The 57,300-nt window shown below is 66.9% G+C and carries 50 protein-coding genes and 1 pseudogene (1 of these 51 only partly in view); 27 read left to right on the top strand and 24 right to left on the bottom strand.

Features of this window, described 5'->3' with window-relative positions; translation table 11 throughout:
* From GC150_17030 to GC150_17000, 7 genes are all read left to right on the top strand, one after another.
* A protein-coding gene (locus tag GC150_17030) for an NAD(P)-binding protein (protein MBI1386613.1) crosses the window boundary here: on the top strand, nucleotides 1–970 show its 3' portion. It extends 410 nt beyond the left edge of the window; the window shows 970 of its 1,380 coding nt (coding positions 411–1,380); the start codon falls outside the window, past its left edge; the stop codon is at nucleotides 968–970.
* A gap of 252 nt (nucleotides 971–1,222) precedes the next feature.
* Complete coding sequence (locus GC150_17025; protein ID MBI1386612.1) at nucleotides 1,223–1,573, top strand: hypothetical protein; 351 nt, start codon at nucleotides 1,223–1,225, stop codon at nucleotides 1,571–1,573.
* Nucleotides 1,574–1,725: 152 nt separating this feature from the next.
* Nucleotides 1,726–2,391, top strand: a complete 666-nt coding sequence (locus tag GC150_17020; protein MBI1386611.1) for a hypothetical protein — start codon at nucleotides 1,726–1,728, stop codon at nucleotides 2,389–2,391.
* Between the two features lie 150 nt (nucleotides 2,392–2,541).
* Nucleotides 2,542–3,348: a formate transporter FocA gene (locus GC150_17015; GenBank protein ID MBI1386610.1), complete on the top strand. Its 807-nt coding sequence runs from the start codon at nucleotides 2,542–2,544 to the stop codon at nucleotides 3,346–3,348.
* Nucleotides 3,349–3,478: 130 nt separating this feature from the next.
* Nucleotides 3,479–4,756, top strand: coding sequence for a nucleoside:proton symporter (locus GC150_17010; protein MBI1386609.1), 1,278 nt, complete (start codon nucleotides 3,479–3,481; stop codon nucleotides 4,754–4,756).
* Nucleotides 4,757–4,786: 30 nt separating this feature from the next.
* Nucleotides 4,787–5,182, top strand: coding sequence for a cupin (locus GC150_17005; protein MBI1386608.1), 396 nt, complete (start codon nucleotides 4,787–4,789; stop codon nucleotides 5,180–5,182).
* A 96-nt stretch (nucleotides 5,183–5,278) separates the two neighbouring features.
* On the top strand, nucleotides 5,279–5,995 hold the full coding sequence (locus GC150_17000; protein MBI1386607.1) for a carbonic anhydrase: 717 nt from the start codon (nucleotides 5,279–5,281) through the stop codon (nucleotides 5,993–5,995).
* A 123-nt stretch (nucleotides 5,996–6,118) separates the two neighbouring features.
* On the opposite strand, the gene GC150_16995 is transcribed toward GC150_17000, so the two are convergent.
* Nucleotides 6,119–6,973 carry a LysR family transcriptional regulator gene (locus tag GC150_16995; GenBank protein ID MBI1386606.1) on the bottom strand — a complete coding sequence of 285 codons (855 nt, stop codon included), beginning with the start codon at nucleotides 6,971–6,973 and terminating at the stop codon, nucleotides 6,119–6,121.
* Nucleotides 6,974–7,215: 242 nt separating this feature from the next.
* Here GC150_16995 and GC150_16990 point away from each other — a divergent pair, with 242 nt between their 5' ends.
* Nucleotides 7,216–8,253, top strand: coding sequence for an LLM class flavin-dependent oxidoreductase (locus GC150_16990; protein ID MBI1386605.1), 1,038 nt, complete (start codon nucleotides 7,216–7,218; stop codon nucleotides 8,251–8,253).
* Between the two features lie 55 nt (nucleotides 8,254–8,308).
* Nucleotides 8,309–9,106: an alpha/beta fold hydrolase gene (locus GC150_16985; GenBank protein MBI1386604.1), complete on the top strand. Its 798-nt coding sequence runs from the start codon at nucleotides 8,309–8,311 to the stop codon at nucleotides 9,104–9,106.
* Between the two features lie 63 nt (nucleotides 9,107–9,169).
* On the opposite strand, the gene GC150_16980 is transcribed toward GC150_16985, so the two are convergent.
* The 3 genes from GC150_16980 to GC150_16970 are packed head-to-tail and all read right to left on the bottom strand — an operon-like array spanning nucleotide 9,170 to nucleotide 10,779.
* Entirely contained in the window at nucleotides 9,170–10,117 is a 948-nt protein-coding gene (locus GC150_16980) for an EamA family transporter (GenBank protein MBI1386603.1), read from the bottom strand.
* A 41-nt stretch (nucleotides 10,118–10,158) separates the two neighbouring features.
* On the bottom strand, nucleotides 10,159–10,446 hold the full coding sequence (locus GC150_16975; GenBank protein MBI1386602.1) for a DUF1330 domain-containing protein: 288 nt from the start codon (nucleotides 10,444–10,446) through the stop codon (nucleotides 10,159–10,161).
* 42 nt (nucleotides 10,447–10,488) lie between these two features.
* Entirely contained in the window at nucleotides 10,489–10,779 is a 291-nt protein-coding gene (locus tag GC150_16970) for a DUF1330 domain-containing protein (GenBank protein ID MBI1386601.1), read from the bottom strand.
* A gap of 185 nt (nucleotides 10,780–10,964) precedes the next feature.
* Between GC150_16970 and GC150_16965 the strand changes: the two genes are divergently transcribed.
* On the top strand, nucleotides 10,965–13,193 hold the full coding sequence (locus tag GC150_16965; GenBank protein MBI1386600.1) for a hypothetical protein: 2,229 nt from the start codon (nucleotides 10,965–10,967) through the stop codon (nucleotides 13,191–13,193).
* Nucleotides 13,194–13,252: 59 nt separating this feature from the next.
* A complete protein-coding gene (locus GC150_16960; protein MBI1386599.1) occupies nucleotides 13,253–14,704 on the top strand; it encodes an alpha/beta fold hydrolase in 1,452 nt (483 codons plus the stop codon).
* Nucleotides 14,705–14,786: 82 nt separating this feature from the next.
* Here the strand turns inward: GC150_16960 and GC150_16955 are convergent.
* The 3 genes and pseudogenes from GC150_16955 to GC150_16945 form a co-directional block, all read right to left on the bottom strand.
* Nucleotides 14,787–17,182 (bottom strand): annotated as a pseudogene (locus GC150_16955) (FAD-dependent oxidoreductase).
* A gap of 149 nt (nucleotides 17,183–17,331) precedes the next feature.
* Entirely contained in the window at nucleotides 17,332–18,159 is an 828-nt protein-coding gene (locus GC150_16950) for a PhnD/SsuA/transferrin family substrate-binding protein (protein MBI1386598.1), read from the bottom strand.
* Nucleotides 18,156–19,244, bottom strand: coding sequence for a fatty acid desaturase (locus GC150_16945; protein ID MBI1386597.1), 1,089 nt, complete (start codon nucleotides 19,242–19,244; stop codon nucleotides 18,156–18,158). Before GC150_16945 ends, GC150_16950 begins: the two co-directional genes overlap by 4 nt.
* Before the next feature lie 147 nt (nucleotides 19,245–19,391).
* On the opposite strand from GC150_16945, the gene GC150_16940 reads away from it, so the two are divergent.
* On the top strand, nucleotides 19,392–20,222 hold the full coding sequence (locus GC150_16940) for a helix-turn-helix domain-containing protein (protein MBI1386596.1): 831 nt from the start codon (nucleotides 19,392–19,394) through the stop codon (nucleotides 20,220–20,222).
* Between the two features lie 43 nt (nucleotides 20,223–20,265).
* On the opposite strand, the gene GC150_16935 is transcribed toward GC150_16940, so the two are convergent.
* The 10 genes from GC150_16935 to GC150_16890 all read right to left on the bottom strand — a co-directional run bounded on the left by GC150_16935 (nucleotide 20,266) and on the right by GC150_16890 (nucleotide 32,037).
* Complete coding sequence (locus tag GC150_16935; GenBank protein ID MBI1386595.1) at nucleotides 20,266–20,796, bottom strand: sarcosine oxidase subunit gamma; 531 nt, start codon at nucleotides 20,794–20,796, stop codon at nucleotides 20,266–20,268.
* A gap of 3 nt (nucleotides 20,797–20,799) precedes the next feature.
* Nucleotides 20,800–23,757, bottom strand: a complete 2,958-nt coding sequence (locus GC150_16930) for a sarcosine oxidase subunit alpha family protein (GenBank protein ID MBI1386594.1) — start codon at nucleotides 23,755–23,757, stop codon at nucleotides 20,800–20,802.
* Nucleotides 23,747–24,025 (bottom strand): sarcosine oxidase subunit delta, encoded by a 279-nt coding sequence (locus GC150_16925; protein MBI1386593.1) that lies wholly within the window; start codon nucleotides 24,023–24,025, stop codon nucleotides 23,747–23,749. Before GC150_16925 ends, GC150_16930 begins: the two co-directional genes overlap by 11 nt.
* Nucleotides 24,026–24,036: 11 nt before the next feature.
* Complete coding sequence (locus tag GC150_16920; protein ID MBI1386592.1) at nucleotides 24,037–25,287, bottom strand: FAD-dependent oxidoreductase; 1,251 nt, start codon at nucleotides 25,285–25,287, stop codon at nucleotides 24,037–24,039.
* Between the two features lie 93 nt (nucleotides 25,288–25,380).
* Nucleotides 25,381–26,673, bottom strand: a complete 1,293-nt coding sequence (locus tag GC150_16915; protein ID MBI1386591.1) for an amidase — start codon at nucleotides 26,671–26,673, stop codon at nucleotides 25,381–25,383.
* Nucleotides 26,670–27,887, bottom strand: a complete 1,218-nt coding sequence (locus GC150_16910) for a DUF1116 domain-containing protein (GenBank protein ID MBI1386590.1) — start codon at nucleotides 27,885–27,887, stop codon at nucleotides 26,670–26,672. Before GC150_16910 ends, GC150_16915 begins: the two co-directional genes overlap by 4 nt.
* A gap of 18 nt (nucleotides 27,888–27,905) precedes the next feature.
* Nucleotides 27,906–28,538, bottom strand: coding sequence for a hypothetical protein (locus GC150_16905; GenBank protein ID MBI1386589.1), 633 nt, complete (start codon nucleotides 28,536–28,538; stop codon nucleotides 27,906–27,908).
* 9 nt (nucleotides 28,539–28,547) lie between these two features.
* Entirely contained in the window at nucleotides 28,548–29,186 is a 639-nt protein-coding gene (locus GC150_16900; protein MBI1386588.1) for a hypothetical protein, read from the bottom strand.
* Entirely contained in the window at nucleotides 29,183–30,538 is a 1,356-nt protein-coding gene (locus GC150_16895) for a Rieske 2Fe-2S domain-containing protein (GenBank protein MBI1386587.1), read from the bottom strand. The genes GC150_16900 and GC150_16895 overlap by 4 nt, the downstream gene beginning before the upstream one ends.
* A gap of 26 nt (nucleotides 30,539–30,564) precedes the next feature.
* On the bottom strand, nucleotides 30,565–32,037 hold the full coding sequence (locus GC150_16890) for an aldehyde dehydrogenase family protein (protein MBI1386586.1): 1,473 nt from the start codon (nucleotides 32,035–32,037) through the stop codon (nucleotides 30,565–30,567).
* A 297-nt stretch (nucleotides 32,038–32,334) separates the two neighbouring features.
* On the opposite strand from GC150_16890, the gene GC150_16885 reads away from it, so the two are divergent.
* Complete coding sequence (locus GC150_16885) at nucleotides 32,335–32,898, top strand: thiamine pyrophosphate-binding protein (GenBank protein MBI1386585.1); 564 nt, start codon at nucleotides 32,335–32,337, stop codon at nucleotides 32,896–32,898.
* Nucleotides 32,899–32,934: 36 nt separating this feature from the next.
* Here the strand turns inward: GC150_16885 and GC150_16880 are convergent, their stop codons facing one another.
* A complete protein-coding gene (locus GC150_16880) occupies nucleotides 32,935–33,882 on the bottom strand; it encodes a LysR family transcriptional regulator (GenBank protein ID MBI1386584.1) in 948 nt (315 codons plus the stop codon).
* 99 nt (nucleotides 33,883–33,981) lie between these two features.
* Between GC150_16880 and GC150_16875 the strand changes: the two genes are divergently transcribed.
* Genes GC150_16875 through pcaD form a run of 3 tightly spaced genes read left to right on the top strand, consistent with a single transcriptional unit; the run spans nucleotide 33,982 to nucleotide 36,919 of the window.
* Nucleotides 33,982–35,595: an NAD(P)-binding protein gene (locus tag GC150_16875; GenBank protein MBI1386583.1), complete on the top strand. Its 1,614-nt coding sequence runs from the start codon at nucleotides 33,982–33,984 to the stop codon at nucleotides 35,593–35,595.
* On the top strand, nucleotides 35,592–36,113 hold the full coding sequence (locus tag GC150_16870) for a hypothetical protein (GenBank protein MBI1386582.1): 522 nt from the start codon (nucleotides 35,592–35,594) through the stop codon (nucleotides 36,111–36,113). The genes GC150_16875 and GC150_16870 overlap by 4 nt, the downstream gene beginning before the upstream one ends.
* Nucleotides 36,101–36,919 (top strand): 3-oxoadipate enol-lactonase, encoded by an 819-nt coding sequence (gene pcaD / locus GC150_16865; GenBank protein MBI1386581.1) that lies wholly within the window; start codon nucleotides 36,101–36,103, stop codon nucleotides 36,917–36,919. The genes GC150_16870 and pcaD overlap by 13 nt, the downstream gene beginning before the upstream one ends.
* A 3-nt stretch (nucleotides 36,920–36,922) precedes the next feature.
* Here pcaD and GC150_16860 read toward each other — a convergent pair whose 3' ends face one another.
* Nucleotides 36,923–38,008 (bottom strand): EamA family transporter, encoded by a 1,086-nt coding sequence (locus tag GC150_16860; protein MBI1386580.1) that lies wholly within the window; start codon nucleotides 38,006–38,008, stop codon nucleotides 36,923–36,925.
* Between the two features lie 237 nt (nucleotides 38,009–38,245).
* Here GC150_16860 and GC150_16855 point away from each other — a divergent pair, with 237 nt between their 5' ends.
* The 5 genes from GC150_16855 (at nucleotide 38,246) to GC150_16835 (ending at nucleotide 44,455) form a co-directional block, all read left to right on the top strand.
* Nucleotides 38,246–39,061, top strand: a complete 816-nt coding sequence (locus GC150_16855; GenBank protein MBI1386579.1) for an ABC transporter permease subunit — start codon at nucleotides 38,246–38,248, stop codon at nucleotides 39,059–39,061.
* 4 nt (nucleotides 39,062–39,065) lie between these two features.
* A complete protein-coding gene (locus GC150_16850) occupies nucleotides 39,066–39,932 on the top strand; it encodes an ABC transporter permease subunit (protein ID MBI1386578.1) in 867 nt (288 codons plus the stop codon).
* Nucleotides 39,933–40,001: 69 nt separating this feature from the next.
* Nucleotides 40,002–41,078 carry an extracellular solute-binding protein gene (locus GC150_16845; protein ID MBI1386577.1) on the top strand — a complete coding sequence of 359 codons (1,077 nt, stop codon included), beginning with the start codon at nucleotides 40,002–40,004 and terminating at the stop codon, nucleotides 41,076–41,078.
* A 31-nt stretch (nucleotides 41,079–41,109) separates the two neighbouring features.
* A complete protein-coding gene (potA, locus tag GC150_16840; protein MBI1386576.1) occupies nucleotides 41,110–42,183 on the top strand; it encodes a polyamine ABC transporter ATP-binding protein in 1,074 nt (357 codons plus the stop codon).
* Nucleotides 42,184–42,235: 52 nt separating this feature from the next.
* A complete protein-coding gene (locus GC150_16835; GenBank protein ID MBI1386575.1) occupies nucleotides 42,236–44,455 on the top strand; it encodes a molybdopterin-dependent oxidoreductase in 2,220 nt (739 codons plus the stop codon).
* Nucleotides 44,456–44,469: 14 nt separating this feature from the next.
* Here the strand turns inward: GC150_16835 and GC150_16830 are convergent, their stop codons facing one another.
* Together GC150_16830 and GC150_16825 are read right to left on the bottom strand one after the other, a co-directional pair.
* Nucleotides 44,470–45,510 (bottom strand): Rieske 2Fe-2S domain-containing protein, encoded by a 1,041-nt coding sequence (locus GC150_16830; protein ID MBI1386574.1) that lies wholly within the window; start codon nucleotides 45,508–45,510, stop codon nucleotides 44,470–44,472.
* The gene (locus GC150_16825) at nucleotides 45,507–46,550 is read right to left on the bottom strand and encodes a succinylglutamate desuccinylase (protein MBI1386573.1); all 1,044 of its coding nucleotides are present in this window, start codon (nucleotides 46,548–46,550) and stop codon (nucleotides 45,507–45,509) included. The genes GC150_16830 and GC150_16825 overlap by 4 nt, the downstream gene beginning before the upstream one ends.
* A gap of 119 nt (nucleotides 46,551–46,669) precedes the next feature.
* Here GC150_16825 and GC150_16820 point away from each other — a divergent pair, with 119 nt between their 5' ends.
* From GC150_16820 to GC150_16795, 6 genes are all read left to right on the top strand, one after another.
* The gene (locus tag GC150_16820; protein ID MBI1386572.1) at nucleotides 46,670–47,770 is read left to right on the top strand and encodes an aminotransferase class I/II-fold pyridoxal phosphate-dependent enzyme; all 1,101 of its coding nucleotides are present in this window, start codon (nucleotides 46,670–46,672) and stop codon (nucleotides 47,768–47,770) included.
* Nucleotides 47,763–48,332, top strand: coding sequence for a decarboxylase (locus GC150_16815; GenBank protein ID MBI1386571.1), 570 nt, complete (start codon nucleotides 47,763–47,765; stop codon nucleotides 48,330–48,332). Before GC150_16820 ends, GC150_16815 begins: the two co-directional genes overlap by 8 nt.
* A 130-nt stretch (nucleotides 48,333–48,462) precedes the next feature.
* Complete coding sequence (locus GC150_16810) at nucleotides 48,463–49,308, top strand: ABC transporter permease subunit (GenBank protein MBI1386570.1); 846 nt, start codon at nucleotides 48,463–48,465, stop codon at nucleotides 49,306–49,308.
* Between the two features lie 31 nt (nucleotides 49,309–49,339).
* Entirely contained in the window at nucleotides 49,340–50,167 is an 828-nt protein-coding gene (locus tag GC150_16805; GenBank protein ID MBI1386569.1) for a transporter substrate-binding domain-containing protein, read from the top strand.
* Between the two features lie 101 nt (nucleotides 50,168–50,268).
* Nucleotides 50,269–51,174 carry an ABC transporter permease subunit gene (locus tag GC150_16800; GenBank protein MBI1386568.1) on the top strand — a complete coding sequence of 302 codons (906 nt, stop codon included), beginning with the start codon at nucleotides 50,269–50,271 and terminating at the stop codon, nucleotides 51,172–51,174.
* A gap of 53 nt (nucleotides 51,175–51,227) precedes the next feature.
* The gene (locus GC150_16795; protein MBI1386567.1) at nucleotides 51,228–51,983 is read left to right on the top strand and encodes an ATP-binding cassette domain-containing protein; all 756 of its coding nucleotides are present in this window, start codon (nucleotides 51,228–51,230) and stop codon (nucleotides 51,981–51,983) included.
* A gap of 34 nt (nucleotides 51,984–52,017) precedes the next feature.
* Here the strand turns inward: GC150_16795 and GC150_16790 are convergent, their stop codons facing one another.
* The 3 genes from GC150_16790 to GC150_16780 form a co-directional block, all read right to left on the bottom strand.
* Entirely contained in the window at nucleotides 52,018–53,100 is a 1,083-nt protein-coding gene (locus GC150_16790; GenBank protein ID MBI1386566.1) for a hypothetical protein, read from the bottom strand.
* A gap of 85 nt (nucleotides 53,101–53,185) precedes the next feature.
* Entirely contained in the window at nucleotides 53,186–53,764 is a 579-nt protein-coding gene (locus GC150_16785; GenBank protein ID MBI1386565.1) for a peroxidase-related enzyme, read from the bottom strand.
* A 150-nt stretch (nucleotides 53,765–53,914) separates the two neighbouring features.
* A partial coding sequence (locus GC150_16780; protein MBI1386564.1) for a PDZ domain-containing protein occupies nucleotides 53,915–57,300 on the bottom strand: 3,386 nt, incomplete at its 5' end.

Below are 57,300 nucleotides of genomic sequence, written 5' to 3'. Positions count from 1 at the left end.
CGATCCCGACATGCGGCCGGCGGAACGAATTCTGCGATCGGCGCTCCGGGCGGTCGCACGCGGGCAAGCCGACATGTCGGTGATGGCCGCGCTCGAAAAGTCCGCCGAATGGCAAGGCACCACCGAGGCGCAGCGTCGGCTCGTCCTCCACCTCGTCAACAGCACGCTCGAGCAGGAATACGCGGCGCCCGCCGATCGGCTCTCGGCCCTGCATGGTGACGACGGCGAGGAGTTCGGCGGCGGCGACGTGATCTTCCCGGACGGGTTCGACCGGATCACCGCCTTGCTGGCGAAGGGCCTCGACATCCGGACCTCTATGGAGGTGGTGGAGGTCAGCCCCGATGGGGTGCGCGTTGCCGACGGAACGCGCATCGGAGCGGATCGCGTCGTCTGCACGGTGCCGCTCGGCGTCCTGCAGGCGGGGCGACCGCGCTTTACCGAGCCGCTCGGCCGGCGGCGCCAGGTGGCGATAGAGGGGCTCGGGACCGGCCTCCTCAACAAGTGCTGGCTTCGGTTCGACAGGATCGCCTGGCCGGACGACGTCGATTGGATCGAGTGGCTTGGGCCGACACCGGGACTTTGGGCCGAGTGGCTGTCCCTCGCCCGTGGCATGCGGGCGCCCGTGCTCCTCGGATTCAATGCCGGGCACGAAGCGGACACGCTGGAAGCGCTCGACGACCGGGCCACCATGGCCAGTGCCCACGAGGCACTGCGAGCGATGTTCGGAAGCCGCTTTCCGGCACCACTCGGTGCTCAGGTCACACGCTGGCGGGCCGATCCCTTCAGCGCCGGCAGCTATAGCTACAACGCCGTTGGAACGAGCGGGGCGACCCGCCGAGATCTCGGTCAGCAGGCATGGGATGGCCGGCTCTGGTTCGCGGGCGAGGCGTGCGAGCCGGACTACTTCGGCACGGCACACGGCGCCTTGATGTCGGGCGAGCGGGTGGCCCGGGCCATCCTCTCGCGCTAGCCGGGCAACGGCCGAACCTCGCGTTTCCAACGATGTGGCCGGTGTGTCGACGCGGTCGCCCCCATCGCTCGGTTCCACACCTGGGAGGACAATTACCGGGGGCGGCGAGCGGACCTCGGCCTCGCAAAGACAAACTGTTGCTCCCTCCGAGATTACAATCGTTGCAGCATATGTCTAGTGTGCTAGTCTCGGCTGGTCGTGTCGGTCCGCATGTATTGACTGACAATAGCTGGTTTGCACTGCAAAAAAGAAATGAGCACCATGTATACATTGTCTCTCAAGACTATAGCCGGTCTTGCTGGCATCCTGGCGATTGCCGGCTCTCCCACCATGGCGGAAGCAAATTGCAACACCGCTGGCCTGCGGTCCGCGGCCAGCAACGACGCCCGCGAGCTGATCGTGATCAACAGGGTCGCCGACCGTTCGGCCCAGCTCTCGTGGGTCGATTTCAACGGGAGGCTCGTTCCCTACGCGAATATTCCACCCAACGGGCGTCACGTCCAGCAGACCTATCGGGGCCACGTCTGGGTCTCGGTCAACAGCTATGGATACTGCGATATCGTCTTCACCGTCGAAAACAACGTCGAGATCATCATCAAATAACCACGCCGTTCCTGGTGTGGCAATTCATGTCCCGCTGCACACGCAGCTACATTCACGATCCGGTCGGCCGGGGCGTTGGCTCGCGACATTCCTCGGTCGCGCGTCCACCTGGACACTAGGATCCACCTGGTCAAGGGAAGGACGGAACCGGAATGCACAAGTCATTAGCATCCCTCGCCATCTCGGGCGCCATTCTCATCGCGATCGCAAGCTCGGGCAGTCAGCCTGCAACGGCGGGGCCCTCCGCCTTCGACGCGGCTGTCGATTGCATCGGGTCTTACAGCCAAGACGGGCGGTGCGACTGGAACCACTGGTCGGAGATGTATCAGAGATGTGGGCTCGGCAACTTCCCCGCGCTGTCCTCGCGCGAAGTGATAACGAAGGTTCAGAACGGCGAGTGCGCCTGGCACAACTTCCCCAATTTTGCTGCTAGTCTATTGAAGTATCGGCCAAATGAGCCGCAACAGCAATTCCAGCAGCCTGCTTCGGTGGGCGGGTTCGACATCGCCGTTTCCATCGTCGGGTTCTCCGGTGGAACCGTCTACATCGACGTGGTCAACAACGGGCCTCAGCAATCCCGCCCGGGGTACATCTGGGTTTCGGGTTCCGATGCCGACAAGGTGCGCACACCGGGTCAGTTCCGCCGGCAGGTTTCCATCCCTGGGTTGAACGCAAGGGGGCGTACACGCGTCACGACGGACGCAACGGCGCTGGAGCAGGCGAACCCCGGCGCCACCTTGAAGTTCACAGCCCAGATCGACCCCGGCTACGACACGAATGCGAGCAATAACTTCCACGAACAATTCTTCCGGTACTGAGCCAGGCGCGTGCGTGGCGGACGGCGGAGCCACCCCCCCCTCCGCCGACCAGCGGGCCGACAGTTCTCGAGCCGACGGTGACACGGATCGACAATGCGCAACGACCTTGATGCCACCCCCCCTCGAGTCGATGCCCTCATGCCCGCCGAGATGGCGCTCGCGTGCGAGACGGTCGGTGCCGCCAAGGCCGGCCGTGATGCGCTGACGCTGGGCGTGCTCGGCATCCTCGCCGGCGCCTTCATCGCGTTCGGGGCGATCTTCATGACGGTGGTGCTCGCGGGATCGGGCGATGTGCCATGGGGCATCGCGCGCCTTCTCGGCGGTATCGTCTTCTCGCTCGGCCTCATCCTGGTGATCATCGGTGGCGCGGAGCTGTTCACCGGCGATTCGCTGATGGTCGTGGCGTGCGCCAGCCGTCGCATCACGGTCCGCGCACTGCTCGTGGCCTGGGCGATCGTCTATCTCGGCAACATCGCGGGGGCGGTCGGCACCGCCTTGCTCGTTTTCCTCGCAGGGCACTACGAATTGGGGGGCGGTGCCGTCGGCAAGGTCGCGCTCGACGTCGCGGCGGCGAAGTCGGCTCTCGAGACCGTCGAACTCTTCTTCCTCGCGCTGCTCTGCAACGTGCTGGTCTGCCTTGCGGTCTGGATGTCGTTCTCGGCCCGCAGCACGACCGACAAGGTGGTCGTTATCGTCCCGCCGATCGCAGCCTTCGTTGCCGCCGGATTCGAGCACTCCATCGCCAACCTCTATTTCCTGCCCTACGCGCTGATGATCAAGGCGTGGGCAGGGCCCGAATTCTGGACCTCGATCGGGGCGAGTGCGGCGAACTTTCCCGCGATCACGGTCTCGGCCGCGGTGCACAACATCACCGTATCCACGATCGGCAACCTCATCGGCGGCAGCCTGATGGTGGGCGCGGTCTACTGGTTCGTCTACCTGCGCGGGCGGCGCTGATGCCGGCAGCCGGCAGGGTGGCCGGCGGGCCGCTCGAGGCTTGAACCGGCGACCCCTTGATGCCAGCCGCACCATCCTTCATGACAGGCCGCAACGAGGCGCCCCGCGTCGGAGCGCCGGGGGGCATGGCATGTCGGGACAGCTGCAGAGCGCCCTCGGGCTCATCGTCATTCCGCTGCTGGCGCTGGCGGCCTCCGAGGACCGCCGCGCCTTCACGGCGACGGGGCTCGCGCGGATGGCCGCCGTCGCGCTCGCGTTGCAGATCGCCATCGCCGGCCTGATGCTGAACGTCGCCGTGCTCCGCGGATCGTTCGAATGGATCGCCGGGCTGGTCGGCGCGCTTCAGGCCGCGAGCAACGCGGGCATGCGGCTCGTGTTCGGCTACCTTGCCGGAGGCCCTGCTCCCTTCGACATCGTCAAGCCGGAGAACGGATTCGTCCTCGCCTTCCAGGCGCTGCCGCTCATCCTCCTGGTCAGCGCGCTGTCGCGCCTGCTCTATCATTGGGGCGTGCTGCAGGCGGTGGTCGGGGCCTTCGCCTGGGCCCTGTCGCGCAGCCTCGGCGTCTCGGGTCCGGTCGGCACATCCGCCGCCGCCAACATTTTCGTCGGGATGGTCGAGGCGCCGCTTCTCGTGCGCCCCTACCTCGTCACCATGAGCCGGTCCGCGCTCTTTGCCACCATGACGGTCGGGATGGCGACGATCGCCGGAACGGTCCTCGCGCTCTATGCGAGCCTGCTCTCGGCGAGCCTGCCGGGGGCCGCGGGCCACATGGTGGTGGCATCGGTGATCAGCGCGCCGGCCGCCCTCCTCATCGCCTTCCTGATGGTGCCGCCGGGCGCGGAGGAAACGCAGGACGGCGACACGCCACCGATGGCGGAGGCCGAGCCAACCGGCTCGAGCATGGATGCCATCGTGGCCGGCACACGCGACGGCATCACGCTGCTCGCCAACGTCGCCGCCCTGCTCGTCGTTTTTGTCGCCCTGGTCCATCTCGCGAACCAGATCCTGGCCCTGGCCGGCGCGCCATTCGGCATCGAGGTAAGCGTCGAGATGCTGCTCGGCTGGGCGATGGCGCCGCTCGCCTGGCTCATCGGGATACCGGCCTCGGAAAGCGTCACGGCGGGCGCGCTCATCGGCATCAAGACCGTGCTGAACGAGTTCGTCGCCTACCTCAGGCTCGCCGAAACGGGAGCGCAGGAGCTGTCGGGTCGCTCCCGGCTGATCCTGACCTACGCGCTCTGCGGCTTTGCGAATTTCGGATCGCTCGGCATCATGATCGGCGGGCTCTGCGCGATGGCCCCGGAGAGACGCGGCGAAATCATCTCCCTCGGACTCAAGACCATCGTCTCGGGCACGTTGGCGACGCTGATGACCGGCGCGGTGATCGGCGTGATGACGACGCAATAGCGACGGAGGTCGGCGGTGCCGAAGGATCAACTGACGGGCGAGGAGGTCATCGCCCTGCTCGGACTCGTGCCGCATCCCGAGGGTGGTCACTACCGGGAGACATTCCGCGACGCGGCAGCGAACGGAGGCCGCTCGCACTCGACAGCGATTTATTTCCTGCTTTCGGCGGGCGAGCGCTCGCGCTGGCACCGGGTCGATGCCGCCGAGGTCTGGCACCACTATGCCGGCGCCGCGCTGGCGCTCGCAACACGCACGGCGCATGGCGAGCAAGAGGTCATCCTCGGGGCCGATCTCGCGGCGGGAGAACGCCCGCAAGCCGTGGTCCCAGCCGGCGCGTGGCAGTCGGCCCGCAGCCTCGGGGCGTGGACCCTCGTTGGCTGCACGGTGGCGCCGGGCTTCGAATTCGCGGGCTTCGAGGTCGAATAGACCGGCCGGCACCAGACGAGTGAGGTGGCGACGCATTCACGGGAAAGCCTAATTGTTGTAGTGGTCTGCGGTCTCGAGGTCGAGGAGGTTCAAGGGATGTCGGGCCAGCACGACGAAAACGGTAACGGCGATCGCCCCGGCGATGACCGGCCGGCAGGCGGGTTGGCGGACATCGATCCGGACATTGCTGATGCCATGGAAGGCCACGCCCGCTTCCGGGAGGCCTTCGAGCGAGACCGCGCGTTCTTTCGGAACCTGGCAACCGCCAAGCAGAAGCCGCGCCTGCTTTGGATCGGCTGCTCGGACAGCCGTGTCGTGCCCGCCCAGATCACCGGCGCGGACCCCGGCGAACTCTTCGAAATCCGCAACATCGCCAACAGCGTGCCACCGGCGCACGCCTACGACGACAGTGTCGGGGCGGCGATCGCCTATGCCATCGAACATCTCGGCATCGACGACATCGTGGTCTGCGGACATACGGGGTGCGGCGGCATCGGGGCACTCCTCGATACCGACCACATCGAGGGCGACCAGCACCTCAGGCGCTGGATCAACCTCACCCGGCCGGCGCATGCCCTGATCCGCGCGGCCGGCCTCGAGGGTCCCGAGCGGCACGACGAGGTGGCACGTGCGCACGTGCAGTTCCAGATCGACAATCTCATGACATATCAGAGCGTGGCCGACGGCGTGGCGGAGGGGCGGCTTTCCATACACGGCTGGCTCTACGACATGAACGAGGGCCGGCTGCTCGCCTACGATCCGCGTGAAGGCCTCTGGCGTGACCTGCTGGAGGCGGCCGGCGCCCCCCTCTGAGTGGAGCGGAAATCAATTCGAGAGGCGCTAGAGGACGGCGCGGCGCGTCGCCGCCTCCGTCCGGGCGAAACCTGAGCCCCACTTGAACGCCCAGCGGGCGACCACGCGCATGAATTATCTTCCTCATACCGGGTCACCCCAGCGGCCTGCCAGATCGCGGGCCAGAGTGTGCAGCCACGGCCATTTCCCGGCGCAGGCGTCGGTGGTGACGAGGTAAACGGAGCGGGAGAACTCCGGCGCGTCCGCCAGCCGGTGGAGGCGGCCCGAGGCGATCTCGGGAGCGGCGAGGCGCTCTGGCAGGTAGGCCGAGCCGCCGTTCGCCAGGAGGTGCCGCAAGGCCCACTGCGCGGAGCCGAAATGGATGCGCGAGGTATCGGCATCGGCGTAGGCGGCCGCATGCTCGCGGGCGAAGTCGTCGCCGTTGTGGACATAGGCGTAGTGGGGGTCGAAGCGCGCCGGACTGTCGGGGCGCGAGCTGACCAGCACGATGCGCTCGCGCACCAGGGCGTGGATGGTTTCGTTGTGGCGCGCGCTCGGATGATAGCAGAGCGCCGCATCGAGCAGCCCGTTCCCGAGCCAGGCGTCCAATTCGACCTGTTCGCCGGGCCAGGCGGCGAGCGCTGCCTGGCGATGCTCGCGATGAAAGCACTCGAAGGTCGTCTCCCCGATCTCGGGCCACAATTCCCAATGGCAGCCGAGCTTGAAGATCGTCGCAACGCCCTCGGGCAACGACGTCTCCTGGCGCGCCTGGCGCCAGAGGCCGGTCATGGCCTCGGCATAGCGGCGGAAACGAAAACCGGCGTGGGTCAATTCGATGCCCGACTTGCGCCGGTGAAGGAGTGTCTGACCGAGGCTGGCCTCGAGGCTCTTGAGCCGGGCCGTCACTGTCGACTGGGTGACCCGCAGGCGCTCGGAGGCGCGCACCAGACTGCCGGTTTCGACGATGGCGAGGAAGGTTTGCAGCTCGCTGAGGTTCATGTCCCGTCGATCCGGTCCCGACCCTGGTTCCGAAGTCGAATATTCGAAATTCTCGAACGATTACTGCGGAAAATTTTGCTTTACAAGGATTTTGAGGGCCATCACCCTCCTTCTTTGCTGTCGGTCGCCGTGGGCGGTCGCCGGCGCCGGGTCACGGCCGTGATCAACTCGGCGGGCACGCGGTCCGTCGAGGCAGTGGGATCAGGTTGGGCTGCCATCGGGCGGAACGGAGGGGTGGGAGAATGAAATTCCAGCTGGCGATCAATCTCGAGCGGATGGACGGTTCGCTCGACATGCGCGACGTCGAACGCCACACCCTCGAAATGGTGCAGATGGCGGACCGCGGCGGGTTCAGCATCGTCTGGGCCGCCGAGCACCATGCGCTCGAAATGACGATCGCGCCGAACCCCTTCCAGATCCTCACCTGGTGGGCCGCGCACACCGATCGGATCCGGCTCGGCACAGCGGTCGCCGTCGCGCCCTATTGGCACCCCATCCGGCTCGCGGGGGAAGCCGCATTCACCGATCTCATCAGCGGCGGGCGGCTCGAGTTCGGCATCGGCTCGGGCGCCTATCAGCGCGAGTTCGACCGCATGCACCCTGGCCTCAAGCAGAGCGACGCCTGGCAATACATGCACGAGATGCTGCCGGCGCTGAAAGCGCTCTGGGCAGGAGATTATACCCACGAGGGCAAATACTGGTCGTTCCCGGTGTCGACCTCGGTGCCCAAGCCACTACAGTCGCCACATCCGCCGATCTGGGTGGCCGCGCGGGCGCCCATCACCTACGACTATGCCGTCGAGCACGGCTGCCATATCATGTCGTGGCCGCTGACCCGTCCGTTCAGCGAGGCCGAACTCTACAAGGCCCGGCTGGACGAGGCGATGGCGAAATTCCCCGGCAAGGCGCGCCCGCATCTGGCAATGATGCGACATACGGTGCTCTACGACCGGCCCGACGACTGGCACGAGCCGGTGCGTGCGATCCAGCGGGTGCTCGGCCAGTTCGAGAACCTGTTTCGCAACCTCGGCGACGTGGCGAACGGCTTTCCGCGCGAGATTCCACTCGAGGAACTGGCCAACCGGGGGGAATACGATCCCGCGATGCTGCGCGAGAACCTCATGTTCGGAACGCCCGAGGAGGCTATCGCCAAGTTGCGCCGCTACGAGGCCCTCGGGGTCGATTCCTTCATCTACTACGCGAGCCTCGGCCTCGATCACGCGCGCCAGAAGCGTTCGCTCGAGCTCTTCTGCAAGGAGGTGATCCCGGCCTTTTCATGAGCGGGCCGGCCGGCGCTCGGCGCGGGGGCGATTGGCACGAGGAAATCAAGTCGGGATGACAGCGCGAGAGCACGACGGAACCGTCTATGAGATGACGGGTCCCGACGATGGCGCGGCCGTGGTGTTGATCCACGGCCTCGGACTCCACCGCGGCATGTGGCGCAAGCACATCCCCGTCCTCGCCAAACGCCACCGGGTGATCGCCTACGATCTGCCGGGCCACGGAAAGAGCGCACTGCCGAAGGAACCACCGACGCTCCGTCTCCTCGCCCGCCAGCTCATCGGCCTACTCGACCACCTCGGGATCGAAAAGGCGGCGCTCGTCGGGTTTTCCCTCGGCGGCATGATCAACCGGCGGGTGGCGATCGACCACGGCCATCGCGTCTCGGCGCTCGCGATCCTCAATTCGCCGCACGAGCGGGGCGCCGAACAGCAGCGGCTCGTGGAAGAGCGGGCGGCGGCGACGGCGGACGGGGGACCGGGAGCCACGATCGATGCGACGATCGCACGGTGGTTCACGGCGGATTTCATCTCTCGGGAGCCGGAGGAAATCGCGGCGGTGCGCGCGGCGGTGCTCGCGAACGATCCCCGTTGCTATGCGCAGTTCCGCCAGTTGCTTGCCAAGGGTGTCGTCGAATTGATCCGGCCCGATCCACCGATCGCGCTGGCGACGTTGGTCGTGACATGTGAAAACGACAGCGGCAGCACGCCGGACATGTCGCGCGCGATCGCGGGCGAGATCGCCGGGGCGCGCGTGATCATCGTGCCGCAGCTCCAACATCTCGGCCTCATCGAGCAACCGGAGCATTTCACGGGCCCGATCCTCGCCTTCCTCGCGGACGCGAATGCCTGAGCGCGCCCGAAGCGCCGCGGTCCCGCCGGCGGCAACCCCGGCGGCCGATCGCCGGTACCGACGCTAGAGCGCTCCGTCGACCCTCTCGACCGGCCGGCGGGCCGCGCGCAGGCCGAGCACGGCATTGACCGCAAGCGTGGTCACGACCACTGCGCCTCCGAGCACGGCCGTCGGCTCCGGCCGATCGCTCAGAACCAGCCAGACCCAGAACGGCCCCAACACCGTCTCGAGGAGCAGAACGAGGCCGGTTTCCGCGCCGGAGATGTAGCGGGGACCGAGCGTGAAGAGCCCGAAGGAAAGGGGCAGAACGACGAGGCCCAGCAACAGCATGTAACCCATTTGCGTGGCATCGAAGGAAAGCGGATCGCCGAAGAAGAGCGCAAGCGATCCGCAGAGGAGATTGCCGAGACCGGTGGTGGCGAGCGTGTCGAGGCGCGTCACGTGCTGGAGCACGGCGAGGTAGGTGCCAAGGCTGAGCGCCGAGAGCAGGCAGGTCGCGACGCCCGTGATGTTGCTCTCACTCGCCGGACCGCTGACCGCGATCCACACGCCGATGAAGCCGAACACCATGGCGATCCAAGTGCGTCGCGGAGCCCAATTGGCAAAGAGCAGTGCGGCGGCGAGAGCCGAGAACAAGGGCGTTGCGGCCATGATGACGAGGATCGTGGCGACGCTCGTGGCCGCGAGACCGGAAACGAAGCTGACGACGCCGACACCGTAGATGCAGGCGGCGGCGATGCCGACAAAACCGAGACCGGCGATGGCCCGCACGGCGCCGGTTGGGCCGCGCCAGACCATGAGCGCGAGCCAGAGGGTCGAGCCGGCAAGCAGGCCGCGCCAGACGGCAACGGACCAGACGTCACCATCGATGAGGCGCAAGAGCAGGGCATCGAACGACATGACCACGACCGCGAAGGTGGTCATGGCAAGGCCGAGCGCGTGGCGGCGATAGGCGTGCCCAGGGGCCGCGCCGCCGACTGCGGACGTGTTCGGGGCGGCGGTTTCGGTCACGTCGCGGCCTTCGATTGGAGAGGCGATGCTATCGTGGCGCCTCAGACGCCTTCGACGATGACGACATCGCCCTCGGCTCCGGCCTGCCGCATGCGCACTAGCTCCTGATACTCCGGAGAGCGATAGCAGGCGAGGGCCTTCTCGTAACTATCGAACTCGAGAATGACGTGGCGCCCGCGCAACTTGCCCTCCGGGTTCTCGCTCTGGCCGCCGCGAACGACGAAGCGCGCGCCCCAGGCCGCAAAGACCGCACCGTTGGCGGCGCGGTATTTTTCGTAGGCCGCAGGGTCGGTGACGGCGATGTGCGCGATCCAATATCCCTTGGCCATGATGGCTCTCCCTCAGCCTGGAGACGCGCCTCGGGTCACGCCCTAGGCGACGCCTTCGACGATCACGATGCTCGCGATGCCGGCGCCTTTGCGCTCGGCCTTTGCGGCCTGATATTCCTTCGAATTGTAGCAGGTGCGCGCCGCTTCGAGCGAGGGAAATTCGATCACCACGTTGCGCGGGCGGCCGGCCCCTTCCATCTGCTCGGCCTTGCCGCCGCGGGCGAGGAACCGGCCACCGTGACGCTCGATGCAGGCGGGCGCGAGGGCGGCGTAATTCTTGTAGTTGTCGGGGTCGGTCACCTCGACGCTGGCAATCCAATACGCCTTTGGCATGGTCACTCCTCACACTCGCTGTTCGCTCTGGAACCGAATTGAGCAGCATGGCCGGTGCGAAGCAAGGGCTGGCGGTGGTCGGACGGGGTGGTCCAGAAGTCGGTTGCTTCGAAAAGGACATTCAACGTAACGTCGTAGGCGCCGTATTGCGGCAACCAAGCTACCGTATCGCAAAGGGTCGAGTGATGTTGCGCGTTGGTTCCCGCGGCGAGCAGGTCCGCGAGGTCCAGACTTGGCTCGGGCTCGCGGTCGATGGCATCTATGGCACGGCGACAGCCGACGCCGTCAAAGCCTATCAGTCGCGGCACGGGCTCGGGGTGGACGGAATCGCGGGCGCCGTGACGCTGGCGCACATGAAGCGTACGCTCGGCCAGCCGGGTGGAACGGGCGGCGGTGGTGGTTCCGGCGGCAGTGGTTCGGGTGGGGGAACCGTCGATGCTGGCACCCTGCCGCCTGTCCAGTCGTTCGGCGTTCCGATCTACCCGAACGGCGAGATCGCGCTCGGCCATCTCGATCCGACAGCACCGGCTGTCGAATTGCCGGACAATCTCGACGGCATCGTGCGGCCGGCGGCCGTCGCGATCGCATCCAGCCAGCTCAACCGCAGCTTCAACGTCAAGGGTACGGGCCACAGCTACAATCCATTCCAGCACAACGACCTCGTCAAGAAGGCCGCGGTCGGCGCCCGGCTGCCCGCATACACGAGCGGCGACGACCTCTTCGAGTCGAAGGCGCTCATCCCCGTCCGCCAGTTCATCGGTGGCGCCGCTGCGGCCCAGGGCAGCGCGTTCGCCGCGAGCCTCGCCCCTCTGCTCGTAGCCCTGCCCGAGGAAGCCGTGCTCCGACGGCCGGCCCACCGCTACAGCCTGGCGGGTGGGACAGGCACGCGCGTCGCCTTTTTCGGTGGCAAGGCGGGGCACAGAGAGATCGACGCCATCACGCGGGAAATGGGCCGCCAACACCTGCGGCTCATGAAGGAGTGGGTGCACTTCGCCGACATTCCGCTCAACGAGACGGCACAGGGCGGACGCATCCCGGACATTCTCGCCAACAAGTACACCATCGCAGGAGGCTCGCACCTCGGCGCGCTGTCGCTCGGCTGGCGGGATGGAAAAACGATCACCGTCAAGAGCGACTGGGGAAACTATGACGATCCATCGGATAAATTTCCCCACTACGGCATCCAGCTCTTCGCCATCGACTATCAGGCTGGCGCGCAGGACCCTATTCCGGATGCGACGCTCGCGGCTTACAAGCAGAACGCCGACATGTGGGACTGCTTCGCCGCGATGGTGGCGCCGTTCCACACCGATCATACGGATCACAAATTCGAGGATCGGGAGAAATTCAACTCGCTCGAGGCCTGCGACCAGGCCTCACTCGCGGATTTCGCGACAACGCTCGCGACCCTCAACAAGGAGACGTTCGACAAGAAGTACGCCGGCTTCTACTGCGCCGAGGCCCACTACGTCATCGCCAATCTCGGCCCGCAGGAGGCAACACTCCTCAAGAAGAGCCGGTTCGGCGACTCCGAGATCGCGCGCTACATCGAGCGCTTCCAGGCTGCCTACAATACGAAGGCCTATCGCGACAAGTCGCAGGAGTGGAGGCGGCAGAACCCGCAGATCGGCTGGGCCGCGCTCAACAGCGGCGGATTCTTCCGCTCCCGGCTCCTCAGACGCAGCGATTATGCGCACTTCAACAGCGTTACACAGCAGACCGGCGTCTATCTCGACTGGATCCCCGAGGACGTCAAAGGCTGGCAGGCCTACCGGCCACTCAACGAGGAAGGGCTCGTTGCTTCACCGGCAACTGTCGGCTCGATCGCCTGGGCGGTCTGCCGGCTCTACATGCCGCGCGAGGCGATCGCCGATCTCCTGGTGAACGAAATCCTCGAGGCCTACGGAAGCGGTGACGCGTCGGTGAAGCGCGCGGTCGAGACGCTGTCGAACCGGCAGGACCCGCGCCAGGGCGCAGGGCGCAGGGAGCTTGCCGGGTTCGCGAGCGTCGTTGCCTCGCAGAGTCTCGCAGCCGTGCTCCGGGACCCGAATACGAAGAGCGCGATCCTCGCCAGCGCCGCCCTCGAAGAGCTTGTGGACGACAGTGAGCGTCGCGCGGTCGAACGGCTCTACGACGAGTTCGTCACCACGCTCCAAGGGTCCGTTCTGGCGGGACAGGAGCAGCTCGATGCGCAGCTGCGCGCCCTCGACAGGAAGGCGGCGGCCATGCGCGTCAAGCGCAACACCCGCACCGTGAGCGGCAGGCAGACCGGGCGCGTGCGCTCGAGCCTCATGGTTTATGTCCCGCCGGGGATGTGGGCCTACTGGGCGCAACAGCCGTTCCTTTCGCGCTCGACGTCGGTGCGTTACGTGGCGACCGTACTGCACGAGAGCCTCAAGTCGCCGCTCGCCTGACGGCGTTTGCGGGCGTGACGGGGGTCGACGCGAGGAACGAAACCTCAGAGGGGAGCGATATGCTCGACGGTATCATCGATTTCTTCACCCGCCAGCCCTACGAGGCGGGCGTCGTCACGTTCGTTTTCTTCTTCCTCCTCTACCTGATGACGAAGAACGTGGGAGGGCGGCCGAAGGCCGAGGCACCGGGACGCGAAAGCGAAAGCGATGCACCGACGATCGCCAAAGAGCGCCCCAGCATGACGGAGACCGGCGCGGGGGCGCCCGTTGCGCCGCCGCGCCCCGCGCACTCCGAAGCACCGCGCCCGGCGCCCATGCGCGAGCGCGCGCCGGCTCCGATGCCGGCCCGGGCCGAGCGGATGGAACGGCCGGAGCGCGGGCCGGTCGCCATGGAGGCCCCCGCCATGGAAGGTGAGGCCGCGCCCATCGGTGCCGAGCGCGAGGACCATTACGTGGTGACGGTGCACTACGGAACCGATCGCGCGGACGCCGGCGCTCTCGCCAAGCCCGACGAGCGCTTCACCAATGCACGGGCGCCGCGCGGCGGCTCGCCGATCACCTACGGGACGTGCGAGGTCAGCATCCCCAAGATCCACAAGATCGGCGAACTCGAGGCACCCGGGTGGTTCCGCTCCGAACAGCCGGGTCAACACATCATGCTTCTGAGCCTCGGGACGAGCGACCGAGCCACCTTCCTTTCCAATCTCGACAACGCGATGGGGGACGAAAAGAAGGCCTTCGTCTTCGTGCACGGATTTTCGGTCTCCTTCGAGGACGCGGCGCGGCGAACCGCACAGATGGCATTCGACATGAAATTTTCCGGCGCGCCCATCATGTTCGACTGGCCGACTGCCGGGCTGACCGAGATGGGCGTCAATGCTTACACGGAATCAGAGAACAATTCCCGCTGGGCGACGGAGCATTTCCGCGCCTTCCTGCTCGACGTCGTACGCGAGACGGGAGCAAAAACCGTGCACCTCATCGCCCACAGCATGGGCAACAGGATCGTGACGGATGCACTGATGCAGCTCTACTGGATCCTGACGGACGAGGAAAAGGAGGTGCTGGGCGAGGTGATCCTCACGGCACCCGACATCGATGCCGACGTCTTCATCGACCAGATCGCGCCGCGGATCACCGCCATGAACTCGCGCGTAACGCTCTATACTTCCACGAAGGACACGGCGCTCGCGACCTCGAAGGGCGTGCACGGCTATCCGCGCGCCGGCGACTTCGCGGCCCTCGCAATCCTGCCCGCGAAAGTGGAGGTGATCGACGCCAGCGAGGTCGACACCGACATGCTCGGCCACAGCTACTATGGCAATGCGCACTCGGTGCTCTCGGACATGTGCCACCTCATCACAGGGCGCGTCCCGGCCCTGAGCCGCACGATAACGCTTTCGACGGCGGCATCGGCGCGCGGCGAGCCGTTCTGGAGGGTGAAGAAGGATTCGACCCTCGAGCAGGTCTGGGCGGCGCTCACCGGGGATGGCAGGACTGGCGTTGCCTGAAAGTGCGTGCGATCGATCGCGTCCGCCGCCAAACAGCTCCCGCCCGTGGCCATGGCCACCGGGGCGGAAGCCGTTGGCCAGTTCAGCTCTTCAACCGCGCGTTGGCCGGGTCGTATGCCGGTTGAGCAATGACGCGAGCCGAACGGTCCCGATCGATGAGGCGGATCGTGAATTCGGTGCCCGGTGCAGCGAGGCCCGGCTCCACGTAGGCGAAGACGAGGGACTTTTCGACCGCGAACCCATAGGCACCCGATGTCGTGACACCGACCAGCCGGCCCGCGTGATAGACCGGCTCGCCGCCGAGACAGTCGGCATCTTCCACAGTGACCTCGAGGTAGACGAGAGAAATGCGCGGACCCTGCTGGCGCGAGGCCTCGGTCGCGGCCTTACCGATGAAGTCCGGCTTCGACCAGGCGACGAAGCGCGCCATGTCACCTTCGACCATCGTGATCTCGGTGGTGATGTCCGAGCCGTAACCGCGATAGGCCTTTTCCATCCTGAGGCTGTTCATGGCGTAGGTGCCGAAGAGGCGGAGCCCATGCGGGCGGCCCGCCGCCATCAGTGCATCGAAGACCGCAGGGAGCGCATCCATCGGGGCGTGCAATTCCCAACCGAGTTCGCCGACATAGTTGACGCGTAGCGCGTGGACGGAAATGCCAGCGATCTCGAGCGTGCGGCCCGTCAGCCAGGGGAAGGCGGCATTCGAGACATCGGCGGCGGTAACGGAAGCCAGCACGTCCCGCGCCTTCGGGCCGGCGAGAACCAGCGTTCCATAATCATCCGTCTTGTCGTCGATCCGCACATCCTCGCCAGGGCGTACGGCGTTGCGGATGTGGTGGAAATCGGCGTGCTGGGCCGTCGCTCCGGAGAGTACGTAGAACCAGTCGCCCGCCATGCGCGTGATCGTCGCTTCGCCGAGGATGCGCCCGCCCTCGTTGAGGAAGTGCGAGAGCACGATACCACCCGGCTTGCCGGGGAGCTTATTGGCGGTGAGCCGATCGAGAACGGCGGCGGCGTCGCGACCCGAGACCTCGAACTTGGCGAAGGTGGAGAGATCCATGAGGCCGACGCCCTGGCGCACGGCCAGCGCCTCTCGCCGCACCGCTTCGAAGGCATTCGAGCGGCGGTACGAATGCTTTTCCGCGTCGCCGGGTCCCGAACCGGTGGTCGGGGCATCTGCGTACCAGCGGGCGCGCTCCCAGCCGGCGACCTGCTGGAACTGGGCGCCATGCGTTCGCAAGCGCTCATGGAGACTCGAAACGCGAACCGGTCGCCCGACGACGTGCTGGCGGCCCGGCGGCATGCACGTATACATGTGCTGGTAGTCGTCCACCGAGGTCACGCGGGCATATTCCGCCGTTGCCCAGTTGCCGAAGCGACGCGGATCGAATTCCGCCATGTTGATTTCGGCGGCGCCGTGCACCATCCACTGGGCGAGGTACTTTCCTGCGCCCGCGCCCTGGCAGATGCCGATGGAGGCGCCGTTCGACATCCAGTAGTTGGGAGCACCGGGCGCCGGACCGAGGAGGAAGTTGCCGTCCGGCGTATGCGTGATCGCCCCGGAGATCACGGATTTTATACCGGCCTTGGCGAAGAGCGGCATGCGCTCCGTGGCGCGCTCGAGCCAGGGGGTGAGGCGGTCGAGTTCGTCGGGGACGAGCTCGTTCTCGAAATCCCACGGAACGCCGGCATCGAAGCAGGTGCGCGCGCCCGATGTCTCGTACGGCCCGACGAGGACGCCGTTCGTCTCCTCGCGGATGTAGCAATGCGACCAGGGATCGCGCACGACGGGCAGCTCCGGGGCGAGGTCGATCAGTTCCTGCACCGGTTCGGTGATGATGTAGTGGTGCAGCATGTTGGCGATCGGCACGTTGTGGCCGGTCCAGGAGCCGACCACATCGGCATAGGAGCCCGCGGCGTTGACCACGTGCTCGCAGACGATGTCGCCCTTCTCGGTGACGACCCGCCACTCGCCGCTCGCCTCGCGCACGATGTTCGTTACGCGATTCCGCCTGGAGATGGTCGCGCCTTTGCGCCGAGCGCCGGCGGCCATGGCCATCGTGACGTCGGCGGGCGCGACGTGACCGTCCGTCACTGTGAGGAATCCGGCCTTGACGCCGAGGTCTCGATATAGGGATGATATTTACGGATATCGTCCGGGCCGATGACGTGACTTTCGTAGCCGATGAGGCGCGACATCGCCTCGACCCGGTGGAACCAGTCGACCTCTTCGTCCGAGAGCGCGAGGCGGATGCCACCGCAGCCGTGCCAGCTCACGGCCTGGCCGGTCAATTCCTCGAGGCGCGGATAGAGGAGCGTGCCCTCGAGGTGGATCTTGGCGAGGTTGTAGGAGCCGACGAACTGCGGACACTGGCCAGCGGCGTGCCAGGTCGAACCCGACGTCAACTCGCCCTTTTCGACGAGGACGACATCCGTCCATCCCTCCTCGACCAGATGATAGAGGAGGCCGACGCCCATGACGCCGCCGCCGACAATGCACACCCGCGCGTGGCCCGGTATCTCTGCCATTTCTTCACCTGCCGGTTCCTTGCGGACCGCCGGACGCGGCCCATCCATTCGCGCCCGAAACTAGCGCAGAACGGCGGGCAGGCAAGCGCCCGATTGCGTCAATGCGCGGCGGTACCAGTCACATCCAGATAGGGCGCAACGCGCGGCGCAACGAACGCATCCATCTCGGCAATGGAACCATAGGCGGCGGCATCCAGAACGCTCGCACCTTCCAGCAGCATCGCCCGGCGGGCGGCAGCAAGCTCCGGCGATGGATCGGCGAGCATGCGAAAGAGTGCCAGGCGAATGCGGTCCAGCTCGTGCGAGCCCCGCTCGTGTGCCGTGATGAATGGCAGGCCGGGATGCGCCGGGGATCGAGCGATCACGCGAAGGCGGGCAACGAGGTCTTGCTGATGACGATTGAACATGGCCCAGCAGACCGAGTCGATCGCGGCACAATCCGCGCGCCCTTCGGCGACCCGAAGGGCCGATGCGTTGTGCCCACCGGTCAAATCGACACGCTCGAGGAAGGGGGCATCGACACTCTCTGGCGGCAGGACCGCAAAGAGGGCGTTGCTGCCGGACTGCGAATCGAACCGGTTCACGGCGGCGACACGTCCCACGAGATCGGCGGGTGAGGCGGCGGGGTCATCCTTGCGAACGACGATGACGCTCGTGTAGTCGGGCCCGGTGCAACCGGCGGCGGCGTAGTGCGGGGTGGCGACGAGCTGGGCGCTCCTGGCGACCTCGCGAACGAAGGGCAGGCCACAGGTTTGCGAAAAGAGCAGGCGTGGATCGTGCCAATGGAGGCGCGCACTCTCGTCGGGCGGGCGCACGTCGATGCCGGAAAATCCCTCCCGTTCCAGTTCGCGGGCGAGCGCTGAGGCGAGCGTTGCGCAGGCGTCCCGCGTCTCGTCGAACGCGTAATAGCTGAAGGCGAGGATCATCCGGTCACACCTGCCATGTTCCTGCGCCCTTCGATTTCGACTCTTGCCCCGTCCGCCGAGCGGACCTCGACTTCGTGCGATGCTTCGTTCGACGCAACGCCGGCCGCAGACGCCAGTGTGGCATCCGTCCGGCGGTGGAGGAACGGATGAACGACGCCGTTCACCTGGCGCAGGAAAAAGCGGGCGAAGATCTCGCGATAGCCATTGAACACATACCGCCCGTTGGCCGCCAGCACCGCATCACGCCGCTGCCGGTAGAGGGCCGGCAAGTCGTACCATGCCACGGTCGGTTCAGCGTGGTGCAGCGCGTGCAGATTGTTGTTGAGGAAGAGCAGGGCGAACGGCCCCCGGCTCTCGACGATGACCGAGCGGTGCGGCACGGCGGGCTCGGCGCGATGCTCGGCGAAGGTGCGGATGCCGAGAATGGAAAGTGCCGGATAGGCGACGGCCAGCGCGTAGACCAACGGATGGATGCCGGCCCAGAGCACCACGATCGCAAGCACCACCACCAGCCCCGCGAGATGGCGAAGCCAGGCGTCGATGACGTGCCGGTCGCCGGCAGCGATCAGCCGCATGTCGTTGACGAGGAACCCGATCACGCCGACCGCCGGACCGACGAGGAGGCGGCCGAGGAGAGTCGCATTGAAGCGCAGGAGGAGACGCATCGCGGGCGAAAGGCGCGACCAGTCACCCTCGGCGACGAACCAGCTTTCCGGATCGTCGTAGGGGTCGGTGAGGCGCGTGTTGCGGTGGTGGCGCAGGTGCAGCAGGCGAAAGCGGCGATAAGGGTAGGCGAGCCCGATCGGCAGGAAGACGAGAGCCTCGTTGAGGTGCGGGTTGCGGGTCGGATGGCCGTGCAGGGCCTCGTGCTGCAGCGAGGAGTGCAGGGTCGTGGCGAAGATGGCGAGCATCAGCCCGAACCACGCCGGCGGGCCCCCCATGCCACCGAAGGCCGCGATGCCCGCAAGCCAGGCGGCGTGGCAGACCGCGAGCATGGCGAACGTCCGCCACTCGCGCGCCGCGCCGGACCCGGTCGAACCACCGTGCCGCGGCGCCAAGCCGTTGATTCCCTTCGCATCGCCCATGGCGCAGCTCCGTCGTGCCAGATGCACGACGTTGGGCGGATCCGGGCGATCACGACAACGTGAGTATTGCTCACTTCAGGTTGAGAATGATGCAATCATACTGCAGAATGTTTTCTTTAGTAACCAATTGTTTCATTCCGTAATCAAATGGACAAACGCGACATCGCTGCCGTCTTCCGCGTGCGGCTGCGCGAGTTGATGGCGCGCATGCAGCTGACCCAGGCGCGGCTCGCGGCAGCGGCGCACGTCGACCGTTCGGCGCTCGCTCAGGTTCTGTCCGACGCCAGCCCACGACTGCCGCGCGCCGAAACGCTGATCAACATCGCCCATTCGCAGGGTGTCAGCCTCGACTGGTTGCTGGGGCTGCGGGACGAGGATGCGCTGGCGACGGAGGTTTCCGAAAGCGTCGAGATCGAGGAAGGGGTGCGCGGTGCCGACGACTCCCGCCTCGAGGCCTGGCGCAAGGAGGTTGCCGGAGCGAAAATCCGCTATGTGCCTTCGCGGCTCCCGGACCTGCTCATGCTGCCCGAGGTGACTGCTTTCGAGCACGGCCGGCGCAGCGGCCCCTCGACCGAGATCAAGGTGGAGCACACCGAGCAGGCGCTCGACTATTCCCGTCGACCGGAAACGGACATGGAGATCTGCATGCCCCGTGAACGGCTCTTCGGTCTCAAGCGCGGGGAAGACATCTGGCGCGAGTTGCCCGAGACGCTGCGGGCCCGCCAGCTCGCGCACATGGCCCGCCTCGTCGATGAACTCTATCCGACCGTGCGGCTCTACCTCTACGACGGTCGGGAGGTCTATTCGGCGCCCTACACCGTCTTCGGTCAGCAGCGCGCCGCGCTCTACATGGGCGACATCTACGTGGTGCTGACGGCACGCCCGACGGTCGAGCGCCTGTCGCGGCATTTCGACCAGTTGATCCGGCGCGCCACCGTCGCCTCGCACGAGGCGTCGCGGTTCATCGCGAACCTCTGAGGAGAGGAAGTGACGGGCCGCGACCGGACGGCCTCCACTCTGCTCAGGGATGGGAAATGCCGCCGGTGCCGGTGGTGGCGCGGGCGAGGTAGTCGGCGATCATGTTGGCGTAGCTGCGCTCGACGGCGAGATCGAAGCCGTCCGGCCGGCGAACGACGAGCGCCGGCAGGCCGAATGCCTCCGTCAATGCGGCACCCTCCTCGGGAAAGGCACGCGAGTGGACGTCGAGCGGGCTCGCGATCGCGACGATGGCGCCCGCATCGCGACCGCGGATCGAAAAGAAGGCGTAGGCGTCACTCAGCAGCACGGCGCTGGCGCCCCCGGCGCGCATGCGTTCCGCCTCCTCCTCGGCGACCACGGCAATCCGCGCTTCCTCGGCGATCGGCGCCGTCAACAGCCAATGGTCCTTGCCGATCCAGTGGACGGCAAGGTCCGGACCGCGTGCCGTCGTCATGGGGCGGTCGGGAAGACTGGCGCCGAGGCGCGCGAGAACGGCCGCGACGGTCGTGCCGCGGCCCTTCAGATCGAGCACCGCGGCCATAGGCTCGCGCTTGACTTCGACGACGTAAGCCATGGTTCAGCCCCTCAGCCGCTCGCCTTTCGGATCATGGAAGCATGGTCTGGTCACGACCATGGGTGCGATATCCTCTTTCATGCGGGCATGGACCGTCTCGCCGTGACGGGCGCGGCCATTGGCGAGGAGACCGAGCGCGACGGTGCGGCCGGCAACGACGCTCCAGACGCAAGCCGTCACCAGCCCTTCCGACGGTTCCCGGCGACCGCCCGGCGTCAAGGGAGCACCTTCCGCCACGAGACGCGACGGGTCAGCCGGCAGGAGGCCGACGAGTTCGCGGCGTGGCGCCGGTCCGGCACGCCGGATCTCCATGGCGCGCTTGCCGATGAAATCCTCCTTCGTCTTCGAGACGATCCAACCCATGCCGAGGTCGAAGGCATCGACGGTGCCGTCGGCCTCGTGGCCGAGGGAGAGAAACCCCTTCTCGACCCGCAGCACGTGATTGCCCTCCGAGCCGACCGGCGTGATGCCATGCGCCTTGCCGGCAGCCATTAGTGCCTCCCAGAGCGCGAGGGCATCGCGCGAGCGCACGTTCACCTCGAAGCTCAGCTCGCCGGTGAAGCTGACGCGGCAGACGCGCGCCGGAATACCCGCAACCCTTCCCTCTCGCATCGCCATGAACGGAAAAGCCGACGGTGAAAGGTCGAGATCGGTGCCTGCGGCCTCCATGACCTCGCGCGCCTTCGGGCCGCAGACCGTCGCATTCGCCCAACGGGTGGTCATGGTCGTCACGCGGACATCCCACTCCGGTCGCTCGATCTGGAGAAAATGCTCGATGTGGCGGTAGACGAGGTCGGCGTTGCCCGTCGATGTCGACATCCAGTAGTGGTCGTCGGCGAGCTTGATCGTGACGCCATCGTCGAGGATCAGGCCATCGTCGCTCAACATCAGACCGTAGCGCCCCATGCCGGTCGCAAGGGATGCGAAATCGTTGGTGTAGAGCATGTCGAGGAGCCGCGCGGCGTCGCGCCCCTGAATATCGAATTTGCCGAGGGGAGAGCCGTCGTAGATACCGGCTCCTTCCCGCACCACCCTGCTTTCGCGGTCGACGGTCTCCTGAAAGCTTTCACCGGGGAGGGGATAATATCCCGGACGCCGCCAGCGGGCGCCGGCCTCGTACATCGTCGCTCCCCTCTCGACGTGCCAGGCCGTGAGCGGGGTGTGGCGATAGGGGAGGATGACGGATTCCTCGCGCAAGCCCGCGATCGCCCCGAATTCGACCGGAACGTAGGGCGGGCGGAACGTCGTGGTGCCGACCGCCTCCATGGCGATGCCGCGACGGCGGGCGACGGACCCCACCACATTGATGTTACCGGTCTTTCCCTGATCGAAACCCATGCCGGCCGTGGTGTAGCGCTTGACGTGCTCGACGGCTCCGTAGCCCTCACGGATCGCGAGATGGACATCGGAAAGGGTGACGTCGTTCTGGATGTCGACGAAAGCCTTGGCGCCCGGCTTCATGCCGTCGACGTGCCACAGGGAGTGGATATCGTAGGGCGTCTCACCCGGGGTGGCGGGAACGGAGAGATCCGAGGCCGCAGGAGAAGACGACGTACCGAGGGCGGCGATAGCGGTCCCGGCCACGGCGACACCGGACGCCATTGCACCACCGAGGTCGAATATTCCGTCCGCGCCGCCCGCGCATGCGAACGGCCCCGCCACCGGTCCCGGGCGAAAGGCGGCAATGGTCTCGTCATAGACGAGCGGCCCGCGCGACTGGGAAAACAAATGCACGGTCGGCGACCAGCCACCAGAGAGGCAGAGAAGGTCGCAGTCGATATCCTCCGAACGGCCGCCGTCTATGGGGCGGATGGCAACGCCGTCGACGCGGCGCCGGCCGTGGGCCTTTGCAACGACATGTCCGGCGCGCAGTTGCGTGCCGGCCGGCAACCGCTCCTGACCGGGCGCGCCGTGTGGCCGGGCATCGACGATCGCCTCGACCGCGATGCCCGCCGCCGCAAGATCACCGGCAGCATCGTAGGCGCTCGAATTGTTGGCGAAGATCACCGCCCGGCGCCCGGGCACGACAGCATGTCGATTGACGTAGCGGCGCGCGGCAGAGGCGAGCATGACGCCCGGCCGATCATTGCCCTCGAAGACCAGCATCCGCTCGATGGCGCCGGCGGCGACGATGAGACGGCGGGCGCGAATGCGCCAGGTGCGCTGGAGGAGGTGCGCGACATCGGGCGAGCGCTCTGTCACGAGCACGTAATTATTTTCTCTGACTGCCCAGGCGGTGGCATCGGTGAGCCGCACGACGTCCGGCATCGCGTCCAGCTCGGCGGCGACCTTGGCGGCCCAGTCGACACCCGGCAACCCGTCGATGGTGGTGCGACACGCCAGCAGCGAGCCGCCCGGCTCCGATTGATCGTCGACCAACACGACACGGCAACCGGCCCGCCCGGCAGTCAGTGCCGCCATGAGGCCGGCCGGCCCAGCACCGACCACGAGGACGTCGCAGTGCCAGTTGCGGCTCTCGTAACGCCCCTTGTCCGGGCGCCGGGCCGGCGCACCGGCGAGGCCGGCCGCACGGCGGATGAATGGTTCGAAGAGATGCCAATCCGGCCACATGAAGGTCTTGTAGTAGAAGGCCGCCGGCAACAAGCCGGAAAACAACTGGTTGATCGCCATGAGGTCGAACGACGGCGACGGCCAGCAGTTGACGGAACGGGCATCGAGCCCTTCGCGCAGCCTGACCGCGGTGATCGGCTGGTTCGCGCTCGCATCGCCACCCTGAAGCTCGACGAGGCTCGCGGGCTCTTCGACGCCGGCGCCGACGATGCCGCGCGGGCGATGATACTTGAAGCTGCGGCCGGTGAGGGAAACGCCGTTGGCGAGCAGCGCGGAGGCGAGGGTGTCGCCTTCGTAGCCGACGTATTCCCACCCGTTGAAACGAAAGCGAAGCGGGCGGGAACGGTCGATGGCGCCGCCGGAGGGGAGGCGAAAGGCATTATGCTTCATGGCTCGCCGCCCCTGCGCCAGCATCCGCAACGAGGATTTGATGCGTCACGGTATCCCGAGTCAGTTTGAACCACATGCCGCAGCCGCGCATGTGCCACCAGCTTTCGAGGACCGGTCCCATCGGATTCTCCGGCACCGTCAGATAATCCACCCAGGCGGCCGCGTCGTGCGAATTCGGGTCGTCCGGACGGCGCGGGCGCGACGGGCCGGCATTGACGAATTCGCTTTCGTTCCTCTCGCCACAGAACGGGCAGGGCACAACGAGCATGTCGGGAAACCTCAGCGGGCGGTGGTCGTACCGGACTCGAGGATGAAATCCAGCGTCCGGAAGCGATCGAGGGAGAATGGGACGACGAGCGGATGGGGCTCGTCGTTGGCGATCAGGTGGGCCAGTGTGTAGCCGCCGGCGGGGATCGCCTTGAAGCCGCCCCACCAACCGGCGGAAATGTAGAGACCCGGAATCTCGGAGCGGCTGACGATCGGGGAGGCATCGTGCGCGATGTCGAGCGTACCGCCCCATTGGCGCAGCATCTTGAGGCGCCGGAAGGATGGAAAGAGTTCGAGCATCGCGGCGACGGCATCCTCGAAGACCGTCTGCTTGATGTCGCGGCGGAACGACTGGCCCGGATCGGGGGCACCGCCGATGACCAGTTCCCCCTTGTCCGACTGGCTCAGATAAACGCCGATGTCGGGGCAGTTCACGATGACATCGACGAGCGGCTTGACCGGCTCGGAGACGAAGGCGGTCAGGTTGAAAGTTCGCAGCGGCAGCCGCAGGCCGACCGTCTCGGTGAGCGTCGTCGTGTGACCGGAGACGACGACCGCGACTTTCTTGGCCCTGATGCGGCCGCGCGGCGTCTCCACACCGGCAATGGCACCATCCGGTCCGCGCAGGAGGGAGGTGACGGGCGTGTTCTGATGCATCTCGACGCCGCGCGAGTCCGCCGCGCGGGCATAGCCCCAGGCGACCGCATCGTGGCGGCAGACGGCAGCGTCGGTGTGCACCATGCCGGCGACGATCGGCAGACGGGTGCCCGGACCGCCGCCCGTCAAGGGTGGGATGCGGCGGCGCAATTCCTCGACCGAAATCGGCTCGTAGGTGGAGCCATAAAGGTCCATCGTTAGCATGCGCCGGCGAATTTCACGCAGCTTGGGATACGTCTGGATGACGTCGATCATGCTGCGCTTGGAGTACATCAGGTTGAAGTTGAGTTCGCGGGTCAGACCATCGAACAGCGCGACGCTCTTGACGAAGAACGGAATGCTGGCGTCGCGCATGTAGTTCGAGCGGATCGTGACGGTGTTGCGCGCAACATTGCCGCCGCCGAGCCAGCCCTTGTCCAGCACCGCGACGTCGGTGATGCCGTGGTGGGCGGCGAGATAATAGGCGGTCGCGAGACCATGGCCGCCGGCCCCGATGACAACGACGTCGTATTCCTCCTTCAGCGGCGGGCTGCGCCAGGCCTCCCACCAGTTCTGGTGCCCGGAGAGCGCATTTCGCGCCAAGCTGAAAATGGAATAGCGCTTCACGGCATCCCCCAATACCCACCGTCCCCCTCGAACTCGATGGCGGACGTGCACCATGCCAGCCCCGGCCGGTTCCGGTGCCGTTGTCAACCGCCCTCAAGACTTCGGCGCAAGAACTCCGGCGGCCCAGGCCGCCACCGCGAGAAGACGGTCGTCGCCGCCGTGGCGGCCGACGAGTTGCACCGCGAGCGGCAGACCGTTCGGCCCGGTCCCTGACGGCAACGCAATGCACGGCACCTGCAACAACGTCCAGGCGCGGCTGTAGAGCGGATCGCCAGTGGCCCCCAGCCCCGCGGGCGCCTCTCCCGGAGCAGCGGGAGCGAGAATGGCATCCACCTCCATGAACATCTGCTCGAGAATCCGCTGGGCAGTGGCCCGGGTGCGCACAGCCGCCTCGTATGCGGCGCGCGGGATGGCCAGTCCGGTTTCGACCAGGGAGATGAAATGATCGCTCACCTGCGAGCGGTGGCGGGAATATTCGTAGATCCGCGTGCGTGCGGTTTCGTAAGCCATCACCGTCTTCTGAGCTTCGGTGAGATCTCCGAAGATGTCGGGATGCGCAAGCTCGCCGGTCTCGGCGCCAGCGGCGGCGAGCTTCGCGAGAGCCGTGGTGCAGGTATCGCGCATCTCCAGCGACCCCTCCCACCAGTGCGGCCCACGCATCAGGGCAATGCGGGGGGCGCGGTCCTCGAACCCGGCCGAAGCGGCGGGATCGCTGTGGCAGAGTGCGGCCCGAACGAGGATGAAATCGGTCACATCGCGGGCATAGACGCCGAGCGTGTCGAGGCTGGGAGCCAAACCCATCACACCGTCGAGGTCGAAGTCGCCATGCGTCGGCTTGTAGCCCGGAACCCCGCAATAGGCGGCCGGGCGGATCAGGGAGGCGGCCGTCTGCGAACCGAAGGCGAGCGGCACCATGCGATCGGCGACGGCGGCGGCGGAGCCGCTCGACGAGCCGCCGGGCGTGTGGCCGAGGTTGACGGGATTGGCGGTCTTTCCAGGAGAAAAATAGGCGAACTCGGTGCTGACCGTCTTGCCGACCGGAACGGCGCCCGCCCGGAGCATCAACTCGACGCAGCTCGCATTGCGGCCCGTCCGGCGACCCGCGTAGACGCGCGAGCCCCAACCGGTCGGATGGTCGGCGGTCTCGATGATGTCCTTGATGGCAAAGGGCACGCCGTGGAGGGGGCCAACCGGCGGCGATTGGTCGGCGGCCTTCGCCGCGGCGATCACGCGCTCGGGGTCGATGGAAATGAAAGCCCCGACCGCTTCCTCGCGCTCGGAGATGCGGGAAAGGCAAGCCTGCATGACGGCCTCGGCAGTCGTGATGCCGGCCCGGATCGAGGCCGCGACCTCGGCCGCTCCGAGATGCGCGAGCGGGGCGGTCATGCGTGGGCTCCCTTCTCGTCGAGTGCGGCCGCGGCCGCAGCGAACGAATTGACCGGCATGTCGTAGATGCCGCCACCGAGTCGGCCTTTCTCTCCCGTGCGGTCGATCATGCCGAGCGCGATGACGGGGCCGCGACCGAAACCGGCGGCGGCGCGGGCCGACACGCCGAGCCGCACATCGAGAGCACGGAAGTAGGGATGGATGCCGAGACGCAGGTGTGCGCGGCGGTCGGCGGCGTCGACGGGGAGGAATTCCCCGAGGCCCTTCATCTGCTCGGGAGCAGTATCGATCGCCATGGCGCCGAGCCCGAAGGCCTCGACGACGGCGCTGTCGCCAACGGCGCCCATGACGCGATCATTCGGGACGGCGACATCGAGACGGCCGACAGGGGGCCCCGCGCGATCGATGAACCAGCGGCCGGGCAGACCCGATACCTGGATACCGGTCTCCTGGCCGTTGCCGCCGGCGGCCGTCACGAGGCCGGAACCGGCGACGCCGGAAGCGACCGTCATGATGCATTTGGTGGCGGCCATCCAGAGATTGAGGAAGAGGCTCGGCGACGCGCGCATGAATTCGAGTGCAGCGGCATCGCGGATGCCGCCGGGGGAGCGCTCCTCGAGTTCCTCGATCCATGCCGCGGTCGAGGCAACGGTGCGCCCGTGGCAGTCGTCGCCCGCCGAAAGGCCGGCGACGGCGAGCGGGATGACGCCGATGCCCTCGGCGATGCCCCGCTCCAGCGTCTCACAGAAGGCGTCGTTCAGCCAGCGGATGTGCTCGAGGACCACCATCGAGCGTTGGCCAAGGCGCAGCGCCGGGCGCGAACCGCCATTGATCGGGGCGAAGGTCCGCACCTGGCCGCGATGGGCATCATAAACCGCGTGGAGAGGCATGGAGGCGCTGACGACGGCGGCGAGCGGCGTCACCACGCCATGATCCTGGGCCGGTCGGAGCACGATCTCGCCGGCGCGGATCATGTCCTCGGCGCGCTCGAAGTCGGGGGCGAGGCCTTCGTAGACGGCCGCGACCGTCGCCGAGTTGAGGATCGGGGGCGAGATCGAGGCCGCCGAGCGGAAGGCCGGTCCCGCATGCAGGAGCACGTTGCGCTCGAGGCCGAACGCATCGGCGGCGGTCTGAAGGCGGTTCCACACGGGCTGGGCGGTGACCGCGCGGTCGAACGCCAGGCGATCGGCGGGATGGAGCTCGGAGCTGGGCATCGGGCGGTCCTCGGTGGCCTAGCCGTTCGCGGCGGCGGGCGGAATGATCCACGTTTCTGAGAAATAGAGGAAGGCGGTCGTGGTTTCCATGCCGGCCTGCACGCGCTTGCCGACGTGGCCGGGCAGCGGGCGGCCGTTGACGAGGATCGCGGCCCGGCGGGCGGGCACGAGCAGGGTAAACATGGTGTGTGCCCGGGTGCCGACCTGATCGGGCGAGAGCTCCAGCGCCATGGGGGCCTCGAGGTCCTCCCAGACGAGCTGGACGGCAAGCTCACCCGTCGTCATCGTCTCTGCATAGCGCCCGCCCATGGGATCGCCCTCGGGTGCCGCGGCGCGCGCCTCGAGGAGCCGCAGACCGCCGAACGCCGGGGCCTGACGGAACGCGGCGAGCCGAGCGATGAAGCCGTCCCGGAGGAATTCAGCGAGCGCCAGATTGTCGGCAAGCAGGACGTTCGGCGCATCGGCGGGCGCCTCGGCCGCGGCCGGGCTCGCATATAATAGGAGGGCGTGACCCTGACCGACGGGCGACCAGGCGACGCGGAAGAACAACGCCATGGCGGCGAACCCGTCGCTGTCGTCCTTCAGCAGGATGCCGGGATTTTCCCCCGTCCAGTCGACGGTGCCCGGCGTGATCGGCTCGGAGAGCGGCATGGTGGGCTCCTAGCTGGCCTTGTCGCGCGACGCGGCGGGCGTCACCCAGGTTTCCGAGAAGGCGAGAAACGCCGTGCTCATGGTGCGCCCGAAGAACTGGCGCTCGCGCACCGCGCCCGGCAAGGGCGTACCATTGATGACGATCGAGGCGCGGCGGGCCTCGAGGAAGACCGAATACATCTCGTGCATCTTGGTCGCCGAATTCTCGCGCGTCACCTCGACGGGCAGGGGCGGGCCCATATCCTCCCAGCGCAATTCGAGCGCCAGACCCGAGCCGCGTAGGACCTCACTGTAGCGCGTCGAAAGATCACCCGGCCGACGCTCGACGGAATCGAGGTGGAGCCAAGTCATCGCACCGAGGCCCGCCCGACCGAGGAAGGTCGGCATGTAGCGCACCCATCCGTCGACGATCCAACGCATCATCTGCTGGTTATCGGTGAGGATGAAATTCGGCACGGACGGCCAGCCGCGAGCCTCGCCGGGAGCACCCAGAACGATCGCCGCATGACCACGGCCATGCGGCGAGAGGACGACCCGAAAGAAGAGCGCCAGGGCGGTATAATCGCCCGCCGCGTCCTCTTTCAGGTAAATCCCGGGATTTTCTCCGGACCATTCGACACGGCCGGGGTTGATGGCAACGCGGCTCATGCCCAGCTCGCCTCGTACTTCTTCAGCTCGGAGACGATGTGCGCCTTGCGTTCCGCGCCGGAGAGGTGATCGGCCGACATGTAGATCTCCGCGACCTTGTGGGCGACCTCCTTGAGCACGGCACCGTCGTCGCGGCCGGGCTGCGGCGGAATGCGAAGCATGCTGTCACCACCGTAGGTCGGAATCGGCATCTTGAAGGAGAGCGAGGGCTGCACGGCGGGCTTGCCTTCCTTGACGGCGCGGATGGCCGCGCGCAATTCACGCCGCACCTTGCCGACGCCGCGGTCGGTGAAGCCCATGTTCTCCCGCGCGTGAATGTTCCTCGGGCCCTGCGAGACCCAGGCGTCGTAATCGCCCGGATCGCGCTGGCGCTGCTCGTAGGAGCGATCGGGACCCTGGCCGTAGAAGTCGGTCGTACCGTAGCCGACCTCGGCCTTGTTGGTCAGGCCGCGCGGATCGTCACCCTCGCGGAAGTGTCGCCAGGCGATGACCATGGTGTTGGTGTCGTCGATCGGGGTGACCCAGCGCGAGAGGCCGCAGCGGCCGAAATAGCGCGAGTCCTCGGGGAGAGGGAAATGGCCGCCGTTCTGGGTGAAGCTCGGCAGCATCTTGTCGTGGATGCGCAGCCAGATGATGTCACCAACGCGACGGGTGTTCGTGTAGAAATTGCCGTAGGGCCGCTCGAAGAACTCGATCATCGGCAGTTCGGCGAAGGCCTCGATGAACTGGGTGCGCACCGCCTTGGTGTGCAGATAGACGACGTGGAACGGGTCCCACGCGTTTTCCATCACCTGCAGCCAGTTGCACGGCGATTTGATGAGGTAGGGGATCATCTCGTCGCCCTCCTCGTCGAACGTGTCGAACACGGGGAACGGCGGCATGGTCGACGGCGGGCCCATGTAGGTGAAGGCCAAGCCCTTGTATTCGATGACGGGGTAAGCGCCGAGGCAAGCCTTGTGCTTGACCTGGCTCGCCGGCGGCTCGCAGGGCGTATCGAGGATCGTGCCGTCGTTGCCGTATTTCCATCCGTGATAGCTGCAGCGAATGCCGCCGTGCTCGATGATGCCGAATTCGAGCGACATGTTGCGGTGGGCGCAGTGCAGGTGGACGAGGCCGAGCTTGCCGCCCTTCTCGCGGAAGATAACGAGATCCTCTCCCAGCACGCGGATGCGGTAGGGCAGATCGCCGACCTGGTTCGTCATCGCCACCGGCATCCAGTAGCGCCGCAGATACTCGCCGCAATCCGTCCCCGGACCAACCTCGCTCAGCTCCGGATCCGGCTCCATCTTCCAGACATCCTGGCGCTGGTGGCCGCGGTAATTGCCTTCGGGAATCTCGAATGGCGATGTCATCGTTTCATATCCTCCAGCCTCCAGCCTCAACGGGCCGCGAACGGATCCGCGACCGGTCTCGTGCCTATCCAAACCGATTTCACCTGCTGATAGTCCTTGACCGCGTCCGGTCCGAGTTCGCGGCCGTAACCCGACCGCTTGCAGCCGCCGATGGGCGCACCGGGATCGACGCTGCGATAGTGATTTACGTAGACGGTGCCTGCGCAAATGCCGGCAGCGAGGCGCCGGGCGCGCTGCGGGTCGGACGTCCAGACCCCGGCGGCAAGCCCATACGCGCTGTCGTTGGCGAGCGCGAGGGCCTCGGCCTCTCCCCTGAAGGACGTCACCGCGAGGACCGGTCCGAAAACCTCCTCGCGCCAGAGCTGCATGGCCGGCGTCACGTCGGCAAAAACCGTCGGCTCGACGAAGAGGCCACCGGGCTTGGCTTCGACGCGTGCGCGGCGACCGCCGGCAAGGCATCGTGCCCCCTCGACCCGCGCGCGTTCGATCATCGCGAGGACCTTTTCGAGATGGGGCGCGTTGGCGAGGGGGCCGATGTCGGTCGCCTCGCTCATCGGATCACCTATTCGCAGCGCCCGCACGCGCTCGAGCAGGGAATCGAGAAACGGCCCGAGGATCGCTTCTTCGACGATCGCGCGCGAACCAGCGACGCAGGTTTGACCATTCGAGAGGAAAATGCCGGAGAGCACGCCGTTCACGGCGCTTTGGAGGTCGGCGTCCGCAAAGACGAGTTGCGGCGACTTGCCACCGAGTTCGAGCGTGACCGGCTTGACGCCGGCCGCGGCGGCGGCCGCGACCCGGCTGCCGCCGAAGTCGGAGCCGGTGAAGCTGACCTTGGCGACGCGGGCATCACGCACGAGCGCCTCGCCGACCTCGTGCCCGTAACCGGTGACGACGTTGACGGCGCCGGCCGGCAGGCGCGTCGCGCCGAGGAGTTCGGCGAAGCGCAAGGTCGAAACGGAGGCATGCTCGGACGGCTTGACCACGACGGTGTTGCCGGCCGCGAGCGCGGGACCGAGCTTCCATGCGGCGATCATCAGCGGGGAGTTCCAGGGCGTGACGGCGAGGACCACGCCGAAGGGCTCGTAGCTCGCCTCGCTCTCGATGCCGGGCGTGGCGTTCTCCAGCGGGTGCGCCGAAATCCGGGACGCTTCGCGCGCGAAATGGCGATACCAGCCGGAAAGGGAGCGAAACTGGGCGCGCACCTCGGTGATGCGCTTGCCGTTGTCGCGGACCTCGGATTCGACCAGTTCCTCCCAGCGCGCATCGAGAACGTCGGCGATGCTGGACAGGGCGTCGGCGCGAGCGGATGGGCTCGAGGTTCCCCAACCATCGTCGAAGGCCGCGCGGGCGGCGGACACCGCGGCGGCGGCATCGGCCGCGTCACCTCGCGCGATACGGCACCAGACCTCGCCGGTCGCCGGGTCGATCGATTCGATCATGCCTCCCGAAACGGGGGGCTGCCAGCGCCCGGCAATCACGTGACCAAAAGACTGCATCGACTGGACCGAACCCGGAGCCGCACCCTGCACCCTGCCGATCCTCTCGCACCTGCGTGGCGCCGCAGGGCGAACGAGCCACCCCTCGGACGAGACTGTTGCGGCCTCGGCCCCGCGCTCCGCAGTTGATCGACGCCGACGAACGTAGCATAATCTTTCCGAATGTGAAGCACTGCCGATGCGCCAGCTTGTGATGGATAGGTCGCAGCATGCGGCGTCATTTTCGATGAATGTCGATCGTCCTTCGGCGATGCCCGGCCGCCAGGCGGGTCGCCACGTCGCGAGTTGGGGCCAAGCATGCGGAGAGACCACGCGCTCGAAATCCTGAAGCGGCACGTCGGCGACGACATCGTCGTGGCCGTCTATCAGGCGTTGTTCGACTGGATGGCCATCGCGCCGCGCCCGCTCAACTACATCTCCACCGGCGCCATGGGGGCGGCCTCGTCGCACGCGCTCGGTCTCGCGCTCGCGCGACCCGACAAGCGCGTGCTCTGCTTCGACGGCGACGGGAGCCTGCTCATGAACCTTGGCTCGCTCGTCACGATCGCGGGCGCGGCGCCCGAGAACCTGCGCCACTTCCTCTTCTACAACGGCACCTACGAAGTGAACGGCGCGCATCCATTGCCAGGACCGGAGCGCATCGACTTTGCCGCGATGGCACTCGCGGCCGGCTACCGGCGGGCCTGGACACTGGCGGCGCTCGGCGAGCTGGAGGAAAATATCGCTGCGATTCTCGAAAGCCCCGGCCCAAGCCTCACAGTGCTCGCGATCGAGCCGGGCGAGAACTACCCGCGCGACTATGCCACCATTCACAGCAGCGCGGCGCGCGAGCGGTTTCGCACGGCAATCAACCAGGTCTGATCAGTCGGCGGCGGGCGGTACGCGTCGAAGCGATCGTCAGGCCCCGACCGACACCTGGACCTGCTCGTCGAGGAAATGGCGCTCGACCATGGCGAGGAACTCCTCGGCGATGGCCGATAGCGGCTGGTTCGCATACCAGATCAACGCCAGTTCGACGAGGACGACAGGCTCGAACGGGCGCACGACGCAGCCCACGACGGCCTGATCGGGCAGGTAGGGGCCGACGATGGCGACACCGAGCCCGGCCGCCACCATGGCGCAGACACCCTCGGTGGTGCGCACCTCGAAGCGCATGTCGCGCGAAATGCCCGCCTCGCGGAACAGCGAGTCGATGCGGTGGCGGTAGACCGAATCTGGACGGAACGAGATGTAGCTCTCGCCGCGCAGATCCTGCGGTCGGATCACCTCGGCGCGGGCCAGCGGATGGCCGACCGGCAGAAGACAAACGGAGGGCCCGGAATCGAGCACGCGGGAATTGACGTTCGCCGTTTCGATATAGGGGTGGGCGATGGCGACGTCGGCCTGCTGCGCGGTGATGAGATCGATGACGCCGTTGGTCGCCTGGATCTCGAGGGAGATCGAGACGTTCGGGTGCGTCTCGGCGAAGCGGCGCACCAGCTCGACACCCGCGCCGGCACCGATGCTCGGAATGGCGACCACGCGCAGCCGCTCGTGCTTGTAGGCGCGGATCGCCTCCGCGGCCTCGCGAATCCGGTCCAACCCGGCAAAGGCGCGGCGCACTTCCTCGAACAGGGCCCGCGCCTCGCTCGTCGGCACCAGCCGGCGGCCCGTGCGGTTGAAGAGGCGCAGTTGCACCTCCTCCTCGAAATCGGCGATCAGCCGGCTCATGGCCGGCTGCGAGATGCCCAGCATCTGCGCCGCGCCGGTCACCGTGCCGGTGAGCATCAAGGCGCGAAAGGCATCGAGCTGGCGGAAGGTCAAATGGGCACTCCCCGTCTGCGAACCATCTACGGCCGCTATCATAACATTACGACATATGGCAATCGGACCGGACGGCGTCCAGCCGGACTCGCGCGGACCTCGCCGATCTCGAAGTGCACGACGTCAGCCCTTGCGCCAACCATGGTTCGGGCGCCAGACTGGCACATGCAGTCGGACGTTTTGGTGATCGGGGGAGGGTTGTCGGGTGCCGTCTTCTCGCTTCGGCTCGCCGAGGCGGGGGTCGATGTCGTCTGCCTCGAGCAGGGGCGGCGATGGAGCCCGGAGGATTATCCCGGCCGGCGCGACGAATTCGAACTCGCCGCGCTCGGGCCGTGGCATGCGAACCCCAATGTGCGGCGCGGGCCGGACGACACGCCGATCGCAGACGATACCTCCGACATCAAACCGATGCTGTTTCACGGCGCCGGCGGCAGCACCATCCTCTACAGCGCCCACTGGATGCGCTTTCTGCCATCGGATTTCCGGGTCCGCTCACTCGATGGCGTGGCCGACGACTGGCCGATCGACTACCGCGAACTGGCCCCCTACTACGACGCGGTGGACCGCCAGTTCGGCGTCTCCGGTCTCGCCGGCGATCCGGCCTATCCGCCGCGCCCTGACTATCCGATGCCACCGCTGCCGATCGGGGCATGGGGCGAACGGGTGGCGGCGGCGCACATGCGGCTCGGCTGGCACTGGTGGCCGGGCTCGAATGCCATCGCGTCGCGCGCCTACGACGGCCGGCGACCCTGCGTGCAGCGCAGCACCTGCCGGGCGGGTTGCAACGAAACCGCCAAGGCCTCGACGGACCTCACACACTGGCCGAAAGCGGAACGGCTCGGGGCAAGGCTCGTCACCGGGGCGAGCGTGGCGCGCATCACGATCGACCACGCCGGCCGCGCCGACGGGGCGATCTATCACGATGCCGAGGGCCGCGAGCAGCACGCGCGGGCCCGTCTCGTCGTGCTCGCGGCGCATGCCATCGCGACGCCGCGAATTCTCCTGAACTCGGGCGGGGGTGGCCTCGCCAACAGCTCCGGACTGGTCGGACGCCGCCTGATGATGCACCCGCTCGCCCGCATCATCGGTCAATTCGACGAGCCGATGACCAGTTGGCAAGGGCACTGGGGCCAGAGCCTCTATTCCATGCAGTTCGCGGAAACGGACGGCGCACGGGGATTCCTCAGGGGCGCGAAGTGGAACCTGTCGCCCTCGGGCGGACCGCTGTTGGCGGCTCTCTATCCGCGTCCCGGGAAACGGGTCTGGGGTGAGGCGATGCACCGCAACGTCGCGGAATGGCTCGGGCGCTCGGCTGTCTGGGGCATCACGGCGGAGGACCTGCCGGACGAGAACAACAACGTCACGCTCGATGCGGCATTGCGCGACCGTCACGGCATGCCGGCACCGCGCCTCACCTACCGCATCGCGGAGAACGCGCGCGCGATGCTGGCCTTCATGTCGCGCCGGGCCGAGGAATCGTTCCTGGAGGCAGGGGCACGGCGGACGCTGACGCGCGAGCTCGTGGTGGAGAATGGCTGGCACGCGCTCGGCACCTGCCGGATGGGAGACGATCCCGAACGCTCGGTGGTCGATCGTTGGAACCGCTGCCACGACATCCCCAACCTGATGATCGTCGACGGCAGCGTCTTCGTGACATGCTCGAGCGTCAATCCGGCAGCGACGATCGCGGCGCTCGCGCTCAGGGCCGCGGACGGCGTCTTTGCGCGCCGCAGGGACATGGCGGTGGCGGGATGACCGACGGCGGCAAGAAGAATACTCAAACAGGAGAACCGGCACCTGGCGTGCTCGGACCGAGCCAGCGCGCGACGCTCGCCGGACTCGCGGCGCTCATCGCGCCCGCCCATAGCGCCATGCCGGGAGCCGACGAACTGGCGCTTTCCGGTGCCCCAACGGATGCCGTGCTGGCGGCGAGACCCGACCTTCTGGCGCCGCTCTCGCGGCTGCTCGAAAAGCTCGCCGGCACCGCGCCCGAGGCTGCGCTCGAGCGGATCGAAGCCGAGCAACCAGGTGAACTCACGTTGCTCATGCAGGTGGTGGCGGGTGCCTACTACCTGGATCGCCGGGTGCAGGCGGCACTGGCCTACAACGGCCAGCAGGCGCTCAGTCTGCCGCGGGACGGGTTCGGCGCCGAGGAGTTGGTGATGGAGATGATGGAGCGACCCGCGATGTACCGGGATGCCGGATCGTCGGACGCCGGGCATGGCGCAGGTGGCGGAACGCGGGTCGAAGGGGACGAGACATGGCGCGACTGAGGACCGGGGCGACGGAGATCGAATACGTCGTCGAGGGCACGCCTGGTCAGCCCTGGCTGGTGCTGCACCATTCGCTCGGCGCGAACCGCGGGCTCTGGGCGCCGCAAGTCCGCCAGCTCGGCGCGCACTTCGCCATCCTCAACATCGACGGTCGCGGACATGGCGGATCGTCGGTGCCACCCGGGCCCTATGCGATCGCCGACTTCGGGCGTGACGCGCTCGCGGTCATGGATCATGTCGGGGTCCGTCGGGCGGCCTTTTGCGGACTGTCGCTCGGCAGCATGGTCGGGCTCTGGCTCGCGCTCGAGGCGCCGGAGCGCTTTGCCCGCATGGTGCTGGTCGGCGCGAGCGCGGGCGTCGACGACAAATCGGGGTTCGACCGGCGGCTCGCACGGCTCGCCGAGGTCGGCCTCGAGGGGATCATCGACGAGTTGCTGGCTCGCTGGTTCACGCCGCCGTTCCTTACCGCCGGCCGCGAGGAGGTCGCGGCTGTACGGCGCATGGTGCTGGGCGCGCCGCTCGCCGGCTATGCCGCCTCGAGCATGGCAGTGCGCGACTTCGACGTGCGCGAGCGGCTGGTCGAGATCACCACGCCGCTCTTGCTGATCACCGGGGTCGGCGACGTTGCGACACCGCCAGCCGATGCCGAGCGCATCGCGGCGGGGGTGGCGGGCGCACAGCTCGAGATCATCGAGGGCGCCTCGCATCTCGTCCAGGTCGAGCGGGCCGAGGTGTTCGACGCACTCCTGGCCGAATTCCTCCTCGAAGGGGCGGGTTCGGGCCGCCGCGCGCGCCCCGTCGCCTGAGGTTCAGGGCGCCGGCCTGGGCGCGGGATCGTGCGCCGTTCGGGCGGCAACGGCCTGACGGCGCAGGGCCGCCTCCCGCCGACTGATGTAGGTGACGCTGCCCGCGATGAGGATCGAGCCGACCCAGGTCCAGACGTCGGGCACCTCGGCGAACCAGACATAACCGATGAGCGCCGCCCAGATGAGGCGCGTGAAGTTGAGCGGCAGCACGATGGTGGCATCGGCGAGCTGCAGCGATTTCGTCATGGCGAAATGACCGGCGGTGGCGGTGGCGCCGATCAGCGCGCCAACGAACCATTCCTCCAGGCTCGGCCAACGCCAGACCGGGATCGTCATCACGAAGGAGAACACCGTCATCAGGATGAGCGACCAGGCGATGATGGAGAGCGATGAATCGGTGCGCGAGAGTTCCTTCACGACGACCAGAGCGAGACCCCAGGTGATCGACGAGAGGAGAACCGCATAGGCGCCGAGCGAAGGTTCGATCAAGCCGGGGCGCAGAATGACGAGGGTACCGAGAAAGCTCACACCAACGGCCAACCAGCGCCGCCAGCGCATCGGCTCGCCGAGGAAGATCACCGCACCGACCGAGCCGAAGATGATCCCGACGAGGCTCAGCACAGTCGCCTCGGCCAGCGGCACGCGGGCCAGACCCCAAAAGAAGGTGACCGTCGAGACGGCGATCAGGACGCCGCGCAGCGCATGCAGGCCGGGGCGGTGGGTCACCAGACCCGCCCGACCCTTGCCGACGAGGAACGGGAGGATGAAAATCAGCCCGAAGATGCTGCGCAGGAACGTCACCTGGATCGCGGACATGTCATCGCCGATGTAGCGCACCAGCGCCTGCATCACCGACAGGAACAGCGTCGACAACAGCATGACGAGGATCGCCGTGACGACGTCACTACCGCCGTCGGTGACACCTTCGGCGCGGTGCGCTGCACTCATCTTTCGGGCTCCCCCATGCGAGCTGTCGACGACCACAGCGAACCTGCCACTGCCTGTGGCGACCTTCGGATACGCCCTCAGCCACGTCACTTCGGCGCACCCGTGCTCGCGAAGGGTTGGCATTCGGCCGACCGTTTGCATAACAAATCAGCATTTGCGATCGGGTGAAAGGGGCTTGACCGAATGACTGGAGGGTTCAAGAATGACGATGTGGGGGCTGGGGCGGTGCGCCTCGTTGCTTGGCACACGTTCGTGGAATAGGGCCCGCGAGGGTTCCTTACCGCGCCAATTGTGGTGGCGTCGGCGGTGGAGCCGGGCCGCGAGTCTGGGGGCGGAGAGTTGCACGTCCGTTGGTGGCTACTGCTCGTTCCCCCTTTCGTGTTCAGTTTCATCCTGGTCGCGGCGTCGCAGCTCGTCTTCCTGGAGCGCAGCTTCTTCAAGGATCTCGGGCTGGGGCGCACCGGCAAAGATTTCATCCTCGACAACTACGTCAGGTTCTTCACGGACGGCTTCTATCTGAACACCCTCTGGGTGACGGTGAAGACCTCGGCGCTCGCGGCACTCTTCACGCTCCTCCTCGGATTTCCCGTCGCCTACCTCATCGCGCGCATGCGCTCGAGGTGGGCGATGGTTCTGCTCGCGAGCATCGTCGTCTCCACCTTCATCACCATCGTCATCAAGGTCTACGGCCTCATCGTGATCTTCTCGGCGAGCGGGGTGCTGAACAAGACGCTGCTCTCGCTCGGCCTCGTCAGCGGACCCTACAGCATCTTCGGCAAGGAGACGGGCGTCGTCATCGGCCTCATGCATTTCACGCTCGGGTTCGGGGTGCTGCTCCTCTACAGCGTCATTCAGACCATCCCGCGCTCGTTCGAGGAGGCGGCGCAGATCCACGGGGCCAGCCGTTGGCGGGTCTATTACCGCGTAATCTTCCCACTGGCGTTGCCAGGTGTGACGGCCATGGTCCTCATGGTCTTCAACATGTGCATGGGCGCCTTCACCTCGGCCGCCTTGCTCGGGGGCGGACGCGTGTTCACGCTGCCGGTTCTGATCCAGCGGACCGTATTCATGGACATCAAGTATTCCATGGCGGCGACGCTGGCGGCCGTGCTGCTTTTCTCGGTCATCCTCATCAACATCCTCTCCATCTACCTGCTGCGGCGGATGCGGGCGGCCCATCTCGTGACGGTGTGAACAGATGGCCAGGCCCTTTTCCATCCACCGCGTGCAACGCCGCCTCGGCAAGGGTCTCTTCTGGCTCTACTGCTCACTGTCCTACATCTTCCTGCTCGCACCCATCGTCGTGGTGATCGGAACATCGTTCAACGGTCCCACCGAAACGGTCGACGCCTCCTTCGATTTCCCACCGAAGAACCTGTCCTTCCACTGGTACACTCAGATACCGCGAACACAATTCGAGGCGCTCGGGCTCAGCTTCGCGCTCGCCGCGATCTCGGCGGTCGGGGCGTGCCTGCTCGGGGTGCCGGCCGCGCTCGGTCTGGTCAGGAGCAACCTGCCCGGAAAGGCGCTGATCGCGGCAATCTTCCGGGCGCCATTGCAGATTCCCTCCATCGTGACGGGAATTGCTTTCCTTCAGCTCTACTATCTGGTCGGCGACCTCACCGGGCTCTACTGGCAGGGCACGCTGGCGGGCCTCGCGCTCGGCCACATCTTCGTTGCGACGCCCTATGTGGTCGGCACCGTCACGGCCATCCTGCAGCGCTTCGACCGGCGGCTCGAGGAGGCCGCTGTCATCCACGGCGCAACGCCCTGGCGCGCATTCCGGCGGGTGACGCTGCCGGTGATCATGCCGGGGGTCTATGCGGGTGCGCTCTATGCCTTCATGGTGTCGTTCGCAGACGTGCCGATCTCGATCTTCCTCACGGTGCCGGGGTTCGTCACCTACCCCGTCGAAATCTTCTTTGCGCTCGAGAACGACTTCGACCCGAGCCTCATGGCCTCGGCGAGCGTGGTGATACTGGTTTGCCTCGCGCTGCTTCTCGTCATGCAGCGGGTGGTGGGGCTCGAGGTCCTGCTCCGAACGGGGGGCGGAGGAGGGCGCTGACTGGGAGTTGACGCGACGACCGGTTGGCCGGAAGGCGCGTCCGGTTCTCTACTTGGAGGAGGAATACGAATGAGTGGATGGAAGTCGACTGGCGGCAAGGCCCTGATCGTCGGGACCCTGCTCGCAATCACGCAGGCGCTCGCCGGACCCGCGCTCGCCGGAAAATTCGATGGCGTAACGCTGCGAATCGGAACCTGGGGCGGCTCCTGGAAGGCCAACATGGAAGAGCGCATCGTGCCGCGCTTCGAGGCCGAAGGCGGCAAGATCGAGTTCGTCACCGGTAGCCCGCAGGCGAACTTCGCGAAAGTCGTCGCGGCACGCGGCCAGGCCCCGTTCGACATCATGGAGATTCTCGACGCGCAGGTCTCCGACATCCTCGAGGCCGGCTTCCTCCAGAAGCTCAACCTGGAGCTGATCCCCAACAAGCAGCACATGGACGCCTACCAGTACAACGAGAACATGATCGGGTCCTGGCACACCCAGGAGGTCATTTGCTACAATAAGGACAAGTTCGCAGAACTCGGCATCCCGGCCCCGACGACCTACAAGGATCTCGTGCGCCCGGAACTCGAGGGGCGGATTTCCTTTCCCGACATCAACTCGGGCGGTGGACTCGCCAATCTCGGCTCGCTCGCCTATGCGACGGGTGGCGATGAAAACAATATCAAACCCGCCCTCGAAATGCTCAAGGCCATGAAAATCCTCAAGTTCTGGTCGCAGGGCGGCGAGCTCGTGCAACAGTACCAGTCGGGCGACGTCTATGCCTCGGTCTCGAATGCCGGCTGGTGCCTCAGGGCGAAGAACGCGGGCGTCAACGTCACCAGCGTGCATCCCTTCATCAAGGAAGGCATGGTGGGTGTCGCCAAGGAAGGCTGGCTCGGCATCATGAGCAACAGCACGAACGTGGAGGCCGCGCACTGGTTCCTCAACGAATACCTCGACGAGGAATTCCAGCTCCTCTTCGCCAAGAAGAGCGGCATCACGCCGATCAACCGCAACGCCATCGCTCGCATGGGCGAGGACCCGGTGATCGCGGAGATGCTGGTCCTCGACCCGGTGAAGATCCAGAAGCAGCAGCGCACGGACTACTCGAAGTTCCAAATCTCCGACTGGACGGACGAGTGGAACCGGATGGTCGCCCAATAGTGACGCGAACCACGACGACCGGGGGCAGTGCATGTCGCGCGTCACTCTGAAAAGCGTCAGCAAGAGCTATGGCGCGGTCACCGCCCTTCGGGCACTCGACCTCGAAATCGAGGAGGGGGAGTTCATCACCCTCCTCGGGCCTTCGGGCTGCGGCAAGACGACGACGCTGCGGCTGATCGCCGGATTCATCGATCCGACGCAGGGCCAGATCCTGCTCGGCGACGACGACGTCACCGACCTGCCGCCGCAGCGACGCGAGATCGGCATGGTCTTTCAGGACTATGCGCTCTTTCCGCACCTGACGATCGCAGAGAACATCGCGTTCCCACTGCGCGAGCGGCGCACGCCGCGCGAACGGATCGAACCGCGCGTGCGCGAGCTGCTCGAGCTGGTGCGGCTGCCTGGGGTGGAAAACCGCTACCCATCGGAGCTGAGCGGTGGCCAGGCGCAACGCATCGCGGTGGCGCGGGCCGTGGCCTATCCGCCGCGCGTGCTGCTCATGGACGAGCCGCTCGGCGCGCTCGATCTGAAACTGCGCGAGACGATGCAGTTCGAACTGCGGCGCATCCAGAAAGAATTGCAGATCACCACCGTGTTCGTGACGCACGACCAGACGGAGGCGATGAGCATGTCGGACCGCATCGCCGTGATGAACGAGGGCCTCCTCGAACAGCTGGGCACCGCGGAGGAAATCTACAACCGCCCGAAGTCGACGTTCGTTGCCGGCTTCGTCGGACGCATCAACCTGCTCGAGGGGACGCTCACCGAGAACCACGCAGGAATCGCGACGGTGCGCCTCGAGGATGGTACGACGGTGCGCGCGAAGGCCGGTGACCGGCGAGTCGGTGAGCGGGTCAGCGTCGGGGTGCGCCCGGAGCACATCGCGGCGTTGCCGGAGGGCTCGGGTGGCGGTGGCGGCAGCCGGATGCAGGGAACGGTTATCGCCAGCACGTTCTCCGGCAACCTCCTCGACCTGCTGATCGACGTCGGCCGCGGCAAGCCGATCCTCACCGAAACGCGACCGGAGGAAGTCACGGTGCGGGTCGGCGACAAAGTCGTACTCGCATGGCGGCCGGAGGATGCCCTCGTGCTCGAAACGCGATGAGCGCGAACCGGCCTGGGGCGCCGACCCGACCTCGATGGAGGCGGGCGAGATGATGATCGGTCCGGGTGGCGCTGGCACGGACGTCGGCGGGTCGGCTGGCGGCAGCGCGGCCGGCGACGGTCGGCGCACGGTCAGGAACGCCTGCCCGCACGACTGCCCCGATACATGCGCGATGCTGACACACGTGGAGCAGGATCGCATCATCGGGGTGGCGGGCGATCCGGAACACCCTTTCACGCGTGGCTCGCTCTGCGCCAAGGTCAGGAACTACGAACGGCGCGTTCATCACCCCGGGCGCATCCTGCATCCACTGCGACGCGTTGGCGCCAAGGGTGAGGGGCGCTTCGCGCGGATCACCTGGAACGAGGCGCTGGTAGAGATCGCGGAGCGGCTCGGTGCGATCGCCGCGCGGCGTGGCTCTGAAGCGATCCTGCCGTGCAGCTATCTCGGCCAGCAGGGGCTGGTCAACGGCCTGCACTGCGGCGATCCCTTCTTCAACGCGCTCGGCGCCTCGATCGCGGAACGCACCTTCTGCAATTCGGGCGCCGGGCTCGCCCACAACATGGTACTCGGGCCGACCGCGGGACTCGATGCCGAGAGCTTCGCGCACGCCCGACACATCGTGCTCTGGGGCTGCAATATCGTGGCGACCGGGCCGCATCACTGGCATTTCATCTCCGAGGCCAGGAGGCGGGGCGCGAAACTCACGGTCATCGACCCGCGGCTGTCGCGGACGGCACGCAAGGCAGACACGCACGTGCAGCCGCTGCCGGGAACGGATTGCGCGCTCGCGCTCGGGGTCATCCACGTCCTCTTTCGCGATGGGCTGGTGGATGAGGAATTCACCCGGCGATCCGCGATCGGGATCGATGAACTCGCCGAGCGCGCGCGCGACTGGCCGCCGGAGGTCGCAGGCCGCGTAACGGGGCTTGCCGCCGGGGAAATCGTGGCTCTCGCGCAGGCGCTTGCCGCCGCCCAGCCGCTGGCCATGCGGCTCGGCGTCGCGCTCGAGCGCCAGGAGAACGGTGGCGACGCCGTGCGGGCGATATGCGCGATCTCGGTGCTGACGGGCTCATGGCGCGAGGTCGGCGGCGGCATCATGCAGAGTGCCGGCCGTGCCTTTCCGATCAACCGGGCGGCTCTGACGCGCGCCGACCTCATTCGTCCCGGCACGCGCGTCCTCAACCTTTTCGAACTCGGGCCGCTGCTCACCGGCGAAAGGTCACTGGAGCCGCCAATCGAGGCGCTGGTCGTCTACAATTGCAATCCCCTTTCTGCGTGCGGGGAGCAGAACAAGGTGCTCGCCGGGCTCGCGCGCAGCGATCTCTTCCTCATCGTCAGCGAACAGTTCATGACCGAGACGGCCGAGCATGCCGACATCGTGCTGCCGGCCACGACCCAGCTCGAGCAGTTCGACATCATGTACAGCTGGGGTCATTTCCATCTCATGGCCAACCTGCCGGCGATCGAACCGCTCGGCGAAGCCGTCTCCAACGCGGAACTCTTCCGGCGACTCGCCGAGGCGACAGGCCTTGCGAAAGCGCATCCGAGCCTCCTGAGGAGCGATCTCGAGATCGCGCGCGAGGCGCTCGACTGGACCCATCCAGCGCTCGCGGGCATCACTCTCGAGGCGCTTCTCGATAAAGGCTCCGCACGTCTCGCGGTCGGTGCTGCGGAAACTCGGCTGCCGCACGCCGATGGGCGCTTTCCGACCCCGAGCGGCAAGGCGGAATTCGCCTCCTCCCTCGCCGCCAGGGGCGCATTCGTGATGGCGCATTTCCGACAAGGCTACGAGGGTGGACAGGATGGCACACCGGTCGACCCGCTGCCATGCCATGTCGAGGCGGGAGGTGCGAAGAGGCGGGACGCCGAGCGCCATCCATTCCATCTGATCAGTTCGAAGTCACACCGGTTCCTCAACTCCTGCTATGGCGACGGCGAGGCGACGGCGTCATCCGCCGAGCCCCTGGAAATCTCGATCAACGAGGCAGATGCGCAAGCCCTCGGCATAGCCGACGGCAGCATGGTCGTCGTCTCCAACGCACTGGGCGAACTCATTGCCGTTGCGCGTGTCGGCCGGCTGGTGCGTCCGGGTGTCGTGGCCATGGTGCACGGGCATTGGCGCAAGCGGACCACGAGCGGGGGCACGGTCAGCGCACTGGTCCGTGCGTCGACGGCGCGCACCGGCAAGTCACCGGCGGTCAGTGACACGCGCGTTTCCATCCGCCCGCTCGCGGAGAGCGAAGGGGGGGCCGGGATCGCGGCCTCCTGAGTTGCGGCGCCAACTCAGCCCGCTGGCCGTTCGCCAGCGATGCGCCGGTCCACCATCTGACGAAAGCGGACGGCGCCCGCATCGATGCCGAGATTGAAATGCGGCGTGCGCGAGCGAGCCATGCCGTCCTGAACGTGTACGAGAACGAGGCGATCCTCCTCGAACGCCATTTTCGCTCCTTCGAACATCCGCTGCGAGACCTCCGCGTTGTCGGGGTCGGTGTTGCGATGCTGGAACCAGAAGTAGCGGGTGTTGGCCTCGTCGACGGGCGTCATGAAGTTGTAAGAGACGTTGATGAAAGCCTCGGCGGGAAGCGCGCCTTCCGATCCTCCCGTACCCTTGGGCGTGAATATCGACTTGTTGATCGCGATCGAGGGGACGCGGCACTCATAGTGCTGCTTGCGATCGCAATTGCCGGAAAACCGGACAAGGTTCGCATAGTAGGGCGGCGGCGGGCGATCGTTCAGCCAGCGCCAGACGAGCACGCCATCCTCGAGCGTGTCGACCCGCAGCGGCTCGCTCTCGGTGCCGGCACCGGCGAACGATGTCACGTGCACCCAGGCGACATGGGACGGATCGAGGAGGTTGTCCATGACGTAAAGGTAATTGCAAGCGACGTCCATGCTGCCGCCGGGCGTGCGCCCCCAGGTCGGATCGTCGAAATGCGGAATGTCGATGATCGCCTCGGGGTCGGCGGCGGCCGGCTCACCCATCCAAACCCAGAGGAGATCCCAGCGATCCGCCACGGGATAGCTGTGGACCACGGCGCGAGCCGGGATGTGCCCTTCCTGGGTCGGCGCGCGGACGCAGGCGCCGGAGCAGTCGAACGTCAACCCGTGATAACCGCACTCGACGTCGTCACCGATGAGGCGGCCCTTGGAAAGCGGCAGCTTGCGGTGGGGGCAGGCGTCCTCCAAGGCGACCGGCGCGCCGTCCTCGCGCCGGTAGAAGACCACGTCCTCCCCGAGGATGCGAAGGGCGCGCATTTCGCGACCGAAGTCGCGGCTCCAGCCCGCCACGTACCAGGCATTGCGAACGAAGCTCGCCGTTGTCATGAGGCTCCTCCCAGTTCCACGTCGGTCGCGTCGGCCGCGACCATCGCCAACATGTCGCCCCGCATAGCATGCCCCCTGTTGCCGTGGGCAAGAACCAGACCGCTCACGGGAAAGCGTAGTTCGATCGGGACCCGGCCCGGTTCGTCGAGGAGGTACAGCCGGCCGGCGACATCGCCCGCCTCGACTTCGTCGCCGGCCGCGAACGCGCGCTCGAAGACGCCATTCAAGGGAGCATAAACATTCTGTGAAAGCGAACGGATCTCGACCGGGCGTGGCCGGCCAGTGGTCCAATCCGGAGGTGCCGGCGCATCGGCGAGGATGCCGACGGCGGCGAGGCAGCGCCGAACGCCCACCTCGGCGAGCGCCACGAGGGCCGGCTCGCAGCCGCCCCCGCCACCGAGTTCGGCAGCGATCATCGGAACCTTGCAACGGGCGGCGGCGGCATTGACGCTGCGATTGTCGTTGAAGCCGCCGAGAACCCAGACCGTCTGGGCGCCGAATGCCCTGGCAAGCGCGAAATTGCGCGCCTCGAGGAGCCGATCCCCATCCCGCGCGGCAAGGGCGCATGGGGTGAAAACGGAGGCCTTCCCGCCGCTGTGGAGATCGACCACGAGGTCGCAGCCAGGCATCAGGACCGCCTCGACGTAGTGCGCGAGCATGGCGGACGGACCGCCGTCGCGATCGCCCGGAAAGGCCCGGTTGAGATTGACGCCGTCGAGCGGGGAGACACGGCTCGAGCGCTCAACCGCCGGCATGTTGAGGGCCGGGAGGATGACGATGCGGCCATCGACCTCGTCCGGCTCGAGCGCGTGGGCGAGACGCATGAGCGCGGCGGGACCCTCGAACTCGTCGCCGTGGACACCGGCTACGAGGAGCGCGCTCGGCCCGGGCTTGCCCACGATGGCGACGACCGGAATGGCGTGATAGCCGAGCGGCTGGGCGTTGTCCGACCAGCGCAGGCAAAGCTCCCCGAACCGCTTGCCAGGCGCTGAAAGGTCGATCGTGCTCGTCAGCCGGCTGACCGGCGCGCTCTCCGGCATGGTGGCTCCGGTATGCGGGACAGGTGCTGGACCGTGCCTAGCATAAGATCAGCGAAAGCGAATTGAAAATTCGAACCGGCAATGTGATAGATGGCGACCTAGGACAACATGAGCCGGCAATGACGCGCCCCACACCCCGCCCCGGACTGCTCACCATCAAGGGCCACATGCTCGCGCAGGCCGGCCTGGATGGCCCCCCGGTCGCCATCGCGCTCAACTCCAACGAAAGCGCCTTCGGGCCGAGCCCGCGAGCCATCGAGGCTGCGCGGGCCGCGGTCAGCGGTATCGAGCGCTACTTCGAGGAGCCGCACAGACAGCTCGCACCGGCGATCGCGGAGGCGCACGAACTCGACGCCGACCGGATCGCGATAGGACACGGCTCGGACGATCTATTGGCGCGCCTTGCCCGGGCCTACCTCGCGCCGGGCAGCGAGCTTGTTCGCAGCGCCAATGGCTACCCGAAGGTGCCCAATTACGCCCTGGCCAACGATGCCGTGGCAATCGCGGCACCGGACGAGGCGCTCAAGGCGAGTGTGGAGGCCATCCTCGCGCGGGTCGGCGAGCGCACGCGCATGGTCTACCTCGCCAATCCGGACAACCCCTCCGGCACCTACCTTTCGGAAAGCGAGGTGCGGCGGCTGCATGCCGGCCTGCCCGGCAACGTCCTGCTGGTGCTCGACTGCGCCTATGCCGAGTATGCCGACGCGGCCGACTATTCTCCCGGCCACCGGCTGGTCGAGGAGGCCGAGAACGTCGTCGTCACGCACACGTTCTCGAAGATTCATGGCCTTGCAGGCGCCCGCGTCGGTTGGCTGTACGGCCCGCGCGCGGTGGTCGATGCGGTGATGCGGATCGGAATGACGTTCCCCGTCGCAAGCCCTTCGCTCGCGGCGGCGATGGCGGCGATCGGCGATCGGGAACACGCGCGCCACGTGCGCGAGACAACCATCCGTTTGCGTGGTCTGCTGACAACACAGCTCGCGGCGCTCGGTCTCGCGCCGGTGCCGAGCCAGGGTAATTTCGTGCTCGTGCGGTTCCCCAAAGCCAGCCACACGGCAGCGGCGGCGAGCGATGCGCTGCGACGCGGCGGCATCGCCGTGCGCCGCTTTGCCGCCCCGGCCTACGACGATTGCATCCGCATCACCATCGGGCGGGAGGCGGAGATCGGAGCCGCCGTGCTCGCGCTGCAGATGTTTCTCGAGGGAGGTGGTAATGGTTGAGGCCGCTCGGCACGGCGACGGGGCATGCGGCGGCGCACCGTTCGCAGCGCCCAGTGGCGAAGCGATCATCGCCGAACTCAAGCGGGCCAGTGTGCGGTTCGTCGTCGCGCTGCCCGACATCGTCACGAGCGACGGCCTCCTCTGGCCGATCTCGCGCGACCCCGATTTCAAGCTCGTGCGCATCTGCAAGGAGGACGAGGGGGTCTCGATCTGCGCGGCGATGTCCTACACGGGGACGCGCGCGGTGCTGATGATGCAGCAGACGGGGCTGATGGATTCGCTCAATGCCGTGCGGGCCATCGCCATGGATTACGAGCTGCCGATCTGTATGATGGTCGGGTTGCAGGGTAAGGAACCGCACCTGCGGTCGCGGCAATCGGCGTCCTATGGCGTGCGCATCGTCGAGCCGATCCTCGACGTCATGGGTCTCGGCTACACGGCGATCGAGGAGCCGAAGGACGTCTCCGGCATGGCCGCAACGATCGATGAAGCCTACGCCCACTCGCGGGCGCATTGTTTCCTGATCGGCAGAGCACCAACGTTCGGGAGCGCCAAGTCATAGCATCCGCGCAATCCAGAGCCGCAACCTCGTTGACTTCGCGATATGCCTATGGGGATACTCGCGTTCGTCCGTACTCGTGCATCGGGTGCCTGTCCGTGCGTTCCACCATCCCACCTCAGCTGTCGCTGCGATGAACGTGACGACAGTGCCAAGCCCCAGTTCCGAAAGACGGGCGCCCCGCGTTCCGATCACCGGGCGCGCCCTGCGCCGAGGGGGTGAGGTGGCGCAGGCGGTGATCGTGCTCGGCCTCATTGCTTGGCTCATCTACCGCGGCGCAGCGGCCATGGAATACAATTGGCAGTGGTACCGCGTCCCACCGTTCTTCTACCGTGTGATCGATGGCGAGGTGATCTACGGGCCGCTCGTGCGCGGCCTCATCGAGACGATCCGTCTCGCGGCGATCAGCAGCGTTCTCGCGATCGCCATCGGGCTGGTCACGGCGTTCCTTCGCCTTTCGGATTCGATCTCCGGGCGCATAGTGGCGACCTGGTACCTCGAGGCGATCCGCAACACGCCGCTGCTCGTCCAGCTCTTCCTCTTCTACTTCGTTCTGGCGCCGATTTTCGGCGTCGACCGCTTCTGGGCCGGTGTGCTGTGTCTCGCCTTCTTCGAGGGCTCGTTCGCCGCCGAGATCATCCGGGGCGGTATCCAGGCCGTCGATCGCGGCCAGTACGAGGCGGCCGACGCCAACGGCTTCACGACCGCGGACAAGTACCGCTTCATCGTCATCCCGCAGGCGCTGCCACTCATCCTGCCACCGCTCACCGGCCTCATCATTTCGCTCGTCAAGCATTCCGCGATCGTCAGCGTCATCGCGGTCGCCGAACTGACGACGGAAGGCCTCAATCTCATATCGGACACCTTCATGGCGTTCGAAATCTGGTTCATCGTCGCGGGCATCTATCTCGCACTCACCGTCAGCCTGTCCCTGGCCGTGACGATGCTCGAAAGAAAGCTCGACGCGGGCAGGCGCTAGAGCATCCGAAAGACGGAGGAGGAGAATGAAAATGTGGAATCGGCTGAAGGGTCTCGCGGTCGCCGCGGCGCTCGCGGCCGCCGCCGTGACGGGCGGCTCCCAGGGCGCCTCGGCACAGGGCCTGCTGGAAGAAATTCAGCAGCGCGGCACGTTGCGCGTCGGCATGAGCACGTTCGTGCCTTGGGCGATGCGCGACAAGGCCGGCAACCTCATGGGCTTCGAAATCGACGTCGCCACCAAAGTCGCCGAGGACATGGGCGTCAAGGTCGAGTTCGTTCCAACGGCCTGGAGCGGCATCATCCCCGCCCTCATCGCCAAGAAGTTCGACGTCATCATCGGCGGCATGTCGATCACGCCGCAGCGCAACCTCACGGTCAACTTCACCATCCCCTACGCCCACTCCGGCCAGCAGATGGCCGCCAACAAGGCGCTGGCCGGCTCGTTCACGACACGTGAGGATTACAATGCCGCAGGCGTCACCATCGCCTGCCGGCGCGGCGCGACGCCCTGCAACGCCGCTCAGAAGCTCTTCCCCAAGGCGACGCTGCGCCAGTTCGACGACGACGCCCAAGCGTTCCAGGAGGTCGTCAACGGCAACGCACACGCGATGATCTCGAGCGCGCCGAAGCCGCGCTTCTGGTCCGACGCGCATCCCGACAAGGTGTTCGTGGCCTTCGACGGCACGAACCTGACGACGGGCGACGAGGCGTTCGCGCTGCGCAAGGGCGATCACGACGCGCTCAACTATTTCTCCAACTGGATCCTGGTGAACAACAGCAGCGGTTGGCTGAAGGAGCGTCACGACTACTGGTTCAAGAGCCAGGCGGCGTGGAAGGACAACGTCGCCCCGACGCAATGAGCGGGGACACCGAAACGGCAGCCAACCCGGGCTGAGAGAAGCGCCGTCGGCGGAGAGCGACCCGCCGGCGGCAATCGCAACCGCGAGGACACGGCCTGCCGATGGACCGGACGACGCCACCACCACCGCCGCCGCCGCGTCGCCTTTCGGCGCTCGACTTCGTCGTGTTCGGCGCCATCGCGCTGCTGGTGATCTTCATCGCCTATCGGGTCAACGGCGTGCTGGTCTATCACTGGGACTGGTCGCGCGTGTTCGGGTTCGTCGTGCGCTTCGACGAGGGCACCGGCACCTGGGTTTCGAACCTCCTCCTACAGGGGCTGGCGACGACCCTCAGGCTCGCGTTCTGGGCGACCATCCTTGCTACAATCATCGGCGGCGTAATGGGCTACTGCCGCACTTCGAGCAACCTCACGCTGCGCATCCTCTCGCGCAGCTATGTGGAACTCGTGCGCAACATTCCGCCGGTCGTGTTCATTTTCATCTTCTACTATTTCATCTCCAGCCAGCTCTTTCCCGCGATCGGACTCGACTCGATCGATCGCAACAGTCCGCTCGTGGACAACTCGCTCTTCGTCTTCGCTTTCGGCTCGCCGGCGCTAATCGACAACTTCATCGCGGGTGTGGTCTGCCTCGCGCTGTTCGAGGGGGCCTACATCACGGAGATCGTCAGGGCCGGCATCCAGTCCGTCGAAAAGGGGCAGTGGGAGGCGGCCAGGGCGATCGGGCTCTCGCCATTCAACGTGCTGCGCGATGTCGTGATGCCGCAAGCGGTGCGCCGAATCCTGCCACCACTCGCTGGCCAGTTCATCACGCTCATCAAGGATTCCGCCATCGTCTCCCTCATCTCCATCCAGGAGCTCACGTATCTCGCGACCGAGGTAGCGGCCTCGACGACGCGCGTGTTCGAGACGTGGATCCTCGTGGCGGGCCTCTACTTCGTACTTTGCTACAGTTTCGCCGTGCTCTTTGCGCGCCTCGAGGCGCGGGCACGAAAGAGCAGACGGTGAACGGCGGCACGCCGCCCGCTGCCGCCACCGCCGAACCAGACGAGGCCATTCGCATGACACGACAAGACAACGCCCGGCCCCTCGTCGAAATGACCGGAGTCGGCAAGTGGTACGGGGAATTCTGCGCCCTCTTCAACGTCGACCTCAATGTGGGGAGCGGCGAGCGTGTGGTCATCTGCGGGCCGTCGGGATCGGGAAAGTCCACACTGATCCGCTGCATCAACCAGCTGGAAGAACATCAGGCCGGGACCATCCGGGTCGATGGGCGCGAGGTGACGCCCGGCATGCGCGGCCTCGAGGAGGTGCGCCGCCAGGTCGGCATGGTGTTCCAGAGCTTCAATCTCTTCCCGCACATGACGGTGCTGGACAATCTCACGCTCGGGCCAGTGCGGAACCTCAAGGTGGCGAAGGCCGAGGCGCGCGATCTCGCGATGCACTACCTCGAGCGGGTGCGAATCGCCGAGCAGGCGGGAAAATATCCGGCGCAGCTCTCGGGCGGCCAGCAGCAGCGCGTCGCGATCGCCCGCGCGCTCTGCATGCGGCCCAAGATCATGCTGTTCGACGAGCCGACCTCAGCGCTCGATCCGGAAATGATCTCCGGTGTGCTCGATGTCATGGTGGAGCTGGCGCAGGACGGCATGACGATGATCTGCGTGACGCACGAGATGGGTTTTGCGCGCAAGGTGGCGGATCGCATCGTCTTCATGGACCATGGCGAGATCGTCGAGGTAGCGAGCCCCGAGACGTTCTTCAACGCCCCTGTCAGCGACAGGGCCAAGCTCTTCCTCTCGCAGATTCTTTCGCACTGACCCACCCGGCGCAACGGGCAGGTGCCCGGCGGGCTCAGGCCGAGATGGGCGCCGGTGGTGAGGAAAACAATTCCTGCAGCGCGGGGTGCACCTCGAGGCAGCGCGCCGTCGGCTCGAAGCGTTCGGCGTGCAGGCGGCCATCCTGCCAGAGCGCCGTTCCATCGACCGTCACGGTCGGTTGCGGAACGAGCCAGCAGATTTCGCCCGGCGCATAGTCGCCGCAGGTGTGGAAATGCAGGGCGCGGGGACTGTTGAAGACCGAGTTGGACCAGAGGTCGGGGTCATCGGCCGGGCGCCCGGAAAAACCGCAGGCCGGATGGAAGCCCGCATGCCAGGAGTGTACGACGGCCCGGTCGATGCCGAAGAGCCCGGCAACGTGCTCGTAATGCTCCTCGATGAGCGCGACCACGCCGGCGGGACCCGAAAGCCGGTCGAGGCGGCCCGCCTCGAAATGGGCGTGGACCGTCGCCTCGAGGGGAATACAGGCGGGCTCGTAGACGCGCGAGCCGGTCGGGGTCAGGTAGTCGCGCAGCGCGACCCGACCGGAAAAGCCCCTGGCGCTCACCGGCTGTGGCACACCGAGCGGAAAGCGCCGGACCGTGACATCGGCGCGGGGCACGGCAAGCGGCGGCGTCCCGGAAACAGCCGTGCCGTCCGGGCAGGTGATCTCGATGTGACGGGCGGAAAGGAGGATATCGTCGACCGCCTCCTTCAGCGCCTTGGTGGCGGCATAGGGCGTCGTGCCGAATGCGGAGGCCAATTGCGCGGCCGTTCGCGCATAACTCATGACGCGGCGCTGGCCGGCTGGGACGGCATCGAAGCGACCCTGATCGCCGATGCGGGCGAGAAAAACGGTCACGTCGTTCCGGGCCATGGCGGCCGCGAGCGACGGCGAGGGGGCATTGGCAGGGCCGTCGACCTCGACCATCGAGACCTCGGCGCCGATCCGGCGGGCCGCGTCCGCCAGCGCGTCGGCGGCGCCGCGATCGTACCAGCCGAGGTCGGGCCGCTCATGCACGAGGAGGAGGCGCTCGCCCGGCGCGAGGCCGGCACAGTCGAGCAGCAGATTTCGGGCTCCCCGCCGAAGGTCCGTGGCGGCGTCGTCGAGGCTCGTCATCGCCGCTGATCTCCCCACCACTTCTCCGCCCCCTTGGTCGAGTCGGCCACCGGCCGGCGCGACACGGTCGGGCGATCCCGACGTTTCAGTCCTTGGCGTAATAGCCGATGACGTCGCCCGCCGTCGAGACGCCGAGACCGTTGAGCAACCGGTTCACGTAGTTGAAATAACCGATGATCTGGTTGGCCTCCAGGATTTCGCCGTCGTCGAGGCCGGCCGCCTGCATGCGCTCGACGTCGGCGCGCTGCATGGCGCCGGGGCGCAGCGTGAGTTTTTCGGCGTACTCCATCAGCGCGAGTTCACGACCGTCGAAAACGTCGGCCGGACGCCGGGCGTCGAGGGCGGCCTTGATGCGATCGGCGCGGGCATCGTCGGCCATCAGGTGACGGGCGTTGGACCAGTGGTTGGCGAGCGAATAGGGGCAGTCGTTCAGGATGGAAACGTACGAGGCGACCGTCTCCTGGAGCCACATGGGCAGCGTGTTGGTGTCGTCGTGGAGGGCGGCGCGATAGAGGATGACGTGGCCACGCATGGTGTTCGGGCGCAGGGAGTGGACCCGCATGACATTGTCGACCGTGCCGTGCGGCGTGCGGGCGAGGTCGAGCACCGCCTTCAATTCAGGCGAGGCCTCCTCGTCCGATATCATCCGGATCCATGCGCTCATGCCGTCAGCCCCCTGATCGCTACTTCGTTGCGCGCTACACTATCCGATCAGGGACGGGGCCAGAAGTGGAATCGCGGCGGTCGCGATCACCAGCCGAGGCCCGGGAGCGGTCGGCGCCCCCGGGCCCTCGCGTTCATCGAGCGGCGAAATTCACGGCACGAGGCTGCGCAAGGCGCGCTGCGTTCCGGGCCCGATGTCGCCGTCGATCGCCCCTTTGTAGAGGCCACGGCTCTTCAACTCCTGCTGGAGCGCGCGGCGGACGTCGTCGGGCAATTCGCCGGCGCCGGCCGACAGGATGCGCCCGACTTCGCCCTGCCAGCCTTCATCGCGCAAACTCCCGATGATGAGGTCGGCGGCGGTGCCGGGATCGCGACCGAGATTGCCCTCACCGAAGGTGACGGCGCGCCATAGGCTGGGGCGGGCGGTCGATGTGTTCACCGTCTTGGCAGGGAGCAACTCCGAGACCGGAAGGGCGACGAACCGTTGCCCCTCTTTCGACCAGACCAGGAGGAGCAGCTTGTCGCGCCCGGCGTTGGCGGCGGTTTCCGCGATGGATGCCAGCATGCGGGGCGATCGTACGCTTTCCTGGCCGACCTCCACGATCACGTTCCCAACGGTGAGCCCCTTCTCGGCGGCCTGACTGCCGGGGGTGACGCTCTGAACCAATACACCATCGGTCGCAGTCACGACGCCGTATTGCACTTTGCGCTGCGCAGTCAACATCGCGAGTTCGACGGCGCCGAGAGGGAGCGTGTCCTCGAGCGGCGGGGCGGCAGGCGCCTCCGGCGCGGCATTCGCCGGTGCGGCGGCCAGCTGCGGCGCGGCCGTCGGGAAGGTGCCGAGCGTCAACACGATGCGGGCGGAAGCGCCTTGGCGAACGATGTCGAGGGTGACGCGGCTGCCCGGGGCGTGGCCCGCGATGCGGCGCGCGAGGTCTCTCGTATCGGCGATCCCCGTGCCGTCGACTGCGAGGATGAGGTCGCCCGCGAGCAGGCCGGCCTTCACGGCGGGGCCGCCCTCGGTGAGCTCGGTGACGAGCGCGCCCTTGCTGTCGCTCCGTCCGAGCGAGGTGGCGATCTCCGGCGACAGGTTCTGGATCTTGACGCCCAGCCAGCCGCGCGAGACGGTGCCCGCCTTGGCGAGTTCGCCGGCAACGGCCGAGGCGAGAGCCGCGGGGGCGCCGAAGTGGAGGGAGGCAGTCTTGCCGGACGTTGCGACCTCGGGTTGATACTTGACGATGGTGATCGCCGCGAGGCGCCCGGTGGCATCGAACACCGGCGCGCCGCCCCAGGTGTCGCCAAGGTCGAGGTCGTACTGGACGAGATCGTAGGGCCCCGATCCGACATTGCGGCTCGCGGCCGAAAGCATGCCACGTTCGCCGCCCGGGGCGTCGGGCCGGAAAGCAAAGATTGCCTGGCCGGCTCGCGGAGCATCGCCAGCGAATTCGATGGCATGCAGGTTCCGGCCGGCCGATGGCAAGTGGAGTAGTGCAAGGCCGGTCCGCGCGTCGATGCCGAGCACTTTCTCGATCCGGTATCGGCCCCCGTCGGAGGTCATGACGTCGATCGCTCCGGCACCAGCGACCAGGGACGAAGACGTCAGGATGCGACCGTCGCCGAGGGAGACGCCTGCGCCCGAGAGGTCCGCGAGGGCGGTTCCGTCATTCGCGGTACCTCTGGCGGTTGCCGTGATGCGGACGGTGGCGCGCCGCGCACTCGCCATTGCGGCTGGGCTCCATTCGCCGAAGAATTGCGACGGGGTGCTGAAGGGCTGCTCGGCTGCGCTGGCACGAACGCGCGTGACGATCTCGGCGGTGGAGCGGGAAACGCCACTCACGCGAAGCTCCTCGAGCACCGGGCCGGCAATGGAGCCCGGCATGGCAAGGCCTGTTGGTCCTTCGGTGGTGACGCTCGAGCCTTCAACGAGGGCGACGACCTCGCCGCGTATGTTGAACAGCGGCGCGCCGGCATGGCCGTTGGCTACGTGCATGTCGATCTCGAGTAGGGCGACGCTCGTGCCACCTTGCGGCTGATCCGCGAGCCGCTCGACCACGCCATCGCTTACCGAACCGAGAAGGCCGTAGGGCGCGCCGATCGCAATCACCGGCTCGCCTTTGGCAGGGGTCAGGGCGGCGAAGGTGGCCGCCGTCAGTGGCGCTGCCGGAGCGATCTTCAAGAGCGTCAGGCCGGTGAGGGGATCGGTGTCGATCAGGGTGGCGGGAAGGGCATTACCGGCATCGAGCGTGACGGTGAGCGAATCGGCGCCTGCAGCGACACTCGCCACGGTGGCAATGTAGCCGTCCGCCGACACGATGACGCCGGAGCCGATGGCCTGCGATTTCCCGGCGCCGTCAGTAGTGGCAGCGCCGGTGCCACTGCCGGACTGGCGGAACTGCTTGAAGAAGTCGCGGAACGGGTGGTCGACCGGCAGCGAATTGAGGACATCATCCACATTCCTGCTGTCCTCGGATGACACGGAATCGGCACGCTTCGGGAAGGTCGCCTCCACCTTGACCACGCTGGCGCGCACGCGGGCAATGAGGTCGGCGGCGCTGGTTGCGATGGGTAGGTCAGCGGCCGGGGAGAATGCCGGAGCCGTGGCGGGAGGGGAAACGAGGGCGGTACGCGTTTCGATCGGGCCCGAAGCGGGGGGATTATCCGCAACGGCCTTGGGAGCTTCGGGTGCAGTGGCCGGCGCGGGCTCGGCCGTCGGCTCCTTCTCGCGCGCCAGCTCTGCGATGCGCACGCGCGCGAAATCGGCAAAAACCGTGTCAGGAAAACGCTTGATGAAGGCGTCGAGGAAGGCGGGGTTGTCGGTCGACTTTATGCTCTCCCAGGCCTGCGCCGCCTCGGAAAGGGGCGCGGAGGCGAGCGGCGCGCCGGGCGCCGGGGGTGGAGCGGCGGACTTTGCAACGAGCCCCGCGACGATCTCGGATCGCGAGGCGATGAGCGACAGCGGCACCGCGAAATTGATCGCATCGCGCGCCGAGCCGGCATGGTGGAGGGCGACGACGGCTTTCGTTTCGGGATCGATCACGGGCGAGCCCGAGTTGCCGGGCAAGGTATCGCAGGTATGGCGCAGGCGTTCGCCGGCGACGGCCGGGGCCGCGCTCTTGCACTGCTCGCGGCTGATGCGCTGCGCGCCCTTCAAGGGGTGCCCTATGATCCAATAGGGATAATTGTCCGGAACCGGATCGACGCTGGCCAGCCGCAAGGACCCGAAGCGCACGCTCGGGTCGCCGAACACCTCGAGGATGGAATAATCGAGCCGGCGGTTGGCCTCGACCGGCACGGCGCTCACCGTGAAGCCCTCGGCCCCCTCGGCTACCCCGTCGAGCGTATAGCCGAGCACCAGGCGCACGGCTTCGATGCGCGTTGCCCGCGCCTCGGGGATGTCGACGATGCCGGGCACGCAGTGGTGGTTGGTCAGGATGTGGCGTTCGGAGATGAGGAAGGCGGTGCAGGGAAAGACGCCGGCGTCCGTCAGCACATCGAGCCGGCCGACCGCGCGGCCGAGTTTGACGAACGGCGCCTCGG

The organism is Hyphomicrobiales bacterium (assembly GCA_016125495.1).
In the GTDB taxonomy this organism is placed as follows: Bacteria; Pseudomonadota; Alphaproteobacteria; order Rhizobiales; family RI-29; genus RI-29.
Note: the sequence above shows the minus strand (reverse complement) of the source record. Positions and strands in the feature narration are given on the sequence as shown.

What these genes read in the sequence shown, in the direction of transcription:
- GC150_17025 (MBI1386612.1), top strand. Translation starts at nt 1,223, where the DNA reads ATGAGCACCATGTATACATTGTCTCTCAAGACTATAGCCGGTCTTGCT.
- GC150_17020 (MBI1386611.1), top strand. Translation starts at nt 1,726, where the DNA reads ATGCACAAGTCATTAGCATCCCTCGCCATCTCGGGCGCCATTCTCATC.
- GC150_17015 (MBI1386610.1), top strand. Translation starts at nt 2,542, where the DNA reads ATGGCGCTCGCGTGCGAGACGGTCGGTGCCGCCAAGGCCGGCCGTGAT.
- GC150_17010 (MBI1386609.1), top strand. Translation starts at nt 3,479, where the DNA reads ATGTCGGGACAGCTGCAGAGCGCCCTCGGGCTCATCGTCATTCCGCTG.
- GC150_17000 (MBI1386607.1), top strand. Translation starts at nt 5,279, where the DNA reads ATGTCGGGCCAGCACGACGAAAACGGTAACGGCGATCGCCCCGGCGAT.
- GC150_16995 (MBI1386606.1), bottom strand. Translation starts at nt 6,973, where the DNA reads ATGAACCTCAGCGAGCTGCAAACCTTCCTCGCCATCGTCGAAACCGGC.
- GC150_16990 (MBI1386605.1), top strand. Translation starts at nt 7,216, where the DNA reads ATGAAATTCCAGCTGGCGATCAATCTCGAGCGGATGGACGGTTCGCTC.
- GC150_16985 (MBI1386604.1), top strand. Translation starts at nt 8,309, where the DNA reads ATGACAGCGCGAGAGCACGACGGAACCGTCTATGAGATGACGGGTCCC.
- GC150_16975 (MBI1386602.1), bottom strand. Translation starts at nt 10,446, where the DNA reads ATGGCCAAGGGATATTGGATCGCGCACATCGCCGTCACCGACCCTGCG.
- GC150_16970 (MBI1386601.1), bottom strand. Translation starts at nt 10,779, where the DNA reads ATGCCAAAGGCGTATTGGATTGCCAGCGTCGAGGTGACCGACCCCGAC.
- GC150_16965 (MBI1386600.1), top strand. Translation starts at nt 10,965, where the DNA reads ATGTTGCGCGTTGGTTCCCGCGGCGAGCAGGTCCGCGAGGTCCAGACT.
- GC150_16960 (MBI1386599.1), top strand. Translation starts at nt 13,253, where the DNA reads ATGCTCGACGGTATCATCGATTTCTTCACCCGCCAGCCCTACGAGGCG.
- GC150_16950 (MBI1386598.1), bottom strand. Translation starts at nt 18,159, where the DNA reads ATGATCCTCGCCTTCAGCTATTACGCGTTCGACGAGACGCGGGACGCC.
- GC150_16945 (MBI1386597.1), bottom strand. Translation starts at nt 19,244, where the DNA reads ATGGGCGATGCGAAGGGAATCAACGGCTTGGCGCCGCGGCACGGTGGT.
- GC150_16940 (MBI1386596.1), top strand. Translation starts at nt 19,392, where the DNA reads ATGGACAAACGCGACATCGCTGCCGTCTTCCGCGTGCGGCTGCGCGAG.
- GC150_16935 (MBI1386595.1), bottom strand. Translation starts at nt 20,796, where the DNA reads ATGGCTTACGTCGTCGAAGTCAAGCGCGAGCCTATGGCCGCGGTGCTC.
- GC150_16930 (MBI1386594.1), bottom strand. Translation starts at nt 23,757, where the DNA reads ATGAAGCATAATGCCTTTCGCCTCCCCTCCGGCGGCGCCATCGACCGT.
- GC150_16925 (MBI1386593.1), bottom strand. Translation starts at nt 24,025, where the DNA reads ATGCTCGTTGTGCCCTGCCCGTTCTGTGGCGAGAGGAACGAAAGCGAA.
- GC150_16915 (MBI1386591.1), bottom strand. Translation starts at nt 26,673, where the DNA reads ATGACCGCCCCGCTCGCGCATCTCGGAGCGGCCGAGGTCGCGGCCTCG.
- GC150_16910 (MBI1386590.1), bottom strand. Translation starts at nt 27,887, where the DNA reads ATGCCCAGCTCCGAGCTCCATCCCGCCGATCGCCTGGCGTTCGACCGC.
- GC150_16905 (MBI1386589.1), bottom strand. Translation starts at nt 28,538, where the DNA reads ATGCCGCTCTCCGAGCCGATCACGCCGGGCACCGTCGACTGGACGGGG.
- GC150_16900 (MBI1386588.1), bottom strand. Translation starts at nt 29,186, where the DNA reads ATGAGCCGCGTTGCCATCAACCCCGGCCGTGTCGAATGGTCCGGAGAA.
- GC150_16895 (MBI1386587.1), bottom strand. Translation starts at nt 30,538, where the DNA reads ATGACATCGCCATTCGAGATTCCCGAAGGCAATTACCGCGGCCACCAG.
- GC150_16890 (MBI1386586.1), bottom strand. Translation starts at nt 32,037, where the DNA reads ATGCAGTCTTTTGGTCACGTGATTGCCGGGCGCTGGCAGCCCCCCGTT.
- GC150_16885 (MBI1386585.1), top strand. Translation starts at nt 32,335, where the DNA reads ATGCGGAGAGACCACGCGCTCGAAATCCTGAAGCGGCACGTCGGCGAC.
- GC150_16880 (MBI1386584.1), bottom strand. Translation starts at nt 33,882, where the DNA reads ATGATAGCGGCCGTAGATGGTTCGCAGACGGGGAGTGCCCATTTGACC.
- GC150_16875 (MBI1386583.1), top strand. Translation starts at nt 33,982, where the DNA reads ATGGTTCGGGCGCCAGACTGGCACATGCAGTCGGACGTTTTGGTGATC.
- GC150_16870 (MBI1386582.1), top strand. Translation starts at nt 35,592, where the DNA reads ATGACCGACGGCGGCAAGAAGAATACTCAAACAGGAGAACCGGCACCT.
- pcaD (MBI1386581.1), top strand. Translation starts at nt 36,101, where the DNA reads ATGGCGCGACTGAGGACCGGGGCGACGGAGATCGAATACGTCGTCGAG.
- GC150_16860 (MBI1386580.1), bottom strand. Translation starts at nt 38,008, where the DNA reads ATGCAAACGGTCGGCCGAATGCCAACCCTTCGCGAGCACGGGTGCGCC.
- GC150_16850 (MBI1386578.1), top strand. Translation starts at nt 39,066, where the DNA reads ATGGCCAGGCCCTTTTCCATCCACCGCGTGCAACGCCGCCTCGGCAAG.
- GC150_16845 (MBI1386577.1), top strand. Translation starts at nt 40,002, where the DNA reads ATGAGTGGATGGAAGTCGACTGGCGGCAAGGCCCTGATCGTCGGGACC.
- potA (MBI1386576.1), top strand. Translation starts at nt 41,110, where the DNA reads ATGTCGCGCGTCACTCTGAAAAGCGTCAGCAAGAGCTATGGCGCGGTC.
- GC150_16835 (MBI1386575.1), top strand. Translation starts at nt 42,236, where the DNA reads ATGATCGGTCCGGGTGGCGCTGGCACGGACGTCGGCGGGTCGGCTGGC.
- GC150_16830 (MBI1386574.1), bottom strand. Translation starts at nt 45,510, where the DNA reads ATGACAACGGCGAGCTTCGTTCGCAATGCCTGGTACGTGGCGGGCTGG.
- GC150_16825 (MBI1386573.1), bottom strand. Translation starts at nt 46,550, where the DNA reads ATGCCGGAGAGCGCGCCGGTCAGCCGGCTGACGAGCACGATCGACCTT.
- GC150_16820 (MBI1386572.1), top strand. Translation starts at nt 46,670, where the DNA reads ATGACGCGCCCCACACCCCGCCCCGGACTGCTCACCATCAAGGGCCAC.
- GC150_16815 (MBI1386571.1), top strand. Translation starts at nt 47,763, where the DNA reads ATGGTTGAGGCCGCTCGGCACGGCGACGGGGCATGCGGCGGCGCACCG.
- GC150_16810 (MBI1386570.1), top strand. Translation starts at nt 48,463, where the DNA reads ATGAACGTGACGACAGTGCCAAGCCCCAGTTCCGAAAGACGGGCGCCC.
- GC150_16805 (MBI1386569.1), top strand. Translation starts at nt 49,340, where the DNA reads ATGTGGAATCGGCTGAAGGGTCTCGCGGTCGCCGCGGCGCTCGCGGCC.
- GC150_16800 (MBI1386568.1), top strand. Translation starts at nt 50,269, where the DNA reads ATGGACCGGACGACGCCACCACCACCGCCGCCGCCGCGTCGCCTTTCG.
- GC150_16795 (MBI1386567.1), top strand. Translation starts at nt 51,228, where the DNA reads ATGACACGACAAGACAACGCCCGGCCCCTCGTCGAAATGACCGGAGTC.
- GC150_16790 (MBI1386566.1), bottom strand. Translation starts at nt 53,100, where the DNA reads ATGACGAGCCTCGACGACGCCGCCACGGACCTTCGGCGGGGAGCCCGA.
- GC150_16785 (MBI1386565.1), bottom strand. Translation starts at nt 53,764, where the DNA reads ATGAGCGCATGGATCCGGATGATATCGGACGAGGAGGCCTCGCCTGAA.